The sequence below is a fragment of the Deinococcus cellulosilyticus NBRC 106333 = KACC 11606 genome (assembly GCF_007990775.1).
Taxonomy (GTDB): Bacteria; Deinococcota; Deinococci; order Deinococcales; family Deinococcaceae; genus Deinococcus_C; species Deinococcus_C cellulosilyticus.
Genome location: NZ_BJXB01000022.1, coordinates 1 through 55,321, shown reverse-complemented (window position 1 = coordinate 55,321; position 55,321 = coordinate 1). Strand labels below are relative to the sequence as shown.

Here is a 55,321-nt window from a genome sequence, read left to right as displayed (position 1 = left end):
CGCATGCACTTGCACAGGCAGCAAGGAATTTTGAGGGCCTGATCCATGTGCCTCCTGCCGGAACCTGGGGACACCACAAATCGGCCCTGCTCAGTCCAGGGGAAGTGTACCTGGGTGAAGCCGTTGCTTCCCGGCCTGATCTGGGGCAACTGATTCTGCGTTATCTGGGGGCGTTTGGACCTGCCACCCTCAAAGACATTTCGGTCTGGAGTGGCCTCACCAGCCTGAAACCTGCATTGCAGGAGCGGCAGGGTGTACTTCGCACTTTCAGAGACGAACTGGGAAGAGAACTTTTTGATCTGGCAGATGCTGCACTGCCAGATCCCGACCTGCCCATTTCACCCCGTTTTCTGCCAGAGTTTGACAACCTGTTGCTGTCCCACTTTGACCGCAGCCGTGTGATGGACGCTGCAGCAAAGGAAAAGGTCTTCACCCGCAACGGGATCATCCGCTCTGCGGTGCTGATCGATGGTTTTGTTCAAGGACTATGGAAGGTTGAAGAAGGTCAGAAAGGGAATGTGCTCAGGGTGCAGATGTTCCAGCCCTTTTCAAAGCAGGACAGAGACATGCTGGTGCAAGAAGGCCTGAAATTGCTGGATTTTGTGGCAGAGGAGGGCACTGAGAATCAGGTGCAGTTCTCTGGGTTTTGAAGTGGGATTCCTGAATCGCAGATCAGGGATGAAAGGTTTCGGGGTCTTGCGCTGAAAGCTGACTGCTGAGGGCTGACCGCTCTTTAAATCCTTTTCCAGAAACAACCCGGAACGTAGTAAACTGCTTGGGTGAACGTAAGGAACTTCAGCATCATCGCGCACGTCGACCACGGGAAAAGCACCCTGGCAGACCGCATCCTCGAAAAACTCGGGGCGATGGGAGAACGCGACAAACGCGACCAGACCCTGGACACCCTGGAACTGGAACGTGAACGTGGCATCACCATCAAGAGCACACCTGTGCGCCTGACCTACAATCGAGCCAGTGACGGGATCTCCTACACCTTCAACCTGATTGACACGCCCGGACACGTGGATTTCAATTACGAGGTCTCCCGCAGCCTCTCGGCCTGTGAAGGGGTTCTGCTGCTTGTGGACGCCTCGCAGGGGGTGGAGGCGCAGACCATCGTGAACGCCTACCTTGCCATCGACAACAACCTGGAAATCATTCCGGTGATCAACAAGATCGACCTGCCCGCCGCAGACCCGGAAGCTGCAGCCAGAGAGCTTGAAGAAGTCATCGGCATCTCTGCAGATGATGCCATCCTGGCTTCAGGCAAATCAGGGATTGGCATTGAGGACATCCTGGAAGCCATTGTGGAACGTATTCCCGAGCCTCCAGGAGACCCCGAAGCCCCTCTCAAGGCCCTGATCTTTGACAGCTTTTACGATGCCTACCAGGGCGTGATCAGCTTCATCCGGGTGCTCGAAGGGACCCTGAGGCCCAAGGACACCATCATGATGTGGTCCACCGGCAAGACCTTCGATGTGGACAAGGTGGGTTTTTTCTCTCCCGGTCTGGTGGTCGGAGATGAACTGAAAGCCGGAGCGGTGGGCTGGGTTGCGGCCAGCATCAAGGACATCCATGATGCTCTGGTCGGAGACACCATCACCCAGAAGGACCGTCCCACGGACACCCCCTTCCCCGGATTCAAAGCCGCTCAGCCTGTGGTGTTCTCAGGGCTTTACCCCACCAGCACGGAAGATTACCGCAAGTTGCGTGAAGCGCTGGAAAAACTGCAGCTGAACGACGCCGCTTTCAGCTTTGAACCTGAAACCTCCGAGGCTCTGGGCTTCGGGTTCCGTTGCGGCTTCCTGGGACTGCTGCACGCAGAAATTGTTCAGGAACGTCTGGAACGTGAATTCGATCTGGACCTGATCGCCACAGCCCCTGCCGTGGTGTACCGCCTGACCCTCTCGGACGGGACCGTGCTGGAAACCCAGAACCCTGCAGAATTCCCCACCCGTGACCGCATTGAACTGATCGAGGAGCCTTACATCAAGCTCTCGATCATGCTGCCAGAAGAGTACGTCGGGCCTGTGATGCAACTCCTGCAGGAACGCCGGGGTGTCCTGATCACCATGAACTACCCGGGCCGCCGGGTGGAACTGCTGTACGAGGTGCCCTTTGCAGAGATCCTCTACGATTTCCACGACCGCCTGAAATCCATCTCCCGCGGATACGCCAGCATGGACTACGAGCAGATCGGTTACCGTGAAGGCGACCTGGTGAAAGTGGACATCATGGTCAACAACGAGCTTGTGGATGCCCTCGCCGTGATCATCCACGAGGACAAGGCATACTCTCTGGGCCGCAAAATCGTCGACAAGATGGCTGAAGTGATCCCCAGACAGATGTGGGCCGTTCCCGTGCAGGCCACCATCGGGGGCAAGATCATCGCCCGCGCCACCGTGAAAGCCTACCGCAAAGACGTTCTTGCCAAGTGTTACGGTGGGGACATTTCGCGCAAGAAGAAACTGCTGGACAAGCAGAAGAAGGGCAAAGCCCGCATGAAGCAGATCGGTACCGTGGAGGTTCCCCAGGAAGCTTTCCTTGCCGTGCTGTCCAATGACGACGATTGAGTTTTCCCCGACTCTGGGTGCTTTCTTCTTCTGGGTGCACTGAGGGTCAGATCCCCCCTGTGCCGCGCTGCGCCCGGCACTGTCCCCCCTTGACGAAGGGGGGTTTCTGGTTGTTCTGGATGGAATCTCAGATGTCCACCGATCCCCCTTAATAAGGGGGACCGCCTTGAGCAACGCGAAAGGCAGGGGGATTTAAGCCTCAGTGCTCTCAAATCCCCACCCCATTGAACCTACTTCAGATGATTTTTCACAAATGCCTTCACAGCACCCCAGGTTTCTGTACCCCCGAAAACAGCCCCTTCAGGACGCAGAACACTTGCTCCGTGTTTGCCAAACTTTTGAGGGACGTAAAGGGTTTTCTCCGGGCTTTTCACGGCTTCAAAAATGCCCCTGGCAGCCTGCGCCTCGCTTTTGGCGCAGGTGATGAACACTGCGGTGTGCTGGACTTTTTTTGCTGCATCTTTGATGGCGGTGCTGCCTTCGCCGTACTCATCTGGAGAGAAACTGAGCAGGGCCTGGACCTCGGGGTGTTTTGCGGCCACCAGAAACACCAGTGCAGATGAGTAGCTGCTGCCCATGAGCCAGATGGGTTTTCCGGGATGGGCTTTTCTGGCCCAGGCAATGGCGGCATCAAAATCGGGCAGGGTCTCTGTGGAACTGTAGGTCCTGCTGGCCCCTTTTACCGTCTGGTTTTCAGCTCCAAACTGTGAGCCTCCCGAGCGTTGATCGAGCGCCAGTCCTGCAAAACCCAGCTTGACGAATTCAGGTGCGATGGGAGCGTATTCCGCTTTGTTGGAACCCGCCTGATGGAACATCAAAAGCACCGCTCTGGCCTGAGGGTTGGGGTACTGGGTGGCGTGCAGGATCAGGCCGTCGCTGGCTTTCAGGGTGAGGGCTGTCTGGGCCTGTGCCAGACTCCCCAGAAGCACTGCACTCAACAACACGCCATTCAGAAACAGTCGGTTTTTCATGTGGGTTCTCCTTCGATCACACACCAGATTTCAACGATGGGAGAGGCCCCATCCCCGAGTCCGGCATGGTAACTCTCGCACCATGGGCTTGTGCGGCGCAACTGGTGTTTTTCCACGTGGGCTGCGAGGGCCTGATAGGCGAGATGCAGGTGGGTGTGGTTGCCTGCGTGCAGGGTACTGACCACCGTTCCAGAGAACCCCGGATGGGTCTCCGGGCCTGGGGTGTGCACAGGCAGGCAGAGGACCGCCTGATAGTTCTGGGGGTCAAAGCCGCCCTGGGGTGGGTGATAGGTGTAGGGCGCCTGGGTGGGTTTCAGGTGGGCTTCTCTGGCCTGTTCCAGCAGCATCTGGTGCATCCGTTCACGGTCCTGTTCACAGGTGGTCAGGGTGGTGCCATGCGGACAGGAAAGCACAGCGTAAGGTTTTTTCTGCTGGACCTGCACCGGGTAATCCTGCATGTCCTGCTGGGCCAGATAAACCTTCTGCAAGAGCTCCTGTTTTTCGCGGATCTGCACTTCCAGCCTGGAGGCATGAATCTGCAGAGCCTGCTGAACGGTCATGTCGGCCTGCGTGACCTGCTGCACCTCATCCAGAGAGAGGTCCAGTTCACGCAGGCTGCGGATGCGTTCTGCCAGCCCTCTCTGGTAGAAACGGTAGTACCGGTATCCGGTTTCAGGATCGACCACTGCGGGCATCAGCAGCCCCAGCGACTCATAAAAACGCAGGGCTTTGACACTCAGTCCGGTCAACTGGGCGAAGCGGCCAATGGAAATCAGGTTTTTCATGCTCCTCCCTGAAAACAGGTTACAACCCGTCCCCTGCAGGAGGGTCAAGGGATCAGGGCAGGTGGGTTTTCACGAAATGGGTCACGGCGCTCCAGACCTCAGCTCCGCCGAGTTGTTTCATCTCGGGCCTCAGGATGTTGGCGGCGTGGGTTCCCAGCTTGTGCGGAATGAACATGGTTTTGTCCCTTGAAGGGAGCGCATCGTAGACTTGCTGACAGCCCAGAATTTCACTGGCGGTGTGCATCCCTGTCAGAAAGACAGAGGTTTGTTTGAGGGTTCTTGCCGCTTCGCGGACAGCCTGCCCATCTCTCAGGTATTCCGCAGGGGAAAAGGCCAGCACGGCCTTCACTTCAGGATGTTTCGCGGCCACCACAAACACCAGCGCAGCGGAATAACTGCTGCCCATGAGCCAGATGGGTTTTCCAGGATGGGCTTTCCTGCTCCACTGGACTGCACCTTCCAGATCCGGCAACACCTCCTCAAAGGTGTAAACCCCAGGATAGGCATCAAAAGTAAGGTTGCGTTCTCCGTACATGGACCCCCCGTACCGCTGGTCGGTGGCGAGAACAACAAACCCCAGCTTCACAAACCGGGGTGCAATTGGGGCGTATTCGGCGTGGTTGGACCAGGACTGGTGGAACAGCAACAGCACTGCTCTGGCCTCTGGATTGGCGTACAGTACACCATGAACCTGCTGTCCATCTGCGGCGGGGAAGGAGATGTTCTTCTGACCGTCAGCACTCCCCAGCAGCAGAACCAGCATGAACAGGGTGACTTTCATGGTGCCTCCAGCAAAAAGGGTTCAGTCTTCCAGCAGTTCCTCGAAACGCTCCTGGCGGGCCAGTTTTTCCATCACCAGGGCCTGCAGTTCCACGCTGGAAACGCCGTGGGTGGCAGCCAGCGAAAACACCACTTCCAGCAGGTCGGTGAGGTCTTCCAGGGATTCGTTTTGCAGGTAACGGTCCGTGAGGTCCTTCAGGGCGGTTTTCAGGGCTTCATCCATGTGTGGGCTCCTTGCGGACCAGAGCCAGACGCTCTCTGAAAGTGCCCTGTTCTCTGGCCTTGACTTCCCTGAGGGCTTCCAGGTTGTCTTTCTGGATGCCCTGCAGTTCTGCAAGAGCATAAACCACTTCTAGGATGTCTGCCAGTTCTTCTGCGCTGGACTGGGCAAGGTATTCCTGCACTTCTTCTTGCAGTTTCAGGCGCAGGTATCTGGGGAAGTCCTCTTCGGAGAGACGCTCAAAATGGGCCTCGCTGTGCTGCTCCCGGGCATGGTCACGAACCAGTTTCATTCTTCACGCCCTTTTTCGGTTGTTGTGCGGTAATGTCCGGAGGCATCCACCTCTATGGTCACCATGCCATTGAGGTCTGTGCGGTAAAGATGCTCACTGTATTTTTTGTACAGGTCGATGGCCTCTTCAGAGGGATGACCGTAGTTGTTCGGTCCCACCCCGATCACCACCACTTCTGGACTCACCACAGAGAGGAATTCTGCATTGTCATTGTGAGGGCTGCCGTGGTGGGCACTCTTGTAGACATTGACTTCCTTAAGGACCTTGCTGTACTGATTGAGCCAGCCTTCCATGGTGTCTTTTTCGCTGTCTCCGCCCAGAAAAGCCTTGAAGCTTCCCCTCTCAATCAGGATGCCCACACTGTTGGCATTCTGGTCATCTCCCAGTCCTTTTGGGATGTCGAAGACATGCAGTTTGACGCTGCCCAGCTCAATGTTGCGGTCCCGGGCCACCAGACCCTGGGTTTTCGCAGCCTTCACGGCCCGGATGAGCTTGCGGTACGTGGCGGTGTCGGCAGCAATGCCGTTGTTGATGAAGTAGGTGGGTTTCAGCTTCACAGCCTCGTTCAGGCCGTTGATGTGGTCAAAATCTCCATGGCTGGCGACCATGATGTCCAGCTTTGTGAGGCCCAGTTCTTCAATGTGTTCCTTCATGCGGGAGGTGCTGCGTCCTCCGTCATAAAGCATGGTTTTGCCCTCTGGACTGGTCACCAGGATGGCATCCCCCTGACCGACATCCAGAAACTGAATTTTCATGACCCCACCCGAGGCATCAAATTCACCTGAGGGTGCAGGTGAGGTGGTTTTTGTTTCCTGTGATCCGGGCTGCAGGAAGTAATAGCCCGCAAGCACAACGGCCAGGACCAGGACCACCACAGGCGGGAGGGCGTTCTTCTGATGGCTCATATTTTGATGTCTCCCTCGGGGGCGTGGGCATTGAGGTCAGCGAGGGCCTCCCGCGTCTCCTGCTTCAGAAGCTCTGTGGTTTCCCGGTCCACCACAAAGCGAAACCAGCTTCCCTGCTGTTTCAGCAGCAGCACATCGCCCACCTTGATGTCTGGAAGCAGGTGACGGGGAAAATCCAGCAACCGGTCTCCGAATTCCAGCCGCACGAGGTCGTTTTCGAAGCCTTCCACAATCCACTGTGCCATAGGGGTAGTGTACACCGCCTGCATGAAGGGGCTTCCTGAACTGCAAGAGAACCTTATATTGGGTTATGGACAGACTCACAGAACATTACCTGCAGACGACCCACAAGGTGTTCACCACGTACCGTGCACTGGCAGAAAAAGCCCTCGCCCAGGTCTCCGACGAAGAATTCTTTCAGACCATTGACAGCGAAAGCAACAGCCTGGCCCTGATTGTGAAGCACCTTGCTGGGAACATGCGCTCCAGATGGACCAACTACCTGACCGAAGATGGGGAGAAACCAGACCGCAACCGGGATGGCGAATTCATCATTGATGGTGACACCCGTGCGTCTCTGATGGCTGCATGGGAGCAGGGCTGGACACTTGCTTTTGAAGGACTGCAGCAGGTGCCGGACCTGCATTACACCATCAAGATTCGGGGTGAGGATCACACGGTTCTGGAAGCCATTGAACGTCAATTGGCCCATGCTGCCTATCACGTGGGGCAGATTGTGTTTCTGGCCAAGCACCTGAAAAGTGAACAGTGGAAAACCCTGAGCATTCCCAGAAACCGGAGCGAGCAGTTCAACCAGCAGATGGAAGAGAAGAAATAAGTTCAGACAAAGTAAAATCCCCCTGAGATCAGGGGGACAATTGTTGCAAGGTGTGTCTCAGCCTTCAACCGTTTCCAGAACGGTTTTAAACGCAGCCACTGCCTGATCGATCTGCTCGTAGGAGATGGTGAGGGGGGGCAGGAAGCGCACCACCAGAGGGGTGGCCTGCAGGGTCAGGACGTGGTGCTCGTGCTCCAGGGCAGTGATGTAAGGGGCACTTTTCTCTTTGAGTTCCACGCCGATCATCAGGCCCAGGCCGCGCACCTCGCGGATTTTGGGGCTGCCGATTTCACGCAGTTTCTGCATGAAGTAATTGCCCTTTTCCTCGGCCTGCTTCCAGAGCTGGTTCTTCTTCATGAAGCGGATGGCAGCGACACCTGCAGCCATGGCCAGAGGGTTTCCTCCAAAAGTGGTGCCGTGTCCGCCTTTGGGCATCCTGTCGGCCACTTCGGCATTCATGGCGAAGGCTCCGATGGGCACGCCCCCTGCCATGGCTTTGGCGAGGGTCATGCCGTCTGGCACCACACCTGAGTGCTCACAGGCAAACATTTTTCCGGTGCGGCAAAAGCCGGTCTGGATCTCGTCCAGAATGAGAAGGGCACCTTTCTCTTTTGTCAGTTGACGGGCAGCCTGGATGAACTCCACTGCACCAGGACGCACACCACCCTCACCCTGCACAGGCTCCATGATCACGGCAGCGGTGTTCTCGTCGATGGCGGCTTTCAGGGCCTCAATGTCACCGTAGGTGATGAATTCCACGTTCTGGTCCATCACGCCCTTGAAGGGCTCGCGGTACTTGGGTTCCCAGGTGAAGGCCAGTGCGCCCAGAGTACGACCGGAGAAACCCCGTTTCATGGCGATGAATTTGGTGCGGCCATTCGTTGCGGTGATGGCGAACTTCTTGGCAGCTTCCATGGCTTCGGTGCCGGTGGAGCACAGGAAGATGCGGTTCATGCCCTCGGGCAGCACGCTCACCAGTTCTTCCAGGAACTCGGCGCGCTTGTCGTTGGGGAGGGTCTGGGGCATCACCAGCAGGGTTTCTGCCTGCTGTTTGATGGCCTCCACCACGTCCTCATTGCAGTGGCCGATGTTGGCGACACCATAACCACCGACGCAGTCGATGTATTCGTTGCCTTCGCTGTCCCAGACGGTGGCGTTTTTGCCTTTGACCATCACGACCTGGTGCTTGTTGTACACGCCGCTGTCGTATTTCTGTTCCAGTTCCAGCCAGTTGGGGGTGGTTGCAGTCATGTGCTTCTCCTTCTTGCCTCTATTTTAAAGGGTGATGGTCGGGTTCAGGCTGAAACTTCTAGCGTTTCAGCTGTCAGGGTTTCAGCATAAATATGCGTTTGCTGTCTGGGTCTGTTCCTGATGTTCTTTGCATTGCTGCAAGGACGCTGTTCTCAGGGAACATGCTCCATTTTGCCGATCAGCAGCCCTTTTGAACAGTACCATTTTGCTTCAGTCCCTGGGACCACTTTCCAGCAGAGGCACCATTGCACGCATGCCACTGAGGTCCACCTCGTCGCGGGTGATCTCCATCCAGACCCTGTCAAAACGTTCATGGCCCAGCAGGGCGGCCCCCCTGCGGCGGCCCACCTCGCGGAAGCCTGCTTTCAGGTAAGCCTGAATGCCACGGGGGTTGAATGAATATACAGTCAGATCAATGTTGTAGAGGTTGAGGTGAAACATGCCGTACTCCACCATCAACCGGGTGGCCTCGGTGCCATAACCCTTGCTCCAGAAGTCAGGTTTCCAGATGCAGATGCCAAAGGTGGCGGTCCCCATGCGGTGGTTGATGTCAAACAGCGAACAGCTTCCCATCACGGTGCCTTCCAGCGTCAGGATGCCAAAGGTCACATTGTCTGGATTGCTGATGGTGCTGTCATACCACTGGTATTCCTCCTCCAGCGAGAAGGTTTTTCCGTAACCATACATGTACAGGGTCATGCCAGGATTCTGGAAGTGAGAGGCAATGTCAGGAATGTCTGTGCGTTCCAGAACCCCCAGCATGACTTTCTTTCCACGAAACAGCACAGGGTTCATGGCGTTACCCCAAAATAGCGCTCCCTGAGGTGCCCCAGGTCCACCTCGTCGCGGGTGATGTCCATCCAGGTGTCGTTGATGCGGCGGCCTCCCAGCACAGCACTGCCCCGACGCTCTCCCAGAATGCGGAAACCCACCTTCTGGTAGGCCCGGATGGCCCGCATGTTGTCTGAGAACACCAGCAGATCGATGTTGTAGAGGTTCAGATGGAACATGCCATACTCCACCATCAGGCGGGTGGCTTCTGTACCGTGGCCTTTTCCCAGCAGGTCTGTTCGGAAAATTCCTATTCCCAGGGTGGCCGTTTGGTGATGCAAGGAAATGTTGTGCAGGAAAACCCTTCCAATCAGGGTCTCGGACTCCTGCAAGAAAATACCGAAGTCCACCCGATGGGGATCTTTCAGGCGCTGGGCATGCCGTTGTTCCAGGGTTTCCAATGCAAAAGGCTGAGCATATCCATCTCCATAGGTGGCATACTCAGCCTGATTGATGTGCTGGTAAATGGTGTGCAGGTCTTCCGGTCGCAGCCTGCTCAGAAAGACATGTGTTCCTGGCATGATCTGTGGTCGTGTCATGTCTCAGGGTAAAACAGTTGGGTTGATGGTGTCAGTTGGCTGTGTGGCTTATTTCTTGCGGCCCACCAGGAAATACACGGTGTCTTTCTGGTAGACGGTGAACAGCAGCAGGGTTTTGCCTTCGTCGTTGCTGAACTCGCTGCGGGTGGTGGTGGCATTGCTGCTGCTTGAAGCTTTGAAATAACCTGCAGCTGCAAAGTTGGTTTCCAGCTGTTGTACAAAGCCCGGAGCCAGCTTTGCAATGATGCCCGTGGCCACGTACATTTCGTAATTCTGATACTTGCTGGCATCTGCACCCAGGTTCTGTGCAAATTTCTGGGCTGTCTGGGGGTTGGTGTATTTGTAGGTTCCTCTGGGCAGAGAAACACTGCTGTCCAGCGTGGAGGCGATGGCCGTCACCACCACGAGTTCAGCTGCCGTCTGGGCAAAGGCAACAGGGGCACACAGGAGCAGCAAGGTGATCAGGGCTTTTTTCATGTCTTTATGATACGGTCCTGTCCTGTTTTGCGCATGAAGCCAGGTGCAGCAAAAAGTGCAGTTCCTTTGGGAACTGCACCAGAGAGAGGTCAGGTTCAGTCTGCTGCGTTGGCCTTGTCTGCCACCACGGTGCCTTTGCCAGAAAGGGCTGCAGAGACAGGGTTCTCAATGCGGGCATCTCCGAAGATCACGCGGCCCACGCCTCCGGCCACAGCTTCTGCGGCACCGAGGACTTTCTTCTTCATGCGGTCCTGGGCAAAGCCCATGTAGGACTCCACATCGGTGGCAGGAATGAAGGGAATCAGGCTGTCTTCGTTGGGGTACTCGCGCAGCAGGCCAGGGACGTTGGAGAGCATCATCAGGGTGTGGGCTTTGAGGGCCGTGGCCAATGCTGCGGCAGCACGGTCTCCGTCCACGTTGATGGCCACCCCTTCATAGCTGCTGGCCGGAGGGGTCAGGACAGGCAAGTAACCGTTGTCCAGCAGGAGCTCGATCAGGTGGGTGTTGACCTTCTCGACGGTGCCGGTGTGGTCTCCGCGCAGGAGTTTGACCTTGCCGTTTTCCACGCTGCGCACGCTGTCTTTGTGCTTGCCTTCAAAGACCCGGCCATCCAGACCGCTGAGGCCCACAGCATTGACGCCCAGACGTTGCAGGCGCTCGACAATGCCCTTGTTCATCTTGCCGCAGTACACCATTTCGAAGATTTCGATGGTCTCACGGTCCGTGAAACGGCTGGTGTAGCCACTTGGAGACGTGATGAAACGGGGAGGATGCCCGAGGGCCTCGGCCACCCTGTTGGTTTCGGCGCTGCCGCCGTGCACCAGGATCAGTTTTTCCCCTGCTTTGTACAGCGCTGCAATGTCCCTGCACAGCGCGTCATAGTCGATGCCTAAAGAACCGCCAACCTTCACGATGATCATGCCCTGAGTATGGCATACATCTGTAAAGAATTTCAAGTCTAAACTTTTCAAATGTTAAATTTGATGTCTGTATTTCTACCGTTTAAAAGGTTACTCCCCGGGTAACGCCGGGGAGCACTTCAATGAATATTTCGGTTGAAGCCTCAGTGGCACAGCATCCAGTCGTAATCCTGATCTGCCACCACTGTGGCATCTGCATATTCAATGGTGTTTCTGGCATAAAGCATGTGTTCACCCGACATGATGGCGAACTGCCCTTCCTGCTCCACAGTCCCCACATAGGCTCCATCGATGAAAATGTCCATGCTGTTCTCACAGTGGTTCTTTACATTCAGGGTGAACAGCTCTGTCTCTGCAGCAGCCTGTCCGATCCCAAGCACCAGCAAAATCACACCCAAAAGGCATCCATGACGCATAAAATCCTCCTCTTCTTCAAATTAGAATCTGGGGGAAATCCAGAGCGTAAGACTTGCTCACATTTCCTTCACGCTTAAGAAAGCATGAATTTCTTGCAACAGTCAGGTCTGTGTCTGCTTCAAGAAGGGACTGTTAGAATCATCGTGTGCCACGCGACCTCCAGCTCTCTTTAGAGCGTCACCAGAAAATTCCGCTGGGTCAGCAGATCCGCGAACAGCTCCGCAACCAGATCCTGCAAGGCAAATTGCCTGCTGGAATGCGCCTCCCTTCCACCCGTGACCTCGCGCAGGTTTATGGAGTAACCCGCAACACTGTGATTGCTGCTTTCGAGGAACTGCTCGCTGAAGGCTTGCTGGTCTCCCGGCAGGGCTCAGGAACCTTTGTGAACCCAGAGGTGACCTCCCGCACTGCTGGAATGCCTGCCATGCAAAGGTCTCCCCGCTGGATGCAGAAACCTCCACTGGAGTTGCCTGTGACCCGGCCCATTGTGGAGGGCACCATTGAATTCCGCGCAGGGCTGCCCAGCCTGGAGGCACTCAGCAAAGACGACTGGAAAGTGCTGTGGCGGGCTGTGGGTCAGACGGCCTTTCCTGCCGATTATCAGGATGCCCAGGGAGAACTGGAATTGCGGGAACAGGTGGCCCTTTTTGTGCGCAGATCCAGAGGCATTGCCTGCACTGCTGCAGATGTGATGATCACCTCCGGCACCATCCATGCGCTCAACCTGATTGCGCAGGTGACCCTTGAGAGGGGAGACCAGGTGGCTTTCGAGGAACCCGGATTTCCACTGGCCCGCGAGGTTTTTCGGCACCATGAGGCCACTGTGGTTCCCACAGAGGTGGATGAAGATGGCCTGCGGGTACAGAGCCTCCCGGATGACCCTCCTCCGGTGCTGATCTACACCACGCCCAGCCACCAGTTTCCTCTGGGGTACCGCATGTCTTTGCCCCGCAGGGAGGCCCTGCTGCATTTTGCCGCACAGCACGACGCCCTGATCATTGAAGACGATTACGAGAGTGAGTTTCGTTTTGATGCTCCTCTGCCTGCACTGGCGTCCATGGACCACCATGGACTGGTGGCTTACATCGGGACCCTCTCCAAAGTCCTCACACCAGCCCTGAGGTTGGGCTATATCGTTGCTCCGCCTGCCCTGATTGATCGGGTGAAGGTGCTCAGGCAACTGACCGATTACCAGCACTCGCACGTGCTGCAGACCGCCATGCTGGAACTCCTGCGCCGTGGGATGCTGGACCGCCACATCCGCAGCATGCGTAAAGTCTATGCCCAGAAACGGCAGGCCCTGAAAGAAGCCCTCAAGGAAACTGCAGGGCTCTGTCGCCTGATTGGGATCGATGCAGGCTTGCATGGTTTCCTGCAGCTTCCAGACCACATCCCCTACCGCGAGGTTCAGCGGCAGTGTGCGGCCAGAAAAGTGCTGGTGGAGCCTCCAGACCGCTATTACGCCCAGAATGTGCCCCTCAATGGTCTGATGCTGGGCTATGGTGGACTCTCCCTGCCCCAGATTCAGCAGGGAGGCAAGGTGCTCAGCGAAGTGATCCTCCAGTGTGCCACAGAAAACAGCAGCTGATGGTCAGATCATCCGTCTGAGCCAGTGGGCACCCAGACCCATCAGGATCAGCAGCCACCAGGTCTTCAGCAGCATGTCCCAGCCCAGCACCCAGGCTGTGCTGAAGGTGTACGGTTCAGGTCCCCACCAGAAGAGCAGAGAAATCAGGCTGACCAGGGGCACACCGATCAGGGCGAGCAGGATGCCTTCGAGGAGACTGCTTTTGCGCACCCCTGATAAAGACCAGACGGCTCCAAGCACACCCAGCACACCAGCAGCACTCCAGACGACCATTTCACGTGCAGTGGGGGCAGCAATAAAGCCTGCCTGTGTGGGGAAAAATTTCAATCCCAGCCACGCAGAAAGTGCGCCAAGCAATGCACAGCACAGCCCAAATCTCAGGCTGCGCATGGTTCAGCGGGCCAGGCTTTCCAGAGCAATCAACTCTCTGGCGAGTTGCGGCAATCCCCGGCTGGCCACCGCCTGAATGAAAGACACGTTTGGAATTCTGGGCAACTCGGGTCTTCTGGGGTCAATGATGTACTTGGGGGTGTCTTCCGGGACATGGTGCAGCAGAGAGGACGCAGGATAAACCGCCAGCGAGGTTCCCACCACAATGAAGATGTCCGCCTGTCGCACCAGATGGGCAGCGTGTTTGAACTGCGAAACTTCCTCCCCGAACCAGACGATGTGCGGCCTCAGCTGTGAACCCTGTTCACAGGTGTCTCCCCAGTTGAGCTCTGTTCCCTGAAGCTGGTACACCAGTTCAGGGTCCAGGGTGGACCGGGCTTTAAACAGTTCTCCATGCAGGTGCACCACCGAACTGGACCCTGCCTGCTCATGCAGGTGGTCCACATTCTGGGTGATGATGGTGACCTGATAGTGCTGCTCCAGCATGGCCAGGGCCTGGTGCCCGGCGTTGGGTTTCGCTTCGATGGCCTGCCTTCGCCGCTCGTTGTAGAACTCCAGCACCAGCTTCGGGTGCTTCTTCCAGGCATCCAGCGAGGCGACTTCTTCCACCCGGTAATGGTGCCACAGCCCATTGAAATCGCGGAAGGTGGAGAGTCCACTTTCTGCAGAGATGCCAGCACCAGAGAGAACCACAAGATGTTTGAGGCGTCGTTCCATGAGGTCTCTTCAAGTCTACTGTTTTCTTACGGAAGTGTAACGGGGTGGGCATGCCGAGACGTTGTTTGCGTTTACAGCTTGATCTTTTCCGCGCACATTGCGCAAAATCAGCCCTTTCCGTAAATTTCCGTAAATTGTGCACAACTTGCGGAAAAGTTTTCCGAATAGGTGTTGTCACCGATGACAGGAGCGCCATCAGCCTGCAAAATAGGGCAGGGTGGAAAACCTGCCAACACTGCATGGAATTCCACAGACCCCCTATAATGGAAACAGCCAAAATCGGATGAAAAGTGCAGGCGGTTTCCAGCTGTAAGCGTAAACGCTGCCCTGCCATTCTCTGACAGCCACAGCCGCTGACCCAGAAAGGTGCGTCTTCATGAGCAAAATCACCATCAACGAAGTGGCCCGCATCGCTGGCGTGTCCATCGGAACCGTCTCCCGCGTGCTCAACAACCGGGCAGATGTCAATGAACAGACCCGCAAACAGGTGCTGGAAGTGGTTCGCCAGCTTGGATACGTTCCAGATGCCGGAGCCCGCAAACTCGCCAGAGGCACCCGTGGCCTTGTCGCGGTGGCCCCCTTTTCCAGCCACGCCTCCAACAGCCCTTATTACGCCATCATCATGGACGCCGTGCAGGAAGTCCTGATGCAACACGGCTACACGGCCCGTGTCCTTGAACCCTCCCAGGCCGACCCCAGCAAGGTGCAGGCCTTCATCTTCCCGGGCCTCAGGCTGCACGACACCCGCCTGGAACAGCTCAAAGAAAAAGGCATCCCCCATGTGGTGATTGGTCGCCTGATCGATCAGGACACCCCCTGGGTGGACGTGGACAACTTCAAAGGCATGCAGAGCTCGGTGCTGCACCTCGTCAAACTGGGGCACACCCGCATTGCCCACCTCACCGGAAGCCCCATCGGCCAGACCACTTTTGACAGGCTCGAAGCCTACCACCAGACCCTCGCCGACCACAACATCGAAGAAGATCCTGACCTGATTCTGGACGGTGGATTCAGCGAACTGGGCGGATACCGGGCTGTGCGTCAGGCCCTGGAAAAAGGCATCGAATTCACTGCGATTGCTTCGGCCAGCGATGAAATGGCTGTGGGTGCGATCTATGCTCTGGAAGACGCCGGGCTCCGTGTCCCCTACGACGTGAGCGTGACCGGATTCGACGACCTGGAAATTGCCCAGGTTTTCAGACCTGCCCTCACCACCGTCAAACAACCCATCCGCGACGTGGGTCACACTGCAGCCAGAATGCTTCTGGACCTGCTGGAAAACCGTCCTGCTGGACATGGTCTGCTCCCCACTGAACTGATCGTGCGGAGCTCATCGGGGCCTGTGAAACGGATGATTAAACGGTAATGATGGGCCTGCGGCCCGCCGAGGGCCGAGAGCCCAGAGCCGAGGGCTGAAAAGGGAACAGATCACAGCAGAATTTTTCCAGCCCCAGAGAAACAAAACCCATCAGCAGAAAAGTCCTTGTCGAAGGGGCAAGGACTTTTTATTCATTCTCCAGATCATTTTCCATTCGTGCATGGCTATAGGGCACCGACGAAGCTTCCAGTTCTCCCTGATCGTCCATGTGCTTCATGGCTGTCCAGATGGTCGCTTCGGAAAGCTCGGAGAACATCACCAGATGGGGAATGTTGAAATGCAGAAAGGTTTTGCCTCCAGGGGCAAACTTTGGAGCGCCAAGAAGCTGCAAAGCCACCCTGCGATTTTCTCCCTCTCCAACCTCTTTGGCCTGAATGCCATCCTCAATGTACCGCTGAAAATAAGAGGGTGTGGCACAGACGCACCAGCGCCGATTGCCATCTGAGAGTGTCAAAGTCACTTCGACATAATCACAGAAAGGATCATCGATGGGATCGTCCACTGTGATTTTTTTAAGGATGGGTACATCACCTCCGGAGAGGTCAAAATACCAGGTGGGGTACCAGCGATGCCGCTGGTTGTCGCCTCGGAGTCTGATTTCTCTCAGGTCCTCTTTCACTTTTAAAACCTGGTATTTTTTCCCCTTGGTCAAAGCAAAATCATAAATGCCAATCTGATGACAAGTTACCCATTTCCCTGCCAAATCTTCTCCTACAGCTTGATCCATGCCGCAAATGTACCAGAGAAAAAGCACCCCTGCATTTGCAAGGGTGCTTAACAGATGTGGCTGATTTTGTTTTTGCCCTCGGCTCTGGGCTCTCGGCCCTCGGCAATTTAAGGATGCAACCCCGCAAACTCCAGACCCAGCGTCTCCTCCCAGCCCTGGGCGATGTTCAGGGACTGGATGGCGTGACCTGCCGTGCCTTTCACGAGGTTGTCGATGGCGCTCATGACCACCACGCGACCAGAGTCCTGATCGATCTCGAAGCCGATGTCGCAGTAGTTGGTGCCAGAAACCAGTTTGGGATCGGGGTAGCGGTGGATGCCCTTGCGGACCTTCACGATGCGGATGAAAGGCTCGCTGCCGTACACTTCGCGGAAAGCGCCCCACACGTCACGCTCGCTGTAACCATCGGGAATCCACAACTGGGCAGTGGTCAGGATGCCACGCACATGAGGACCGGCAATGGCCGTCAGGTGAATGGGGAAGTTGCCGGGAAGCTCCTGATGCAGCTCGGCGTAGTGGCGGTGCCCGGTGGCGGAGTACACACGGTAGCTGTTGTCCCGCTCAGGGTGGTGACTGGCATCGGTGGCACTTGCACCTGCAGCACTGGAGCCCACCAGACCCGTCACGATGATGTCTTTGGGCTGGGGCACACCCAGTTTCAGCAGGGGGTAAAGGGCCAGAATGGCACTGGTGGCAAAGCAACCCGCGCAGGCAATGCGTTTTGCACCCTTCAGTTCTTCGCGGTGCAGCTCGGGGTTGCCGTAAACCCACTGGTCAATCAGGTCAGGGGCCGGGTGGTCCTCGTCATAGTACTTCTTGTAGAGGTCCAGGTCCTTGATGCGGAAGTCTGCAGACAGGTCGATGATGGTGTCTGCCAGACCTGCAAACTGGCTGAAACGCTTGGCTGCATTGCCGTGGGGCAGGGCCAGAACCAGCACATCCACAGGCTCCAGATCGGCCATGCGGCGGAATTTCAAATTTGTGCGCCCACGCAGGTTGGGATGCACGAAGGTGATGGGATCTCCAGCGTTGCGCTCACTGGTGACCTGGGTGACTTCCAGATTCGGGTGACCGAGGGCCAGACGCAGGAACTCGCCCCCTGCGTAACCGGACCCGCCAACAATTCCAACTTTGAGTTTGCTCATGTCACTTCTCCTTGAGTTTGTGCTGCTGTGGATTCTTGATTGCGAAGCGGCCCTCAGGCGCTTTTGTTGTCGTGGTTGTTTTGACTATTGCCCGGACCCCAGATCCTGCTTCTGTTGCAGTCGGATTCTGAGCTTTTGCCTCACCTGCTCCAGTGCCTCATCGGGATCAACGCCTGTTTCGGCACAGAGCACCAGTAAAGCAAAAAGGGTGTCACCCAATTCTTCCCTGAAGTTGTCCGTCACGGTAAACGGTCTGCTGCCGTACTGCGTGCTTTTCAGGACCGCTTTGGCAAGTTCTCCTGCCTCGCTGGTGATGTCCAGCACGCGGGTCGCAGGATCGGCGTGAAGCGCAAATTCCTGCTGGATGGCTTGAGCAAGGTCCTTCAGGGTCATGTCCACTCCATTCCAGAGAGGATGTCTTCCCTGAAATCTGGATCGGTCATCAGCAGATAAACGTCTGAACTGTGCACTTTTCGCATGGGGGTTGCTCTGGCCACCGCCAGTTCACGTTTCGCGATGGTGACCAGCTCCTCCACAATCTGCTCTTTGTGGTCCCTGAACAGAGGCATGGGGTAAAACATCATGCTGGGAGGGCAATCAGGCAGGTCATGGTTCCTCTGAGAGAAAGCCCACTTGCTGGGCCGGGCCAGAACCTCCCAGTCCTGAATAAAATCCAGTCCTGCATGGAGGGTCTGAACCCCATAAAGCCCAGACTTCTTGATCATCCTGCAGATGTAGCGGTTGTTGATGGTGAAAGGCAGAGCAAAAGAACTTCCCGACACTGGATTGACGTGAAACCTGGGGTCCCTGTTTTCAAGCTCCAGCCTGCTGAGCAGTTCCCCGACAAAATCCAGGTACAGCTCCAGATCCTCTCTGGAGGAAAACAGGCGCAGGTTTTTGATGAGTCTCGGGTCCAGCATGGGGGTCCTTTGGAGAGGGCGCAGTACGCGTCTTGTGCTATACGAGGGACCGCGTTTTGGTCCCTCAGCACGCTGCGCCCCTATACATTCTTACTTCGTGTACTGCAGCGTGTACTCAGCCATCAGTTTAGGGATGTTCACGCCAGTGGTGGACACGCTGTTCTTGAATTCCATGGTGTGGTTGATCTCGATGACCAGGAGGCCACGCTCGGGGTCTTCCACGAGGTCAATGGCCACGATTTCGCCCTCCACGGCTTTTGCAGCACGCACGGCCAGATCGTTCAGCTCGGGGGTGACTTCGCACTTGGAGGCCTTGCCACCACGGGCGGTGTTGGTGATCCAGTGTTCACTGGAGCGGTAGATGGCCCCGATGCACTGATCCCCAATCACGAAGGCGCGGATGTCACGCTCGGGCTTTTTCACCAGTTCCTGAATGTAGAAAATCTGGTGCTGGTAGCCGCCCAGCACTTCTTTGTGCTCGATGATGGCCTCTGCGGCATCACGGTCGTTGATCTTGGAGACCATGCGGCCCCAGCTTCCCACGGTGGGTTTCATGACCACGGGGTAACCGAATTCTTCGATCAGTTCCAGGGCGCTCTCTGCAGTGAAAGCCACTCCGGTTTTTGGGGTGGGAATGCCTGCAGCGGCCAGACGTGCGTTGGTGGCGAGTTTGTCCCCGCACATCTCGATCACATGACTGGGATTCACCACTTTCACCCCGAAGCCCTCCAGAGCGCGGGTGATGGCGTGGCCTCTGGACTGGCTCACACAGCGTTCGATGGCGGCTTTCCAGGGCACCTGACCCTCACCGAAAGTGAGTTTCAGCTGGGGTGCGTACACCTTGTCATATTCAATGCCAAGTTCATCCAGGGCATCAAAAAGCATTTTCTCGTCGGGGCGCACACGGTCGTAGATGATTGCGAAATCGGCCATTTTTTCCTCTCGAAAAGTCTGCTTCAGCAGTCAGAACAAAGCCCCGAAGCCTGCTCAGGCACCCGGGGCGAAAAGTTGAACAGCAAGTCTGGTCAACGGTGGGGATCAAGTGCGGTTCAGGACACTGGGATTTTGTGTATTTCGGACACCTGTCCGAGTGTTCTCATTGTGCCAGAAAGTGTTCTTCAAAAAAAGAACCATTTTTGAGCAGTCAACAGAACCAATCCCGGTGCGCTTCACTCGCCCCAGTCTTCGGCTTCCTGAGGAGCAAGGCTGAGAACCGGGGGCTCCAGGCTGGTGACTTCCAGTTCTGCGCCGCACTCGTCACAGATGACCAGTTCGCCAAGCTCAGGGTTGTTCAGTTCGATGGTTCCGCCGCATTCGGGGCATTCAAAGCTTACAGTTGCCATGTTTCTCTCCTTTGAACCTCACAGGTTCATGGTGGTTGTGAGGAAAACCTCACGGACTTTTACTCCTCCCACTCTAGAGCAAATTTGTATTTGCAGTGGGGACATTGGGCTAGGCTTTTCTGAAGCATCTCCTCGGTCAGTTCGAATTCCTCGCTGCACTTGGGGCAGGTGGTCATCCAGACGTGACGGTGCAACTCCAGGCCTTCATCGGTCTTCACGATTTCCAGATCGGTGTGACAGCAGTCGCAGGTGATGATGTCACCGTCCTGAAACTCTCTCAGGTCTTGTTCGGTGAACAGGAGTTCTTCGCCACAGGCTTCACAGAAAGCTTGATACATCCCGTTCATCTTAACCCTTATTCCTCGCCGGGGAACTTCTGGTACTTGCGGTAGTACTGCAGGATGCTGCCTTCTTTGAGGGCTTCGGTCAGGAAAGCGGGGGGTGGGGGAAGCTGGAACACCTCACCGTTGCGGGTCAGGACTCCGGTGGCAAGGTCCAGGGTCACCTCGTCCCCATCTTGCAGGGCATCGGCAATCTCAGGGGCCTCGAAAGCGGGAATGCCCAGGTTCAGCAGGTTGCGGTAGTGGATGCGGGCAAAGCTGTGGGCAATGATCCCACCGATTTGCAGTTTCTTGAGGGCCATCGGGGCATACTCACGGCTGGACCCAAGACCCCAGTTGCGCCCCCCCACCAGCAGGTCACCAGGCTTGACCTGTCCGGCAAACTCGGGACGGAAGTGCGAGAAGGCGTACTTGTGAAAGACATCCTCTCCAACCATGAAAGGGGCATACTTTCCGGGCAGGATGTCGTCGGTGTTGATGGAATCTCCAAATTTCCAGATTCTGGACATCATTTACTCCTCTTCTGTGAACCAGCCCATCAGGTCATCCAGGTTCCAGGTGACCCCACATCCAGGGCATTCGACGCGTTTCTTGGTGGGGTCAGGGACTTCGACCTCTTCACCGCAGGCAGGGCATTTGAAAGAAAAGGCCTCGTTCAGACTCTGGTTTTCAGACATGGCATCCTCCTGAAACATGGATGGGGTCCACAACACCTCCCCCATGTTGACCTGAAGGGCCACCGAAGGTGCCAATTCACTCACAATCTCTGAACAAACCAGCCATTCATTGAAACAATCCATCACCATTTCTTCTTCAATGGCAATTTCGACACGATGATTGCTGTGAAACACCAGGTCGTATTCAGTCTGGGTCAGCTTGTCTTTAAACCATTCTGCAATTTCTGGTGCTTCTTCAGAGACATACTTGTCAGTGGCATGATAGACCCCCAGAACAGTTGCAGGAAGTTGAACACGAATCTGTTGATCCTGCAATGTGATGGGACAGTTTTCGAAGAAAGCTGAGGCTTGCAAACGCTTCACAAGCTCCTGAAGATCAATCTCAGAATCTTTTTGAAAGAAGACAGTTGCAATGGTGGTCATGTTTTCCAGTCCTGTTTACGCTATCACCGGCAAGTCTTCAGGGAGTGAAATCACGCCCATCACTGCAGTGGCTGCAGCAACAGCAGGGGAGGCCAGATAAATCTTGGCGTCCTTGTCCCCCATGCGCCCGATGAAGTTGCGGTTTGAAGTGCTCACGCAGACTTCTCCGGGGGCCAGTACGCCCTGGTGACGGCCCATGCAGGGACCACAGCCCGGAGTGCTCAGGGTTGCGCCAGAACGGATCAGGGTCAACAGGGTTCCATCCGCAGTGGCTTGCTCCAGCACCTCACTGCTGGCAGGGATCACCAGAAGGCGAAGGCCAGGGGCCACCTTGCGACCCTTCAGGATGTCTGCTGCGGCGTGCAGGTCTTCCAGACGCCCGTTGGTGCAGGTCCCGATGAACACCTGATCCACCTTTGTGCCACGCAGGGTGGTCACTTCCTCCACGTTGTCCACGTAGCTCGGGACGCTCATGCGGGGGGTGAGGGTGCTCAGGTCGATGGTGATGTCCGTGACATAGCGTGCGCCTTCATCGGGGTAGACCCACTCAGGAACGGTGTAACCGTAATCCGTGAGGATTTCGCCGCCAGGAACAACCAGACCTGCTTTTGCTCCTGCTTCCACGCAGAGGTTCGCCAGGGTCATGCGTTCGCCTCTGGTGAAGCGGTCTCCAGCGTGGATTTCGATGCTCATGTAGGTGCCACCGTCTGCGGTCAGCACGCGGATCATTTCCAGAGCCACGTCTTTGGCCGTCACACCAGCATTGAGTTCTCCGGTCAGGGTGACTTTCACGGACTCGGGGACTTTCAGCCAGGTTTTGCCACTGGCCGCAGCCAGAGCAATGTCCGTCGCTCCCATTCCAGTCCCGAAAGCAGCCACTGCGCCATAAGTGGTGCTGTGGCTGTCGCTTCCGAGCACGATGGCTCCAGGGAAGGCCAGACCTTCTTCCATCAGCACCTGGTGGCAGATGCCGCGACCCACATCAAAGAGCTTGACCCCAGTGCGGGCAGCATATTCACGGGCCACCTGATGGCTCTTGGCCACATTCACACTGCTGGCCGGGGCCACGTGGTCGATCACGATGGACACCCGTTCCGGGAATTTGGGGGTGGTTTCGAGTTCCCGGTCCAGCACTTTGATCACCGATTCGGCAATGGAATCCACGATCATCACTTCATCCACCTCGACAACTGCGAGGTCTCCCGCATACACGGTCTTGCCGCTGCGCTGGGAGAGGATTTTTTCAGCCATGGTCTGGGGTTTCATGGTTCTCTTTCCTCACTCCTCTTCTTCGTCGGTGGTCAGGTCCAGCACTTCCTGCCGGGTGACCAGTCCGCCCACCCAGATGTCTCTTGCCTCGCCGTTCTCTACGGTGAAGCTTGCACTGAGTCTGGAGGGTTTTTTGATGGCGACGGCTTGCGTGACGCTCAGGCGCTGCGCTCCATCTTCCAGCATACCCACTTTTGATAAGTATCCGCAGAGTGTTGCATAAGTGTTGCTCGCGGCGTTGTCTTCCACAATGTTCTTGAGGGGGGCGGTGTACCTGAAGCTGATTTCTCCCTCCAGGCACACAAAAATCAACCCTCTGGTGCCAGTGGCATTGTTGAGGTCCGTGACCAGTTCCAGATTGGGTTTGGCACTTCTCAGACCCTCAGCGGTCAGGGGGACCACCAGATTGGGTCTGCTGGTGCTTGCGGCCATGATGGGGTACCGCTGGTCCAGATCGGAATGGTCGATTTGCAGGGCCTCGCACACGTGGTCGAGGTCCACGGGAACCTCCCAGGCTTTTGCATCTCCCTGCAGGATGTGGTACATGCCGTGTTGCAGTCGGGCCTGCATCACTTCTTGCATGTTCAACTGCACGGTTTTGTCGATTTCTCCACGTTCCTTCAGGTGGGCCAGGGCCACAATCGCACCCGAGTCAGAGTCGCCTTTTTCCTTCTGGGCATTGAAGAAGCGCAGGCTCACATGGTCCTGTGCGTATTCGGTGATGAATGCCGTGATGGGCGCACCATATTTGGCAGCATTCTGCTTTGCAATGGCCTGGAACTCCGCTTCCAGGGCCTCCTCGCACACGGCAATGACCTTCCCACCTGTGGCACTGGGGTAATCGTTGTAGACGGTATAGATGTAAGTCTGGGGCATTGGGTCCTCTGGGACGTGGATCATCTGTCCATGTCATCAAAAAGTTGACAGTTCACAGTGAACAGTTCACAGCGGGAGGCACTTGCGCAAGCCTGAGCCAATGCGAACTGTCAACTGTAAACTGTTGACTGTAAACTTACGCCAGCACCCAGCTTTTCAGGATGTCGGCAATGTGCTCGTCGTCGAGGTCGCCGTTGTCTGCGAGGGCCTTGATGTGGTCGGTGATGTCCCGGAGCTGGTGCTCCCCGAAGTGCAGGCCGAGTTCGCGGGCTTTGAAGGCAATGGCGTGCTTGCCAGTCAGTTTGCTGCCGGCCTGAATGCGGCGGCCCACCCCGAAGACTTCCGGGGGAATGGCCTCGTAAGCGCCGGGGTTGAGGTAGATGGCTTTCAGGTGCATCCCGGCCTTGTGGTTGTAGGCGAATTCTCCAGTCAGGTAGTTGTTCCAGGGAATGGGCAGGCCCACCATGCGAGCAATCATGTTGTCGAGCTCGGGGAGCATTTCCAGGTTGTACTTGTCGATCAGACCCTGGGGATCGAAGGTGAACATGCGGGCCAGGAATCCGCCCATGGGGGTGATGCCGTTGCGCTCCCCGATGCCCAGAATGGTGGTGTCAATGTGGGTGGCTCCGGCCTCGACAGCTTCATAGGCGTTGGAGACAGCGCATCCGGTGTCGTTGTGGCCGTGGAATTCAATGTCGCATTTCACGGCTTTACGCACCTCGCGCACCAGAGAGTACACTTGCCTGGGGGTGGCCACACCCACGGTGTCTGCCAGTCCAACCCGGTTGACACCAATTTCGTCCACAGCCTTGTACACCCTCAGGAGGTCTTCCTCTTCGCTTCTGAAGGTGTCCTCGGCGGAGAAACGCACCTGCACGCCCTGAGACTTGACGTACTGGATGACTTCTCTGGCCTGATCGATGATCTGGTCGATGCTCTTGCCGTGGGAGAATTCACGCAGGTAGCTGGAGGTTCCGAACAGGAGGTCCAGGCCGTGCACGCCAGTGTCAATGGCCCGTCTGGCGTCTTCCATGGCGCAGCGCACGTGGGTGATGATCTTGGCGTTCAGGCCCAGGTTCACCAGTCGGGTGGCGTCTTTTGCGGCCTGATCGTTGACCATGGGGGTGGTCACTTCGATGAATTCCACACCGAAGGTGTCCAGTGCTTTTGCGACCTCGACTTTGTCGTCGCTGGTGAAGCTGGCACGGGCAAATTGTTCACCTTCCCGCAGGGTGGAATCGATGATGAACCACCGGTTTGCGGGAATGTAGGCTTTGTACTCCTGGTTGGGGGACTCCTGACTCATAAGTGAAAAACAATGTACCCCAAAAATTATCAAATGTCAAATAAAATGTGAATAAAGTTTACAATTGTAAAGCTGACTCATTCAATGTAAACCCTGGCAAACTGATCCAGCACCTCTCCCTGAACCGCGCACTGGAGGTCAGGAGCCACATCCTGCTTTCCAGAACTGTACGTCATGTTGACCTGTCTCGATTCCCCTGAGTCAAGGGCAGCAAAGTAACGGTAAAAGGACGTTGTGACCACATTGCGGGCACAGGAGGCGTGAAGCATCAGGCTTTTCACCGGGGCCGCCAGATTGGTGACCTTCACCTGCAACACTGGAGGGTCTCCTGCAGCCAGAGCCAGTTGCTCCACCTTCAGTCGGTAGGGAGCAACCGCTGTCCACAGATCTGCTGACACCTCTTCCTTGAGGTTCTCTCCTGTGATGTCTCTGGCGGTGCGCTTCACTGCGATGGTGTAATGGGTCCCGTACTTCAAAGGGGCTTTGCTTCTTGCATTGAGAACCATTGGAATCAGGAGCGCATAAGGTCCTTCACCATCGATGCGGGCCGAGGTGAGCGTGAAATCAAAAGGCACCAGATGTCCTGCATCATCTGTGATGGAGACACTGCTGACCACAGAATTTTTGTCCATCTCCTCATTGAAGAGGACATTGAAATCAAGAATGGGATCTTCATCCAGATCCAGATGATCCACCCCGTTGAAGGCATGGAGGTTGTGAGGGTAGATCCACGCCTCTGGAGGTCCAGGCTCATTGATGGCCGGGGGAGGTGGCGTGGGTGAGCCCATCGAGCAGGCCGACAGAAGCCCCAGCAGTGCAGAAAGCATCAGAAAATGTTTCATGATTCACTCCAGCAACCAGACTTCACGGTCCTGGCTTTCTGCCAGAGCCTGGGTTTTGCAAACCACCTGTTTTGCTCCCCCGATGTTCTGTCCACCAAACACTTCCGCTGTGAGGACCATCGAAGCCTGTGAAGCAAGTTGAGGAAGATAGAACCTGAATTCCACCTGGGAGAAACTGTTCTCGCAACGGGTCCACAAATGGACCTTCTGGGCAGGATCAGCCGCAACATTCTTCAGGGTCAGGGTATAGGTGGGTTCACCAGCACCAAAGGCATAAACAGACTTTTCAATCCGCAATTGCACTGGCGCTTTTTCGGTGGTGAAATCCATCTGCTTTTCCTGAACGAGGGCCTGTCCGGTGATGTCCTCTGCTGTTTTCAGGACTTTCAGCTGATAAGTCTGGTTGTAAGCCAGAGGTTTCTGAGGTTTCACTTCCACGCTGGTGCTGGCCCGGTAATTGTACAGGTCACTCTTGTAGGTCAGTTTCAGAGGCACAACCTGATTCTGGCTGTCCAGCAGCAGGATGCTTTTTTCAACCGTGCCGATGTTCATGGTCTCGCTGAAACGCAACTGGGCGACAAAATCGATATCATGAAGGCTGGTGTGGGCCCCTGTCCCTGACACAGGGTTCAGAAAAAATTTCGAATCTGCAACCACATCCACCACTGGAGGTCCTGGATCAGGGTCTTTGGTGGGGTTCACGTAGGTCGTGCTGCAAGAGGAAAAGGTCAGAGCGAGAGACAGAATCATGAAAGGGTGAAGCTTTTTGTGGATCATGTGTACTCCTTGATCAAGAACAATGGACAGGAGCTGCTGAAAAAGGATCACTCAATGGCAATGGCCTGATCCAGGCGGGCACCCCAGATGTTGCAATCTGTAGCGGCACTGAGGGTTTTTTCTCCATTGCGGAATTTCAGGTTCACCTGAACAGATCCTCCTGCTGGGATTTCTGGAATGGCTTGATAGAAGGTGGCCATGTTCTCATCCTCATGGCAGCTTCCACGCACCACAAAAGCAGGGACCACAGCAGCAGAGGGGTTCTTGATGGTGGCAGAAAGCTCAGGGGTGTCCCCAGGAAAAAGCTTGAGGTTCTCTCCTTTCAACACCTCACTGGCCTTGACAAGCTCAAGACCATATTCCAGGGCAAGGGTTCGTTTCTTGCCGTCTGCTGCGGGAATGGGTTGCACATGGAAATCCGTGTCGTACTGTCCTTTTTCAAAGTTCAGTGGCTGGGTGGTTTTGACAGTGATGAGGGTATGAACCTGATTGTCCCTGACAGAAACGTATTCTTTGTGGGACACCTGCAGTGGAATCTGCAGGGTGTCGGCAAGGTACTTCAGGTTGAATTTGCTGGACAGGTTGCTGGCATCGATTCTGGATGGAATGTCCAGCTTCAGGGTGACGGTCTGACGGTCATTGACAATCACTTTCGTGGTGTACTCCATGTTCCAGGTGTCCTGCTGCGAAACAAAAATCACATGTGAAGGAAGGACCGCAGCATCATAAGGACGTTCTGTTCGATTGCAGGCCACCATCAGGAGGGGCAGCATCAACAACAGTTTTTTCATGGATTCACCAGAATTTCTCGTTCGGCAAAGAAATCGTAAGCTTTTAATGGTCGGCATTCTGTTGGAGCCGTGTTGTCCTGAATGGAACCTTCAATCAACTTCAGGATGACCGTTGCCGTTGCTCCAGCAGCCCATTCCTTCACATAAGCGTGGTACGCCCGACGGGCAGGTGCATCGCAGACTTTGTTGAAGATGAGTCCTGAACTGGAAAACGCACTGTTGTTTTTGAGGGTGATTTGATAGGTTTTGCTTTCAGGATCGAAACCCTCATTTAAAACAAGCAACTGCAGAGGTTCTTTTTCCGTCTGGAAATCATAGATCTCCTCGCTGGTCATGGCATTGCCCTTACGGGTCTTGATGCCTTTATGGGCGATCAGACGGTAAGCATGGTTGTACTTCAGCACCTGTGAAGCTTTCAACTTGATGTATTTTCCGCGAATGCCTCCCATTCCATCGGGATACTCATGCATGGAAAAGGTCATGGGGATGGCTTGCTGGGTGGCAAGATCCATCAACTGCAGGTTCTGGTTGTTGATGGTGGCCGGGTCGGTGTCCAGATGCACATCTGCGGTCTCAACAAAATCCACATCAAAGAAACGCTGGGCAGGAGTGCGGTCCTTATTGTAGGACAGGTCTTTGTAATCCTGGTTGAAAGCCAGCCAGGCATTTCTGTCCATCTCTGGCATCTGAAAACCACAGGACGCCAGTGCGGGCACCAGCAGCATATAGAAGAGTTTTTTCATATATAAACCTCGTGAGCATGATGTGATGGATTCTGGATGGACATCAAAAAACAAGGATCAGCTTGACCTCCAGATGCATATGGATTTGCACCCAGAATAATTGAAGTTGAGCTGAGCACTTGTGACGGATTTGTCACTTTTTCTGAGAGACTCTCATGCAAAACCACCTGCCAGCACTGGCAGGTGGTTGTTCAAACAAAGCAAAAGTTATTCGCCAAGCGTGAACTGGATGCTGCCAGAAATGCTGTTTCCGGGGAGCAAGCTCAGGAAACCGGTGTCTTTGACCCCCTCTTCATGCAGATTGAAGGCATTGGTGCAGTTGGTCACGGGTTCCAGGGCCATGGTTCCATCGGGGGCAGTGAAGAGAATCAGGTGCTGGAACACCGGGTCGGCCTGCAGGGTCAGGTTGTAAGGGGTGCCTGGATAGCTGACCTTGAGGTTTCCTGCAAACCCACCAAAAACGGTGTCAAATTTGCGGTCTCCCAGCGCTGCGCCACCACTGAAATCCAGATCTGCAGGCAGGGGCTGTTTGCCTTCTTTTGGGATGTTGGTGCTGTCGGTCCTGTAGACGCCATCCACTTCGAACTGCAGTACGGCATCTCCAGAGCCAGCAAAGGAACGCACGAAATAAGGGTGAATCCCAAAACCGATGGGCATTTCCTCATCTCCGACATTGGTGATCTCCAGGGTCTGGATCAGGGTGTTGCCCGTCAACTCAAAGGTGGTCTTCAGGGTGAGGGGGAAAGGATAGTTGAAGGCTTCCAGATCGGTGTGCTCCCGGGAGTCAAACCCGAACACCAGACGGGTGAGGGTGGCCTCCTGCAGGCGGTGAGGGCGGTTGCGCACGTCCCCGTGAATGGTGGTGTGCTCCTTGGTGTTGGTCATGAGCTGGTGCTGTTTCCCCTTGAAGGTGAATTTGCCTTCAGGGATACGGTTGGAGAAGGGCACCAGGGAGTAACTGCTGAGTGGGCTGGAGATGTTGCCTTTCAGGGCGTCGTCGGAAACTTCCCGCATGATGGGGTGCCAGGTGCCCCCGATGCGGTACTGAAGTGCTGCAATGCTGGCCCCGAGGCGTTCATGCACCTGCAGGCGCAACTGGCCGTTTTCGATGGTGTGTAAGTCCATGGTTCCCATTATGGCCCCGGATTCTGATGGCTGAGTGTCACCTCTACACTATCAATATTGAAATTGCAGACAGGGACAGAAAAACCACCAGGGTTGCTCTGGCGGTTTCTGACATCTGAAAGTTTTTTCAGCCCTGGATGGGCCAGAGGGTTTATTTCGCAGGTGTTTTTTCGAGGATTTCCAGCAGGATGTACTTTTTGCTGCTGGCATCTGCAGGGGGATTTTTCACATCCTCGATTTTTACCCGGATGCGGTAGTTGAACCCCTCCTCGTAATTGAAACCTTCAATGCCACTGTAGAAGAACTCCCAGTCTTTCTTGTCTGGTGTCTTCACCTGCAGGCATTTCATGGGTGCGGCTCCGGTGCAATCCACCCGCTTTGGACCCACCAGCAGCACCTGGGTGTCTGCACTCTGCACCTGGGCTTCAGGGGTCAGGGTTCTGGCCTCGATTTTGGTCTCGGGCTTGCCAGGGGCCAGCTTGGCTTCCACTTTGGGTGTCACATTGCGGGTGAACACCATCATGCCAGAGCCTTTGGTGTACAGGATCAGGGTGTTGTTGTTCACCTGATAACGGGTGGCCCCCTGCAGGGACTTGATGAAGGCCTGCTCGGTTTTCAGGGGACGGGGTTCACAGGCCATTTTGGTGCTGACCAGCGAAGCAATCTTGATCTGGTTGCTTTTCAGGCTGAGGCTCCCGGAGTAACGGTTGCACCCCGAGAAACCAGAAAGCTGCTTTCCCTGGATTTTCAGGGTGGGAGAGGGAATGAGTTCCTGAAATTTGCCAAAGTTGCCGGAAATCAGCAGGGTCCACTCACCGGTGGTGAGGTCCTGCGCAGAAGCCAGGGGGGCGATCAGCGCTGCACCCACCATCAACACAAGTCTCATGCGCCCATTCTGTCAGTTTGGTGCATGAGAATGCATCAGGAAACAAGCGGTCAGCCTTCAGCGGTCAGGCATCAGCAACAGAACATTTTGTTGGCGAGAGAGGGGCTGGCAGCTGGTCAAAAAAAACCCTCCAGGCAGGCTGGAAGGCATGGTTCAGAAGTTTGATGTCAGTCGATGTCGTACCCGAGGCCATCAAAGAGGCCCCTCAGGGGGAAGGTGGGAATGGGGGTGCGGGTCCCACCCAGAGCGAAATATTCTGTTTTCATGCTTTCCTGCATCTGCTCCAGGTACTCTTTGGGCATCTGGGCAAAGCGGGAATTGGCCCCCATCTGGCTGCGGTGGGCTTGCATGGATGCCTGTTTCTGGGCAATCACATGGCCGACATCCAGCTTCACGGCGATGGTCTGGTCATTCACTCCGTACACTTTCGGATCGAGGTTCTGATTGATGCCCGTCTGGGCCATGCGCTCTGAGAAAGCCACAGGCATCACGTTGTAAAACAGGCGTTTTGGGGTGCCAGAAGAATAAAACAGGGCCGTCACAGCCCGGTGAATCACCAGGTGGTCGATGTGCCCGTATCCGCCGTGAGGATCGAAGGTCAACAGGATGTCAGGGTTCAGGGACTCCACGTAGGGCTTCAGTCTGGCTTCCACATCAAAGATCTCCTGATGCATGAAAGCAGAAGTGTTGTTGGTCTGGGTGCGCTCGAAGCGTCCAGAATCGTGGTAACCCAGGAAAATGGGTTCATGGATGCCCAGGGCCTTGCAGGAGTCACGCAACTCCTGTTCCCTCTGGGCCCCCAGATCGGTGATGTGGGTCAGTTCAGGATCGGTGATCTTTCCCGACTCACCCCGGGTGGCGCAGATCAGGTGAACATCCACCCCGAGTTTGGCATAGTGGGCCAGAACCCCACCAGAGAAGGCTTCGTCGTCCGGGTGGGCATACAACGCAAGTAAGGTTGGCATGTTCATGAGCATAAAGGGTCTGTTTCTCAGGATGTGTGACACCGTGCAGAATCAGCCAGGGTGTCACATCATGAATTTTTGCAGCAGCCCATGCTGCTTTTTCAGGGGGCAACAGGTGGATGTGAGGCAGGCCCAGTGGTTGCAGGTTCCTCCACAGGTGGAACTGTGGCTGAATCATCAAAAACCATTTCACAGGTGTACTGCTCCTGCTGGCTTGCCAGGGTCAGGTTGCAGGTCTGTCCATCCTCTGTTTCCAGAACAGCAGATGCTGCTTCAGAGACAGCATTGAGCAACCCCCAGCCCTGATCGTCCAGAGGATAGGTGGAACCTCCCACCCTCAGGGTGCCATTGCGGACGGGCTGATCAAGAATGAGAAACTGCACCCAGGTGCTGACCTGAAAACGGGAAGTCCAGTCCAGCACCGCCATCCCCTGCTGGCCCAGGGTTACGGTTTCGGATTCCTGTTCGGTGGTGATGTTGAAAGGCAAGTCATTGAGGTTGACCCCCACGGTGATGGCCCGATTGGAGGGGAGGCCCAGGACCAACAGCTCACCTGCCGCGTTGGTTTTGCCTTCAAGCTGACCATTGACGTAAAGGGGAATGTCGGGGATGCCCACCTTGACGAGAATGGCAGATCCCTGCTGCTCCCGGGAGAGGTAGAACTGATCTCCCACCAGGGTGACGCTGCCCTGGATGCTGGCACTGGCATCCAGTCTGGTGCTCACCGACACATCGGTTTCCACCACACCATCGTAATGGTGCGAAAGGGTGGCCTGCTGAAGGTCTGCTGCCAGGGTGACGGTGTTCTGGGCATCGGGTTGATAAACCAGGGTGGCCTGGGCCTGGACCGGGCCAGAAGGTATGGCTTTGTTGACTTCTACGGCTCCTGTGATCTGGGGGTCCAACTTGAAACGTCCCCCAAGCCCCACCCGATAATTCTGTCTGTTGTCTGCTGAAACATAAGCGTAGACACTGCTGCCTTCCTGCAGGTTCCAGTTGCCTTGCAGCCGGCCAGACACCAGGTGTCTGGCCGAATCAAACTGTCCAGTCAGCTGAAGGCCAAAAGCATCCTGCTGCAATCCTGCAGTGGCCTGAACAAATGGGGTGAAAGGAGCAGAAAGAGGCATGTCCAACTGGGCGGTCAGGGTCCAGGGCTGCTGATTGAAGATGTATCTGCTTTTCAGGTGAGGGGAGAACCCTGCGTCTTTCTGGTGATTGAGACCCAACTGTACACCGAATTGGTGCACATCCTGTTTCCACAGGCCTGTGATGCTGGCCTCGGCGGTTTGCTGCCCTTCCCATACAGCTTCACCTTCCACCAGCCAGCCTGCACCAAGACCATAGGCTGCAGTTGCACCCACCTGGGGAGCGTTCTTGCTTTCATTCCATCCAGCAAACAAGAGTGCCTGGTAGGCACCTGGCCTGAGCAGGTCAGCAGGCGTTTCGTAAGGATAATCAAAACGCTCGGCCTTCACGGCATTCTGAACCACCACAGAAACAGTTCCCTTGCCGTTTGGGAGAAGCACATGCTCCACCTTGAGGGGGCCCGGGTCCACTTCTTTCACCATCAGGACCTGTCCATCGACCAGCACCACCACTGAGGAAGGATGCTGGATCAGCAAGGAGATGGGCTCCAGAAAATGAGAGGGTTTCTCGCCTCCCTGAACCTGCACGCCACTGAACAGGTTTCCAGAAGCACCAGACAGCAGACTCAGTCCTGACCTTGGCATGTTCCACAGTCCTGAAGCCATCCAATGGGGCGACAGGGGATAATGCACATGTCCCTGGCCCTGAACCGAAACCTGATTGTTCTGAAAGATCTCTTTGACTCCCAGACGGGCTTGCAACTGGTCCACAGCCACATTGACTCCTACGGTGGCCTGTTGTGAGAACAGGTTTTGCTGCTTGCGGGCAGAGACATTAAAATCGAGGTACCACACAGGAAGGGTGGTCAGGCTGCGAGAGGAGTTGATGCGGGCATCCTGGACGTCAAGAACCTGAGCAGGGTATTTTTCCACTGCAAATTTCAGAGAGAGGGCCTGCTCTTCTGGCGCATATTCCACCTGATCAAATGGGACGAGCAACAGGGCTTGCCCTTCACAGTCCACCCTGGTCAGGTTCAACTGTTCTGGACGGATCAGCAGGTCTCTGGGCACCAGTGCCCCTGGAGGCCCATAGCGCACCGCCACCGTGTCCCTTTTCAGACCATTGACCTTCACATCCAGCAGTTCTTCTGGAAGACCACAAAGCTCCTGGCCCTGTGCAACTCCAGAGGTTGCCAGAAATGCAGTCAACAACAGGAGGCCCAGAGCAGATTTATTGCTGCACGTCCAGTGTCTCACTGTGTTCCTTTCCCTGATTGTCCGTGTAGGTGAGGGTCACAGAACGGGTGTTGGCGGGCAGGTCTTTCAACACATAGGTGATGAAAGATTGTCCCAACACTGCCCTGGAGTCGAGCCTCAGCTCTTTGCCCGCTGCTTGCAGCAGGGGGTTGCGCATCACTTCACGGCGGCTGCCCTGGTTGGTCGCTTGCAGCACCACCACTCCATCCCTGAGCAGGGCAGAGGTTTTCAAGTCGGCTCTGGAACTGGCATCGGTGACATAAAAAGGCACCCCGATGTTCAGCACGGTGGTGATGCTGGCCGATGTTGCTGTGGCAGCACCCTGAGCAGCGGCGCTGGCTTTGGGAAGGGTGGCAGGCACCTCCTTGATGAAAATCCGGTAGGTCAGTTCCGGCTGATCTGGCTTCTTGCGCAACCCCACCCGGATCACCTGACTGCCCCTGGGAGCCAGGGTGAATTGCACAGGATTGACCAGCACATCCCTTGTGGGACTGTACACGTCCTGTCCATTCTGCTGGGTCCATTTGAACACCTCTACAGTGAAAGCCACTGGAACCCCTTCCAGATTCACCAGTTTCGTCTGGGTGTTCAGTTGTTTCTGTGGATTGATCTCCAGCACCACCGGATTGAGGCTGAAATTGATGGCCCAGGCACTGGACGGCCAGAACAGAATCATGCTGAGGGTCCCAAGCGAGAGAAGTCTTTTGCGGTTGATCATGGAGGCTCCTTGCAGAAGGCGGATTGAGCAAGACTGGACGGTCACTGAACCATCAGATTGAGGGTGAGGGTGGCCTGATAAACACCAGCAGTGGGCTGCCACTGGCCCGCTGGAATTTCAATGGTGTATGCAAAATGGCGTGAACTGTTGAAGACCGTGGGAGAGGGTGCCACGCCAGCCCCGAGGTCTGGCAGCACGTTGTAAATGCTGTAAAAAAGGGTCCTGCTGCCCGAAGACAGCAGACCCTGGTAATCCAGCCCCTGAAAAGCACCGTTGCTGGTCTGAAGCTGCATCTGGTAACTGATGGGGTCTCCAGAGCACAGCACATCGAAGCTCAGGCTGCCCACCGAAGCCTGGGTGGCCGAATAATCGGGCAGGACAGGGGTGTTGAGTTGGATGATGCAATCGGCCCTGGCCGTCACACAGAGCATCATCAGGCCAGCTGTCACAAAGGTCAGGAGGGATTTATTCATGGGATTCTCGGAGTGTGCAGGAGTGTGCGAAGCTGGAGAATGCAAAGGTGGGGCGTCAAAACGCCCCGGTGGAGATAGGATTTGTCTCTGGGTTCAGTTGTAGCTGACGGTATAGGTGATGGTGCCAGTGTAAGTGCCTTCGTTGACACTCCACTGACCTGCAGCAGCACTCACATCGACAGTCATGAGGTAGCTGTCACCGCCCCCTGTGCCACCACCGATGCTGGGGGTGAAGGTTTCGTCCACAGTGGCGCTCAGGGTTTCGAAACCATCAGACAAATTGATGGTCGCCCCTTCGTTGCTGTCGGTGTTGAAGGTTGCTCCGTTGGTGCACTGTACCGTGTAAGCAGTGTTTCCGTTGCTGCCACCACCGTTGACGGCATCGTACCCGAAGGACACCTGGGCAGCGGTGGAGTTGTTGGCATTGACTTCATCACCGTTGCCAAAAACGCAGATGTTGCTCACGGTGGCTTCAACAGGCACGTTGACTGAACTGGCGAAAGCAGAGCCAAGCAGGGAAAGGGCAGCAATAAGTACAAACTTCTTCATGGTTCCTCCTGGATTTCTCACTGGGCATTTCCCAGATGAGCTGGATAACGAGAGCTGAAGGTCCTGATTCTCACCGGGGAGCCCGGAACGAGACAAGCGAGGCTGATCATCAACTGAAAGTGATGGTCACGGTGTAGGTGCGGCTGTAATTGCCTGCCGGGGCCTGCCATTGATTGGCTGGGATGGTGACGTTGTAGGTCCGTTTGCCAATCAGGGCTCCATCAGGTGCAGCACTGAAAGTGGTGCTGTTGGTCATGGTCATGGTCAGTGTTCCTCCTGCAGCAGCAGGCACACGGTTCAGGACTTGCTGGGCAGTGGGAATGGCACTGAAACTGATGCTGGTTCCCTGGGTGCATTTCACCTGCACAAGACCCGAGCCGGTTGCAGCGCTGGAGGCAGAGTAACTGGGAATGTTGATCAGCACACTGGGGGTGAGCATGGTGCAGGTTTTGACCACTGTGGCCTGAATGGGAACTGTGCTGGATGAAGCCTGAGCATTGAGCAACACAGCCACCAGAAGCAAGGGGAAAACTTTGGTGCAGTGCAGCGAGGAAAGGTGCAGTATCATAAGTAACTCACCCCAAAAACAACGGTGCCGTTGTGGGTCCCAGCGTTGACATTCCACTGCCCAGCAGCTGCTGTGACGTTGAGGGTCAGGGTGTGTTGATCGGCACTGCCACTGGTGTGGTTGCTGGCTGTTGAGGTGTAGGAGCCAGAGGCGGATACCTGGAGTTCAGATCCAATCAAGACCAGTCCAGCAGGCGGTGTCAGGGTCAAAGCAGAGCCAGCCGTGCATTTGATGTAGACGGTGGCTGAACCGGAACTGGTGCTCGTGGCTTTGTAATTCAGATGGACAGTGCCGGTGGTCAACGTGGTGAATCCCAGGTTGCTGCTGAACACACTGTTGGTGAAGATGCATTCGTTCTGCACGGCAGTGCTCACAGTCAGATTGAATGATGTGGTTCCCGCCTGTGCGGTTCCCATCAAGACCATTGCAGTGAGGATGTGTTTGAGATGTTTCATGGGGCTCCTGAAACGCCTGATGCTCCAGAGAAGCTGGAGGCGAAAGTGCTGGGGCCTGAACATCATGCTCAGGCAGCATGAGTGACTGATGGCAATCAGCTTAAAACATGCTGTGTTCCATAAGTGTGAAATGTTCCAATTGTTATTTCATGTAAAGAAAACGGGGGCGTCAAGATATGACGCCCCCGTTTTCGCTAGAAAAACTTAAAATGTATTATTTGCGGCATTATTTTATCAATGTCAAGCGGATTTAATAAATCTTGACATTTTTTCATTTATATTCGATGATGTCCATAAGGAAAAACTCGTATGTGTTTCCTCTGGAAGTGGACAAGCAAAGTGTAGCCCACCTCTCGTTCCGAAAGTGTGAAATCCCAAATGACTGTTGTGCAGCTGCTTTTATGGGGGCCTCCCAAAATCATTTTTCAGGACCGTGAAGTTCTTTTCCCGACCCGGAAAACGCTGGCACTGCTGTGTTACGTGGTTTTGACTCAAAAACCTCACAGCCGGGACAGGCTGGCCAGCATGTTCTGGCCCAACAGCCAGGACGGTCGCACCTCATTGAGAAAAGCCCTGTCTTCCATTCACAAAGCCAATCTGGGCCTTGAGTTTTCCAGCCAGGGGGAATATGTGGAGTACCGGGCATCTGCACACTGCTTTGTGGACCTCCATCAATTGCAGATTCAGACAGCAAATCCATCCAGCACCTCACTTGATGATGTCCTGAGATTGCAGCGTGGTGAAATTCTGGAAGACCTGGTTCTGGACGACTGTCCTGATTTCGAAGAGTGGCTGATTCAATACCGTGAATCGGTGCATCAGGTGATCACTGGTCAGCTCCAGGAGAAAATCCAGCAACTGATGGCCCAGCAGTGGTGGCAACCTGCACTGAAATACGTGCAGCATTTGCTGCAGTTGAATCCTTACTCAGAAGAGGCACATCTGCAGAAAGTGCAGTTGCAGTGGCGTCTGGGAGACCCGCAGGGAGCCCGTGACAGCTGGGGAAGGCATCTGGAATTGCTGAGGGAGCTTGGGGTCAAACCTGATCAGGAATTTGAGCAACTGGTGGCGTCCTTGCAGAGGCAACGGGGCACCCCCATGGAGAGGGCCCTGCCCGAAGTTCGGGCAGAAATCCTGCAGACGCTGCTGTCCTGTTACCACCAGCAGCGGGTGGTGCTGCTGCAGGCCGAAGACCGCATGGGAAAAACCTGGGTGGTAGAACGTTTGCTCAGGGAAATCCAGGGGGCAGTGCTGGTGGCTGGCCAGCCAGGAGACGCCCTGGTGCCTTTTTCGACCCTGCGACGGATGCTGGCCCAGCTGGTGAATTCTTCCTGGGCACAGCATTCGCAGGCCAGCATTCTGGCAGAAGTCAGAAACCTGGACATCCTGCGGGGGGGGCCTTTCACGGAACGGGGTCAGGAAATGTACCGGCTGTACTTTTATGATGTGGTGTTGCGCCTGTTGCGCCACCTCCACCAGATGGGTCTGGCTGTATTGGTTCTGGATGATGTTCAGCACATGGACCTCGGATCGCTGGAAGTGCTGGTGTATCTGGTGTCGCAACGCATTCAGGACGCCAGGCAGTATCCATGGATGATGCTGTGTCACCGCATGCAGCACTGGCCCCCTTCCCTGCAGGGCATTGTCAGTGGCTGGTTGCAACACGATCAGGTTTCCCAGATCCATTTGCCTCCCCTCAGCCGCCATGACATCCAGTTGTTGTTTGAAAACCACAATCTTCACTTGCAGGACCATGAGTACCGCAGCATTCTCAGGTACACCCGGGGCAATCCAATGGTGGTTCTCGAACTCATTGGCGTATGGAAACAAAAGGAGCCCCAGGATGCTCCAGATCTCAAGAAGCTTCTGCAGCAGATTCCCCGCGTGCACACCCTGATTCAGGGCCGCATCCAGCAACTGGAGACCAACAGTCGCGCAGTGCTGCAGATCGCAGTGGTGGCAGGGCAGGATTTCTCACTTGATCTGGCCCAGACCCTGCTCTCCCTGACCCCTGCACAGTTGACCCGGGCGGTGCAGGATCTGGAGGATGCACAGCTGTTGCGTGACGGGGAGATCTCGTACAACATCTACATGGAAGCCGTTCTGGAAAGCATGTCAGCACAGACCCAGCGCTGGTGGCACACCCAGGTGGCGGAGGCATTGCAGCACAGGCCTGTGGTTGACCCCAGCCGCATTGCACACCACTGGCTGCAGGCAGCTGCACCTGACCGGGCCATTCCACACCTGTTGAAAGCTGCCGAGCAGGCCGAGCAGCATTATGCATTGCGTCATGCTGCCGATCTTTACGAGAAGGCCGCCCACATCCTCAAGCAGCAACATGATGATTCGGAAGCCTTTTCTGCTTTTGAGAAGGTCATTCGCATCAAGGGATTGCTGGAGGATTCCAATGGCATCTCGTCGATGGTGCAGCGCCTGCAGTCCTGGGCCAGCACCTCTCTGGAGCATGCCAGGGTGCGCAATGTGGAGGCAAGTTTCCATTACCGTCTGTTTCAATATCCTCTGGCCCTCAGCCGTGCCCGTCAAGCAGAAAACCTGTTGAACCACTTGCAGGACACTCCAGTAAGGCGGGAAAACCTGATCATCCAGTACCTGTGCCACTGGCGTCTGGAGCAGTACCCAGAGGCCCTGGAGGTGCTGGAGCGCCTCAAAAGCCTGGCCCGGCAGCAGGAGAGCCAGCACCGCTGGGAAGAAGTCCTGCTGGAACAGGTGGCCCTGCTCAGCCTGCTGTACCGCAATGTTGAAGCCCTTGCCCTGCTGGACCACTGGGAGGACGTGGTTAAGAACCAGTTGCATCGCTTTATGGCAGGATGTTTTGAGGTTTCTCTGCGCAAGCGCCTTCACCATGAGGCCCTCGCTGAACGCACCCGACAGATCCTGCAGCGGCTTTTTCAATCAGAGCGGTCCATTCCAGAAGAGTCCAGTCACCTGCTCAGTTCTGCGCTGCAGTTGCAACTGTCAGGCACCAATTTGCTCAACAAGGATGTCGGGGACATGATTGCTGAAATGATCAATGCTCTCAGCAACCTGGAAGGCATAGATCAATTTCAGGACCTTCCATATGGTCCACTGGACCGCCAGGTGCTGGATGTGTACCGTCCCCATGGAAAAAGCGAATCACCTGTCTTGCTGTTCATTCATGGTGGAAGCTGGAACACCGGGGACAAATCGCATTACCTGTCACTGGCAGAGAAGTTCTGTCAGCAAGGCCATGTGGTGGTGTGCATGAATTACCGGCTTTATCCCGAAGTTGTTTTTCCCGCTTTTGTGGAAGATGCTGCCCTGGCGGTCAACTGGGTGGTTCAGAACATCCACACCTATGGAGGCAAACCAGACCGTCTGGCGGTGATGGGGCACGGGGCAGGGGCAGACAGTGCCACCTTGCTGGCTTTTGACCCCCGCTACCTGCAGCAGCAGCACCTCACCCGACAGGTCATCCGGGCGCTGGTCTGCATTTCAGGCACCTACGACAGCCTCTACCAGAACATCAAACTGGTGGGTCACCCCCTGTTGCTTGGAAACCTACAGGATTCGCGTGATGTTTTTGCTGCAGAATTCGTACAGGACCAGAGCATGCCGGTGTTGTTGCTGCACGGCATGCTCTCCCCACACATCGACCATGGGACCGCCCACCGTTTCGCTGAACGCATCCGGGAACAGGGGGGAGAGGCGTGGGCCATCAGCTATCCCAACCAGGACCATTACGGTCCACTGTTCAGCATGAGTGCTCTGGGGCAACTGCTGGGCATCCAGCAGCCTTTTGAGGATGTGGTGAAGTTTCTCAAACAGGTGCTTCAGAAGCAGGAGCCTTCCCCCTCAAGCACCCCTGTTTACCGCAGACGCAAGAACGACCATTTCTGAACAGGGATGCTGGTTCCCATCCATCTGAACCTCTGGAATGACATGATGGGGCATCATGTCTGATGCTTTAAACACTGGATGTTTTCTGAAGCAATTGTGGAATGAACCTGTGCTGGGAGTGCGTCCTCTCCATCCGGGGTATGAAGACCACGCCAGTGAAGTCTGGCAAGTGACCACATCCTCAGGTGCATTTGTTCTGCGCCGGAGTCTTGTTGCAGGAATCCCAGAGGTTGACTTCTGGCAGGGTGCCCATCACCTCTGTGGGGTGGATGCCAGCACCCTGCAGGACCTCAGGCAGGTGCTGACCCTGCTGTCTGGAATTCAGGGGGTGCAGGTTCCCAGGGTGCGGGGTGAAGTGGAAGTGGAGGGGCAAGTTTATCTGGTGCTGGAAAAACTCGATGGCAACACCATCTGCTCCTTTGAGGACCAGCCAGAAACTGTGATGGAGCAACTCGGAGAGATGATGGCCCGGATTCACGCACAGACTTTTACATGGTGCGGCCATCCAACAGGGCGTGTTCAAAAGCCTCTGGAGGATTTTCATGCTGCTTTGCTGGACACCATGCAAATGCTGGTGGACCGGTTTTATCCTGCTGCGGAATTCAGGGCGGCCCTGGAGCATGCCAGAGCGCAACTTGAGGATGTTCCTGTGACAGAGGCCAGTCTGGTGATGCTGGATCAGGACCCGAGCCAGTACCTTCACCATGAAGGCGAGCTTTCAGGTCTGGTGGATGTGGAAGCTTACGTGATTGCCCCTGCTGCCCTGGACCTGATCGGTCTGGAATATGTGCTGGATCGAAAAGCCGCCCGTGCGGTGAAACAGGGATACTGCAGGATCAGGCCCTTTCCTGACCTGTCCCGGGTGCGGTCACCTTACCGCCTGTTTTGCAGGCTGCTCTCCATTCAGGGCAAAGTCCCTCTGGAAGACTGGATGAACCATCCTGCTTTTCTGGACGGCCTGGATTGACTTTGTCTCTGCTGTGGCCCTTGCAGAATGAACAAGCTTTCTGCCTTTTGCCTTCTGCTTTCTGCAGGCGAAGCCCATCCCTTCTGCTCAAATTTGGTATCGCTTCCAAATTTGCCTTATACTTGTGTCATGCGACAATTGAAAACCTGGCTTTTAAGCCTTGGACTGCTGTCCAGTTTTGCACTTGCCCAGACCCCTGACTTCAGCAACGACCGCATTTACTTTCTGCTCACCGACCGTTTTGCCAACGGAGACCCTTCCAATGATCTGGGAGCGAACCCCCAGCAACCCCTCAACTGGCACGGTGGTGACTTTAAGGGCATCATCCAGAAAATCAAAGAAGGCTACTTCCAGAAACTGGGTTTTTCTGCCCTCTGGATCACTCCGGTGTACCTGCAGACGCCCCCTGTTCCGGTTACTGGAGGTCCAAATGCGGGCAGTGAGTTCGCAGGGTACCACGGCTACTGGGCAGAGGATTACTTCAAAGTGGACCCCCATCTGGGCACCCTGGAAGACCTGAAGGAACTGGTCAAAGTGGCCCACGACAATGGCCTGAAGGTGGTGCAGGACATGGTGGTCAACCACATGGGTTACGGGGCCACCCTGGCAAAGACCAACCCCGGGTACTTCCACACCGATGCGGAGTGCAACAGCAGCACCAGCAAGGACCAGGATTGCCCTCTGGCAGGCCTCCCTGACCTCAAACAGGAGCTTCCAGAAGTTCAGATGCTGCTCAATGATGCGGTGTCCTACTGGGTGAAAGAAGTGGGCATCGACGGCATCCGCATGGACACCATGAAGCACTCCAGCGATGCCTACTGGCCCCAGTTCTTTGCTGCTGGAGGCCCGGCAGACCCTGAGAAAATCTGGACCGTTGGAGAGGTTTTTGATGGCAACCCTGTGTTCCTCAGCAAATTCCTGAATTTCGGTTCGCCTTCGGTGCTGGATTTTGGTCTGTACGGAGCCATCAAGGACAGCATCTCAGGAGGGGGAGACGCCACCCGCGTGGCAGAGGTGCTGGCCCAGGACAGTGTTTACCCGGATGCCCGCAGGCTCAGCACCTTCATCGACAACCACGATGTCAAACGCTTCATCTCTGAGGCCGCAGAGCGCGGGGTGACGGGGCAGGCTGCAGTGGAGCGTCTGGATCTGGCCCTCAGCCTGATTTACACCTTGCGTGGGACCCCTGTGGTCTATTACGGCACCGAACTGGCTGCTGCAGGAGAAGGAGACCCCTACAATTATCCTCTGGGCCGCAGCAACCGTGAGGACATGAAGTTTGAGGGTGCACTGGACACCCCCATCAGCAAACGCCTGATGACCCTCAATCAGCTTCGTGCGAGCACCCCTGCCCTGAGGAATGGCAGGTATGCAGAGGTGTGCAGGCCTTACGGAGACACCAGCATTTTTGCCTTCAAACGCTCACAGCTTGGTCAGCCTCCGCTGGTGGTGGTCATGAACAACGGGGACAGTCCCATTGATCTGGGTGCACTCCCCCTGGAGCTTTCCAAGACCTTTGCGGCCAGTGCTCCCCTCACGGAACTGACAGGCAAAAGCCTCTCTGTCAGCCTGAACGGGGATGGGAACCTGGTGGGATCACTTCCTGCCAGAACCCTCTACATTCTCACTGCAGAGCGAGGAGCAGGTGCCTACAGCAACCCCGAGAATCCCTGCATTGCCCTGGCAAAAGCAGGAGGGGCAAGCGCACTGGTCAAGATGAACTTCACCGTGGATGCCCGTTCCCAGGGCAACGGTCCCATCGAATTGCGCCGCTTTGACACAGGTTCCCAGGTGACCTACCCCATGCAGCAGGACCCTGAAAAGCCTGGATTCTGGAAAACCAGCATCAGCGTGCCCAAGAACACCCTGCTGAAGTTCAAGTATGGAAACCTGAACCCCAAAGCGCAAAATTCCGGTTACGAGGGCTATGGTGAGCCTGATCGCTCCGTGGTGGCAAAAGAAGAGAATGCGGACGTGCAGAGCGTCTACAATTTCATCGTGTCTCCCGTGCCCACGGTGGTGCTCACTGGCAAAGTGCTGAAGGACGGGCAGCCTGTTGCAAACGCCCTTGTTGCTCTCGAAGGGGAGAACACCCTCTTCCATGCCCTGACCCGTGAAGACGGAACGTATCATCTGCCTCTGCCCGCAGGCAAACAGAAGATCCGGGCCAGACACGCTGACTCTGGTGCCACCGACTTTATGGAAGTGGAAGGGGCACAACAGAATTTCGATTTCAACCTCAAATAGACCCTGGGCTTCACGAAGGGACATGTCTGTGCATGTCCCTTCTGTGCTTTAGAAACACGGTAAAATTGCAATCCAGATTACAGAGTGGGAGAATGATCTCATGGTGACTTCCAAACTGAATTACCCTCTCACTGCAACCTTTCGTATCGTGACCCTTTCGCCAGAGCTGCAGGTGAAAAATGCCTCAGGAGATCTGGTGTTGCAGATCAAGCAGAAACTGCTGACCCTGCGTGAAGACACCACGGCTTACGAGGATGTGAACAAGACGGTTCCGTTGTACCGCATGAAGGCAGACCGCATCAGTGGCTTCTGGGCCGTGCACAACTTCTGGCGCTCCAAAGGCGAGACCTACCTGGGAAGCATCCGTGCCAACGGCCTGAGGTCCATCTGGCGCATCAGCTACACTGTGACCGATCAAAACCAGAAGGAAATCTTCCGCATCCGTGAGGAAAACCCCTGGATCAAACTGCTCGACGGCCTGCTCTGCGAGATCGATGGGATCGGCTGGATTTTCGGAATGTTCATCAATCCTGTGTATCTGGTGGAAGACGTCTCTGGTCGTGTGCTTTTCCGCATCAAGAAAAAACGCTCCTTCTGGGAACGCTCCTTCACCATGGAGGCAGAACAGAAGGTCTCTGAAGAGCATCAGGAACTCGCGGTGCTGGCCCTGGCGCAGTCGGTGCTGCTGGAACGCGCGAGGGGCTGAGAATCCAGACTTCTGATGAGGCCGCCTGTCGGCCTTTTTTCAGTTAACGAGCGGTTAACGGGTCTGCTGCCAGACTGCCGATGAAAGGCAGGAAAAATCATGGCACAGAACAGACCGATTGTCACCGTAAGAGATGCACGCGCTTCCCTCTGGCAGTCTGCAGTGGCCCAGTACGTTCGGGGGCAGACCCAGCAGAATGCAGCATCAAACAGTGCAGAAAATGCAGCCCCCTCCACCAGCAGCCCTGTGTACAACCACCCGATGGTCCGTGCTGCCAGTGCCCATGTGATGGCCCAGACCACTGGACAGGCCCTGCCCAGAATCACCTACCAGGACGCCATGAACACCATCCAGCAGGAAGCTGGAAAGATTGACCCCACCGACATCCACCTCTCGGACATGGCGTTGCAACTGGCAGAGGCCATTCGCAATGGCAACGATGCGCAGGCCAAAACCCTGGACACCGAAATCCGCAAATACAGTACCAAGGATTACGCGGGCTGGCTGACCTGCGTCACCACCTACCTGAGCTACTACCAGGGTGGCACACTGAATCCCATGTACCGCTCCTGGCAGGTGGAGGGGCAAAACAACCTCAACTATGGGGTGATTGACTACCAGCTTCCCAACAATGCCAGAATTGCCCTGCTCGGAGACTGGGGCACGGGCATGGATGATGCCTACCATCTGCTTCTGACCCTGCTCCAGCAGCACAATCCAGATGTGATCATCCACCTCGGAGACATCTATTACTCTGGGACGCCTGAAGAGTGCACGGCCAACTTCGAGAACATCTTCAATCAGGCTTTTGCTGTCACAGGGAAGCGCCTCCCGGTGTTCACCATTCCCGGGAACCATGACTATTACGCCAGAGGTGAGGGCTTCTACCCGATGCTCGACAGCATCAACAACCCACAGAAGTATTCCGGTGCAGATGCAAGCTGGCAGCAGCAGGCCAGCTTCTTCTGCCTGAGAACCCAGGACGGCCTGTGGCAATTCCTCGGGATGGACACCGGATACCAGGACCACAACCCCATTGAGGAACTTCTGGTGGTCACCCCCAGCCTGCAACCCGATGAGATTGTCTGGCATCAGGACAAGCTGAAAAACTTCTCGGGCAAGACGGTGCTGCTCTCCCACCACCAACTGTACTCTTCCAATTCCACTGTGGCGCACGGGAACACGCCCTACCTGAACAACTACCTGCTCAGCATCTTCCAGCCTTATTTCGCCCAGAATGTGGCCGCATGGTTCTGGGGGCATGAGCACAACATGGTGCTCTACAAACCCGGTCTGTTTGGTCTGACCACCGGGCGTCTGGTGGGTGCAAGTGCCTACGAGGAAACGGTTGCCGAGGACCCCTACAAGGTCAACTACCCGAACATCCCCTACCTGGACCCCACCCAGTACCAGCTTGGATCTTCAAACGGCTACTTCAACCACAGCTACGCCATTTTTGACCTCACCCGCACCAATCCTGATGATCCCATTTCGGTGGCCTACTACCAGTACCCTTCCTGGGGTGGAACCATGACCAACCCTCCCACCACTGCAGATTTCATGTACCAGGAGAGCCTGCAGACCCAGAGCCTGCCTGTGGGCGATGTGGTGAACTTCAACGATCTGGTGGTCTTCCAGGGACAGGGGGGTGTTTCCATCACCGCTGCAGACGAAGAACAGCTGATTGTCACCAGCGAATACTACCCCCATGTGGACGACCAGAATCCTGCAATGCCCCTCAGGATCATTGGCAACCCTGGACAGCTCACCGATGGCAGCGTGGTGCAGATCCAGACGGGAGAAGCCCTCGTTGGACAGTACAACCTTCTTGGTGCATGGTCCACCCCCAGCCTGTATTACTACAAGGCGGGCTACCAGAACGAGAACTGGACCATCCACCTGCTCACAGGAAACGCTGGTGATCCCATCCACTACGGGCAGCAGGTGTACTTTGTGAACAGCCAGTACCAGGGTCAGCAACTGATGCGCTCCGGTCAGACCACTTACCTGACCACGGCAACCAGCGAATACGTCTGGACCCTCAGCCCGGCAAGTCCGGCCACCGGAAACCCCCTGACCTTTGGGGCACAGTTCAAACTCCGCACGGTGGATTCCATGTACATCAGCACCATGACCGAAGAGCACCTGGGTTTCACCTCCCAGTACTTCCCGCACATTGGATCGTCAGGAAGTGCCGTGAATCTGGTGTTCACCGGAGGAAGCGGACAGCTCACCTCCGGTCAAAGCGTGCAACTCCAGACCACCGAGTCTGCTGTGGGGTCATACAACCTGCTTGGGGCCTGGAGCACCCCCAGCCTTTACTATTACAAGTCTGGATATCCCAACCAGAACTGGACGGTGGTCAAACTCAAACGGGGCCCCAGCGACGATGACACCATCCGCTACGGAGACCAGATTGCCATTGTGAACCAGTCCTACGTGGGACAGGCCATTGTGCCTTCCCAGTCGGGCAGCACCTGGTACCTCACCACCATCTCCAGTCCGGGCTTCTACTGGATCATCGAAAATTGATCTTGTATACACCACCGGGCGGCTTGCGGGCCGCCTGTGTCTTTCTGGTCAGGGACTTGCAGGAGGGGAGAGGATACACTGGTCTTCATGACGGTTCTGCTGTTTCATGAAGATTCCTACCGCACCAGTTTCATTGCCACGGTGACGCACACCGAAGGAAACCGTGTGGCCCTCGACCAGACGGCTTTCTATGCCGAGGCGGGAGGGCAGAATGCCGACCAGGGCTTCTTTGTCTGGGAAGACCAGCGCCTCTCTGTGACAGACGTGCAGAAGAAAAACGGGCAGGTCTGGCACACCATTGAAGGGGATGTGATTCCCGAAGTGGGCAGCTACGTGCACGGAGAGGTGGACTGGAGCCTGCGTTACCAGCACATGCAGCGCCATTCTGGAGAGCACCTGCTTGCCCAGGCCTTTTTGCGGGTGAACCCAGAATTCCGGGTGCAGGCGGTCAGCATGCGCAGCAGTGAATGCACCCTGGACCTTTCTGGAAACCCCACCGAAGAAGATGCCCGGGCAGCAGAAGAAGTGGTGATGCGTTCCATCTACCGCAACCTGCCTTTTCACACCGTCTGGGTCACCGGAGCAGAATTGCAGCAATACCCCCTCAGGCGTCCGCCACAGGTGGAAGGCCGCATCCGTCTGGTCTGTGTGATGGACCGCATGGACCGCACCGGATACTGGGAGGTCAGTGCCTGTGGGGGGACCCACGTGAACCGCACCGGCGAAGTCGGGGCCGTGTTCATCACCAAACTGGAAAAGGTCGCTGGAGGCCTCACCCGTGTGTTTTTCATGACCGGACACGAGGCTTACAGGCAACTCACCCAGACCTACCGGGATGCCCGCACCCTGGCCACCTCTTTCTCCACAGGCATTGAGAAACTCACAGAACGGGTGGAGGCCCTCAGAACAGAGGCTCTGGACTCCAGACGCAAACTCGCAGAGGCCCATGAAGCCCTGTCCGTCAGCCTGCTTTCAGGGAAAACGGGTGTGCAGGTGGTGCCTCTGGCGGACAGTGACATGCTCAAACCCTTCAGCAAGGTGGCGGTGGCTCAGCCGGATCTGCTGTGCGTGGCGTATACGCCAGATGGCCGGGTGGTGGTCACGTCTAGCACAAAGGCTTCCGCTAAAGAGGTTCTGGCAGAAATACTGAAGAACGCCGGGGGGAAAGGCGGAGGCAAACCTGACCTTGCACAGGGAAGCGCCCCCTTTGAACCCCTAGAGCGAGCGATTCACCTCTGGCGTGAAGGAGCAACCACATGAAAGACTACTCCAGCAAAGCCGTGCACGTCGGCATCCCGAGAGGCCACGCCGAGCCTCTGGGCATCCCGATCTACCCTGCGGCCGCCTACCAGTTCGACGAACTGGACATTGCCGCAGACGAATTCCAGCAGAACTCCGGATACAGCTACATCCGAATGCAGAACATGACCAACAAGGCTTTAGAAGAGCGCCTGAGCAGCCTTGAAGGTGCAGATGCCACTGTGGTGATGGCCAGTGGTCAGGCCGCAACCATGGCCGCTTTCCTCTCCACCTGCAAAGCCGGAGACCACATTGTGGCTTCCAGCGCGGTTTTTGGAGGTACAGCAGGTCTCCTGAACAATGTGCTGCCCAACCTGGGCATCACCTCCACCATCGTGGACAACAACCCAGAAGCGGCCCGTGCCGCCATGCGTGAAAACACCCGCCTGCTGTGGGTGGAGACCGTCTCCAATCCCAACGGTGATGTTGCGGACCTGAAGGGCTGGGCAGACCTTGCCCATGAACATGGTGCCCTTTTCTGCGTGGACAACACCCTCGCTGGGGTGGGTTACCTGTGTCGCCCTTTCGAGCACGGTGCAGACATGATCATGCACAGCCTCACCAAATGGGCCGGAGGTCACGGCAGTGCCCTCGCAGGTTGCATCATGGTCAAACACGGCAGCAACATCGACAACATTCCCGTTCTGCAGGACCTCAAAGCCCAGTATGGGGATCAGGCCCTCTCCCGCAAGGTGCGTTCCATCGGGGTGCATCAACTGGGCATGACCCTCAGTCCTTTCAATGCCTTCATGATCGCGCAGGGTCTGGAAACCCTGGAACTGCGCATGCTCAAAGAGTGCGACAACGCCCTGCAGATCGCACGTTTCCTGAAAGATCACCCCCGCGTGAAGTCTGTAAATTACAGTGGTCTGGAAACCAGCCCTTTCCATGCGCTGGGCCAGAAATACCTGAAAAATGGCTTCGGGGCCGTCATGTCCTTCGAGGTGGAAGATCCCCAGCGTTTCTTTGCAAGCCTGAAGATGATTCGCATGGTTGCCAATCTTGGAGACACCCGCACCCTGTGCATCCACCCCTGGACCACCACCCACGGCAGACTCACCGAGGCCGGGAAACAGGCTGCAGGTGTGACCCCTTACCTGATCCGCATGACGGTGGGCGTGGAAAGCCTGCAAGACATCATTGCTGATCTTGAGGGTGCCCTGTAAATTACATCCCACCTTTTTGTTTTGTCAGGACAGGTCCATGGCCTGTCCTTCTCTTTGAACTTCTGATGACATGGGCAAGGGGTTTTTCTGTCAAAAAATCCAGAATTTTCCTCTCACACCTGACTTTTTCATGACAAATCAGTTGCACAACAGCTTTTCACCTAAAATGAAAACATGGATTTTGACAAGTACTGCATTGATCGTCCCAAACATGTTCGGCTCGCAGACTGGAAAACCGATGACAAAGGCAAACTGACCAAAGAAAAAGCCGAAGCCCTGATGGCGGAACTGCAGGGTAAACTGCTGGACCTGCAGGAACGGCTTTATGCCGAAAACCAGCGCAGTTTGCTGGTGATTTTGCAGGCCAGAGATGCAGGAGGCAAAGACGGCACCATCAAACATGTGATGAGTGGCCTCAACCCTCTGGGCGTCAGCGTGGTGCCCTTCAAGGTGCCCAATGAACTGGAAGCCGCCCACGACTTTTTGTGGCGTGTGCATGCAGTTGCTCCCCGCAAAGGGCAGGTCACCATCTTCAACCGCAGCCACTATGAAGACATCCTGGTGCCCACCGTGCACGGTCTGGCCGACAAAGAGGTCATTGACAAACGTTATCGGCATGTCAGGCACTTTGAGGAACTCCTCGCAGATTCAGGCACCCGCATCCTCAAGTTCTATCTGCACATCTCCAAAGAAGAACAGCGGCAACGCCTGCAGGAACGCCTTGATGATCCCGAGAAGCACTGGAAATTCAACCCCGGCGACCTGAAAGAGCGTGCGCTCTGGGACGAATACACCACTGTCTATGAGCGCATTCTCTCGGAGACCAGTTCCAGTTTCGCTCCCTGGTATGTGATTCCTGCAGACCGCAAGTGGTACCGCAATTACCTGATTGCCTCTGTGCTGGTGCAGACCCTGGAAAGCATGGACCTCAAGTACCCCAGAATTGCAGAGGGCATTGAGCACATCACCATCGAGTGAGTCACGGGCTTCAACCCTGAGCCAGATGAAAAAACCCTCAGGTAAGATTTCCCGCTGAAAAGGCTGCGCAGACTGCGCAGACTGATCTCATGAGACTGAGCGTACGAAAAACCATCGGCCTTTTTGCCCTGCTGGCAGTGGGTGTGTACCTCTTTGCTCCCAGGCGCATTGTCACCGTGCTGCCCACGCCCAGAATTCCGGGCATGGAAGAGGGCAAAAAAATCACCCTGAACGGTCAGGAGATTTATTACGAAGTGGGCGGTGCAGGTCCACCAGTGGTGTTCATTCACGGGATCGGTGGGGGCAATTCAGGTTACCAGTGGGTCAAGAACGTTCCTGAGTTCCTGAAGGACCATCGGGTGTTTGTGCTGGATCTGCCTGGATTTGGTCGCAGCACGCCCAGACCCCAGCATTACAGTGCAGGCCTGTACCTGGCCGCCATTGAATCCTTCCTGAAGGAAGTGGTCAATGAACCCTGCACGGTGGTGGCTTCCAGTCTGGCAGGGGCTTATGCCATCCGCATTGCCCATGACCATCCTGACCTGATCAGGAAACTGGCCCTGGTGTCCCCCACAGGCATTGATCAACTGGTGGAAGCTCCAAACATGGATTTTTACCACAAGCTGATCGGGACCCCCATCGGCAGTTTCTTCTCCAGACTGATCCGCAGTCGCATGAGCGTCAGCTACTTCCTGAACCAGCAGGTCTACCTGGACCGTGATTTGATCAATGAAGGGGTCAAGGACGTGTACCACATGCACCTGCAGACCCCTCATGCCCAGTATCCGATTTTTGCCTTCATCACCGGGCACCTGAACCTCAACATCCGCAAAGAGTGGCGAGAACTGACGCAGCCTACTGTGGTGATCTGGGGAGACCGGGACATCAACACTCCTGTGAAGGGTTTGCAAAACTTCCGGGACCTGAAACCTGACATGGAAGCCCAGGTGCTCAACGCCCGTGCCATTCCCAACGATGAAAAATCCGTAGAGTTCAATGGTTTGCTCAAACAGTTCCTGGGAGACCCCATGGGCGAGGATGTTCTTACGCCACATCACAATTGAAGTGTGTTCCAGAACGGACCTGTAATTCAGGCTTCTGAAGCTGATTTCTCCTTCACCGACAATGGCCCCATGAGACGAATGTTCATGGGGTTTCTGCTGCTCATTCCACTGGCTGTTTCTTCCTGTGCGCCCAGAGCCACAGGAATGCTTCCATCGCCACGCATTGCAGGACTGCAGGAAAGCCGCTCTGTGATCCTGAATGACCAGCCTGTGTATTACGAGGTGGGAGGCGAAGGACCTCCCCTGGTGTTCATTCACGGGATTGGAGGAGGAAATTCTGGGTACCAGTGGACCAGAAATGCTGCAGAATTTACGGGGAGCCATCGGGTATACGTGCTGGACCTGCCGGGATTTGGTCGCAGCACGCCCCGGCCACAGAATTACACTGCGGATCTTTATGTCAAAACCCTGACCGCTTTCCTGAAAGAAGTGGTCAGGGAAGAAGCGGATGTGGTGGCTTCCAGTCTGGGGGCAGCTTACAGCATCAAAATCGCCCACGATGATCCAGAACTGATCGATTCTCTGGTTCTGGTGTCGCCCACAGGCATCGAGAAACTGGTCAATCCACCAAACACAGCGTTCTACAATTCGCTGGTGGGTTCTCCTCTGGGAGATGTCCTTGCAGGATTTTTAAGGGGCCGCTTCAGTGTCAGCTTCTTCCTGAAACAGCAGGTCTATCTGGACCAGAATCTGGTGACCACCGAAATCAAGAAGATCTACCAGAACAACCTGAAAGACCCCAACGCTGCTTATCCGGTGTTCTCTTTCATCTCGGATTATTCCAGCCTGAACATCGAGAAAGAGTGGGCTTCCCTGAAGCAACCCGTCATGATCGTCTGGGGTTCAGATGATGTGAATACCCCTGTGTCTGGAGCGCAGAAATTCCTGAGCCTGAGGCCAGCAGTGAAATTGAATGTCCTGATGGCCCGGGCCATTCCCAATGATGAGCAGTCAGAAAAATTCAATGCTTTGCTTCAGGGGTTCCTTGGGCAGCCATGAAGCTGGTTTTTTGAGGCTTAGTGTTGCCCTCCTGAGGCGAAACTGTAGGTGGGTGAGGTGAAACCCCAGCGTTAGGGTCCATGTCTTGACTCAGTCTAATTATGTCTATGGCAAAATTAGGTATTTGTGTTATACTAATAACGGCGCACGGGAACACCCACGGCCCCGATGGTGGGCAGGGTTCAGAATGTTCTGCTCGTGTTCGCAACCCATCGACTCTGTGCCCCACCTTCGCAGTGGGTAGGGTGGTTTCCACCTCCGTTTTCTCCCCCAAAACAGAGCCATTTCAGAGAGAAGTCCCCGTGTGGGGGCTTCTCTCTTGTATTTTGGATACCCTCTCTTTCATGATGGGGCATGGGAAAACTCACTCTTGTTGTTGCACTTCTGCTCGGAACCGTGGCCCAGGCTGCAGGCGTCACCAACGCCAGCATCCTCAAAGAGCTTGAAAAGACCGGAAAATTCAAAGCCCAGAAGAACCCTTTCTGTCAGGCCCTGGCAAAAGAGAACTCTGAAAAAATCACCTCTTATGTTTCCAGTCTTGGCTCCAGAGACCTGCAGAAAGCCCTGATCAAATTCAGCATGGACCGCGCAGATGCCAGTGCTGGAGGCAAATCCAAAAAGAACCCCCTGCTCAAACGCCACAACGACTGGGTGGATGAGGGAGACGGTTCTTTCTCCCAGATGTTCTCTGCTTACGGAACCAAAACGTTTGATCCTTCCCTGGTGGTCTACATCAAGGCTGCAGGAAAGACCACACATGTCTGCACCCTGATTCGCTGACTTTGTCGCTCAGGAAAATCAAAAGGACTCCTCAGCGGGAGTCCTTTCTGGTTTCAGGTGGGTTTAAAGGGTCAAAGACTCACCGGGCTGCAGAGGCAGAATGCTCAGACCTTCTATATCACGGGTCAGGTCCATCAGGGCTTCTGGCGTTCCACTTAAAGAAGGCATGGTTCCATAGTGAAAAGGCACCACCTGTCTGGTCCCCAGCAGGCGAATGGCATGGGAAGCCTCCAGAGGACCCATGGTGTAGCGATCCCCGATGGGCAGAAGGGCCAGTGTGGGTTTGTAGATGTCACCGATCAGGCGCATGTCCCCAAAGATGCTGGTGTCTCCAGCAGCATAGATGCGGTTTTTGCCCAGATTCAGCACGTAACCCACACCTTCATGCAACCAGCCCACCCCATCTCTGGTGTTCACCTGCGCGTGATGAAACGCCTGCGTCATGGTGATCTCAATGTCCATCACACTGATCGTTCCACCTTTGTTCATGGTCTCAAAGAGTGAAGCTTCAATGCCCTGCTCCATCAGAAACCAGCGAATGGGATTCGGAGCAATCAGGCGGGTCCCGGTTCTGGCAGCCTCAAAGATCACCTCCAGATCCATGTGGTCCCCGTGTCCGTGGGTGATCAAAATCAGGTCTGCGCCAGAAAAGGATTTGTGCTCAGGAGGGCAGGCAGGATTGTCCCTCAACCAGGGATCAATCAGAATGGTGTCCCCGTGTTGCGTGACCACTTTGAAACTGGCATGTCCCAGAAAAGTCAATTCGGCAGGCATGCACTGTTATAACACTGTGCATGACCCTGTGGGGCGCACCTCAGTTCGAGTAATCTTTTCTCGCTTCCTCAAGGGCTTCCAGAATCATGTCCCTGGCCCCTTCTTCACCAAACAGGGGAACCACCAGGGCTTCCATGTCACTGACTTTCCCCAGGATGCGGTCATCGGCGTACTCTGTGGCCATCTGGGGGTGTTTGGCCTGATGGTTTTTGAATCTGAGGCGCACAATTTCGGTCAAAAGCTGGCAAATCACATCACGCATTTCTTTGCTTTGCATCTTTGTTCTCCTCTCAAAGGTGTTGTCTCAGGGTAGAGGAGGGAACTGAGAGCGAGCGGAAATCTGCATGAGGTTTTCATTTGTCAGGGTGACTTTTGTGCTGTACGCTTATTCAGATGCTGCTTCAGCTGATCCCAGCGAAGCAAGAGACAGGCAAACAGGTGCACAGAGCAGCTTTGACTGATCTATAGAGCAGGAGGAAAAAGAATGGGTCTAGGAATTGGAATTGTCGGGCTTCCCAACGTCGGAAAGTCCACGCTGTTTAATGCCATCACCAGAGCAGGCGCACTGGCCGCCAACTATCCTTTCGCCACCATCGACAAGAACGTCGGGATCGTGACTGTACCCGACCCTCGCCTCAAAGCCCTGTCTGACGTGTTCACCAAAGGGGACCGCGTTCCCCCGATCATTCCCACCGCTGTGGAATTCGTGGACATCGCAGGCCTGGTGAAGGGTGCCCACAAAGGGGAAGGTCTGGGCAACCAGTTCCTCGCCAACATCCGTGAAGTGGACGCCATCGCCCACGTGGTCCGCTGCTTTGAAGATCCCAACGTGGTGCACGTTGCCGGTCAGGTCAATCCCATCGATGACATTGAGACCATCAACACCGAACTGATCCTCGCCGACATGTACGGTCTGGAAAAGCGCATCGAGAACCTCAAGAAGAAGGCCAAGAGCAACGACCGCGACTCCGCAGAGTTGATGGCCCTGGCCCAGAGCATCCTCAAAGTGCTGGAAGAGGGCAAACCTGCCCGTGCTGGCGAATACGAGATGCCCGTGCCCAAAGATTTCGGCCTGATGACCATCAAGCCTGTGATCTATGTGGCCAATGTGTCCGAGGAATTCCTCACCGAAGACAACGACATGGTGAGGGCCGTGCGCGAGTACGCTGCCAAAGAAGGGGCAGAGGTCGTGAAGATCAGCGCCCAGATTGAAGCAGAGCTCAGCGAAATGAGCCCCGAAGAATCAAAAGAGTTCCTCGCTGACCTCGGTGTCGAGGAGTCCGGCCTGGACCAGCTGGTCAAAGTGGGCTACAAAACCCTGGGTCTGATCACCTTTATTACATCTGGTGAAAAAGAGGTGCGTGCCTGGACCATCCGCGAAGGCACCAAAGCCCCCGGAGCCGCAGGCCAGATCCACAGCGATCTGGAAAAAGGCTTCATCCGTTCAGAAGTCATCGAGTGGGACAAAATGGTGGAGGCCGGAAGCTGGGCCAATGCCAAGTCCAAGGGCTGGGTCCGCACGGAAGGCAAAGATTACGTGGTCAAAGACGGCGACGTGCTTTATATTCTGTCTGGCATCTGACCCCCTGTGCTCGATGCTCTTGCACTGTCCCCCTACAGAGGGGGACTTTTTTGTGCTGTGTGGTCTCCCTTTTGTTGCTTTTCTTTCTGTTCTTTTGTGCTGCTCCTCCCCAAAATTCGTATAGACAATTAGGATTCTGGCCGATGTTCTGAGTAAGTGTTTTTACTGTTCTGGACGTATTCAAGTAGGTCATTCAAAATATGCTGTTCTGGAGG

General features: G+C 55.6%; 59 protein-coding genes (1 of these 59 cut by a window edge). 17 read left to right on the top strand and 42 right to left on the bottom strand.

Annotation, left to right across the window (positions count from 1 at the left end):
* Positions 1-650: the 3' portion of a winged helix DNA-binding domain-containing protein gene (locus DC3_RS20710; protein ID WP_186816164.1), read on the top strand. It extends 460 nt beyond the left edge of the window; only the last 650 of its 1,110 coding nucleotides appear in the window; the start codon falls outside the window, past its left edge; the stop codon is at positions 648-650.
* A 129-nt stretch (positions 651-779) separates the two neighbouring features.
* Positions 780-2,573 (top strand): translation elongation factor 4, encoded by a 1,794-nt coding sequence (gene lepA, locus DC3_RS20705; protein ID WP_146887773.1) that lies wholly within the window; start codon positions 780-782, stop codon positions 2,571-2,573.
* A 230-nt stretch (positions 2,574-2,803) separates the two neighbouring features.
* Here lepA and DC3_RS20700 read toward each other — a convergent pair whose 3' ends face one another.
* The 7 genes from DC3_RS20700 to DC3_RS20670 are packed head-to-tail and all read right to left on the bottom strand — an operon-like array spanning position 2,804 to position 6,771.
* Positions 2,804-3,544: an alpha/beta hydrolase gene (locus tag DC3_RS20700; RefSeq protein WP_146887771.1), complete on the bottom strand. Its 741-nt coding sequence runs from the start codon at positions 3,542-3,544 to the stop codon at positions 2,804-2,806.
* Complete coding sequence (locus DC3_RS20695) at positions 3,541-4,329, bottom strand: MerR family transcriptional regulator (RefSeq protein ID WP_146887769.1); 789 nt, start codon at positions 4,327-4,329, stop codon at positions 3,541-3,543. The genes DC3_RS20700 and DC3_RS20695 overlap by 4 nt, the downstream gene beginning before the upstream one ends.
* A gap of 52 nt (positions 4,330-4,381) precedes the next feature.
* Complete coding sequence (locus DC3_RS20690; RefSeq protein WP_146887767.1) at positions 4,382-5,110, bottom strand: alpha/beta hydrolase; 729 nt, start codon at positions 5,108-5,110, stop codon at positions 4,382-4,384.
* 21 nt (positions 5,111-5,131) lie between these two features.
* Entirely contained in the window at positions 5,132-5,332 is a 201-nt protein-coding gene (locus DC3_RS20685; RefSeq protein ID WP_146887765.1) for a nucleoside triphosphate pyrophosphohydrolase family protein, read from the bottom strand.
* Complete coding sequence (locus tag DC3_RS20680; RefSeq protein ID WP_146887763.1) at positions 5,325-5,621, bottom strand: nucleoside triphosphate pyrophosphohydrolase; 297 nt, start codon at positions 5,619-5,621, stop codon at positions 5,325-5,327. Before DC3_RS20680 ends, DC3_RS20685 begins: the two co-directional genes overlap by 8 nt.
* The gene (locus DC3_RS20675) at positions 5,618-6,526 is read right to left on the bottom strand and encodes a ComEC/Rec2 family competence protein (RefSeq protein WP_246130758.1); all 909 of its coding nucleotides are present in this window, start codon (positions 6,524-6,526) and stop codon (positions 5,618-5,620) included. The genes DC3_RS20680 and DC3_RS20675 overlap by 4 nt, the downstream gene beginning before the upstream one ends.
* Positions 6,523-6,771 carry a DUF3006 family protein gene (locus DC3_RS20670; RefSeq protein WP_186816163.1) on the bottom strand — a complete coding sequence of 83 codons (249 nt, stop codon included), beginning with the start codon at positions 6,769-6,771 and terminating at the stop codon, positions 6,523-6,525. The genes DC3_RS20675 and DC3_RS20670 overlap by 4 nt, the downstream gene beginning before the upstream one ends.
* A 65-nt stretch (positions 6,772-6,836) precedes the next feature.
* Between DC3_RS20670 and DC3_RS20665 the strand changes: the two genes are divergently transcribed.
* A complete protein-coding gene (locus DC3_RS20665) occupies positions 6,837-7,364 on the top strand; it encodes a DUF1572 family protein (protein ID WP_146887759.1) in 528 nt (175 codons plus the stop codon).
* A 57-nt stretch (positions 7,365-7,421) separates the two neighbouring features.
* Here the strand turns inward: DC3_RS20665 and DC3_RS20660 are convergent, their stop codons facing one another.
* The 6 genes from DC3_RS20660 to DC3_RS20635 form a co-directional block, all read right to left on the bottom strand.
* Positions 7,422-8,615: an aspartate aminotransferase family protein gene (locus tag DC3_RS20660; protein WP_146887757.1), complete on the bottom strand. Its 1,194-nt coding sequence runs from the start codon at positions 8,613-8,615 to the stop codon at positions 7,422-7,424.
* Positions 8,616-8,825: 210 nt separating this feature from the next.
* Entirely contained in the window at positions 8,826-9,410 is a 585-nt protein-coding gene (locus DC3_RS20655) for a GNAT family N-acetyltransferase (RefSeq protein ID WP_146887755.1), read from the bottom strand.
* Complete coding sequence (locus tag DC3_RS20650) at positions 9,407-9,985, bottom strand: GNAT family N-acetyltransferase (RefSeq protein ID WP_146887753.1); 579 nt, start codon at positions 9,983-9,985, stop codon at positions 9,407-9,409. The genes DC3_RS20655 and DC3_RS20650 overlap by 4 nt, the downstream gene beginning before the upstream one ends.
* Before the next feature lie 48 nt (positions 9,986-10,033).
* The gene (locus DC3_RS20645) at positions 10,034-10,462 is read right to left on the bottom strand and encodes a hypothetical protein (RefSeq protein WP_146887751.1); all 429 of its coding nucleotides are present in this window, start codon (positions 10,460-10,462) and stop codon (positions 10,034-10,036) included.
* Between the two features lie 95 nt (positions 10,463-10,557).
* Complete coding sequence (locus DC3_RS20640) at positions 10,558-11,382, bottom strand: [LysW]-aminoadipate kinase (protein WP_146887749.1); 825 nt, start codon at positions 11,380-11,382, stop codon at positions 10,558-10,560.
* A gap of 143 nt (positions 11,383-11,525) precedes the next feature.
* Entirely contained in the window at positions 11,526-11,798 is a 273-nt protein-coding gene (locus tag DC3_RS20635) for a hypothetical protein (protein ID WP_146887747.1), read from the bottom strand.
* Positions 11,799-11,944: 146 nt separating this feature from the next.
* Here DC3_RS20635 and pdxR point away from each other — a divergent pair, with 146 nt between their 5' ends.
* Positions 11,945-13,387 (top strand): MocR-like pyridoxine biosynthesis transcription factor PdxR, encoded by a 1,443-nt coding sequence (gene pdxR / locus DC3_RS20630; RefSeq protein WP_146887745.1) that lies wholly within the window; start codon positions 11,945-11,947, stop codon positions 13,385-13,387.
* 3 nt (positions 13,388-13,390) lie between these two features.
* Here the strand turns inward: pdxR and DC3_RS20625 are convergent, their stop codons facing one another.
* Entirely contained in the window at positions 13,391-13,777 is a 387-nt protein-coding gene (locus DC3_RS20625) for a hypothetical protein (RefSeq protein WP_146887744.1), read from the bottom strand.
* A 3-nt stretch (positions 13,778-13,780) separates the two neighbouring features.
* Positions 13,781-14,494: an SIR2 family NAD-dependent protein deacylase gene (locus tag DC3_RS20620; RefSeq protein ID WP_146887742.1), complete on the bottom strand. Its 714-nt coding sequence runs from the start codon at positions 14,492-14,494 to the stop codon at positions 13,781-13,783.
* Between the two features lie 376 nt (positions 14,495-14,870).
* On the opposite strand from DC3_RS20620, the gene DC3_RS20615 reads away from it, so the two are divergent.
* On the top strand, positions 14,871-15,860 hold the full coding sequence (locus DC3_RS20615) for a LacI family DNA-binding transcriptional regulator (protein WP_146887740.1): 990 nt from the start codon (positions 14,871-14,873) through the stop codon (positions 15,858-15,860).
* Positions 15,861-15,999: 139 nt separating this feature from the next.
* Here DC3_RS20615 and DC3_RS20610 read toward each other — a convergent pair whose 3' ends face one another.
* From DC3_RS20610 to DC3_RS20490, 25 genes are all read right to left on the bottom strand, one after another.
* On the bottom strand, positions 16,000-16,626 hold the full coding sequence (locus tag DC3_RS20610; RefSeq protein ID WP_146887738.1) for a hypothetical protein: 627 nt from the start codon (positions 16,624-16,626) through the stop codon (positions 16,000-16,002).
* 80 nt (positions 16,627-16,706) lie between these two features.
* Positions 16,707-17,744 (bottom strand): N-acetyl-gamma-glutamyl-phosphate reductase, encoded by a 1,038-nt coding sequence (argC, locus tag DC3_RS20605; protein ID WP_146887736.1) that lies wholly within the window; start codon positions 17,742-17,744, stop codon positions 16,707-16,709.
* An 84-nt stretch (positions 17,745-17,828) separates the two neighbouring features.
* Positions 17,829-18,137 carry a MazG nucleotide pyrophosphohydrolase domain-containing protein gene (locus tag DC3_RS20600; RefSeq protein WP_146887734.1) on the bottom strand — a complete coding sequence of 103 codons (309 nt, stop codon included), beginning with the start codon at positions 18,135-18,137 and terminating at the stop codon, positions 17,829-17,831.
* Positions 18,134-18,664: a hypothetical protein gene (locus DC3_RS20595; RefSeq protein WP_146887733.1), complete on the bottom strand. Its 531-nt coding sequence runs from the start codon at positions 18,662-18,664 to the stop codon at positions 18,134-18,136. Before DC3_RS20595 ends, DC3_RS20600 begins: the two co-directional genes overlap by 4 nt.
* A gap of 90 nt (positions 18,665-18,754) precedes the next feature.
* Positions 18,755-19,597: a lysine biosynthesis protein LysX gene (gene lysX / locus DC3_RS20590; RefSeq protein WP_146887731.1), complete on the bottom strand. Its 843-nt coding sequence runs from the start codon at positions 19,595-19,597 to the stop codon at positions 18,755-18,757.
* Positions 19,598-19,833: 236 nt separating this feature from the next.
* Complete coding sequence (lysW, locus tag DC3_RS20585; protein WP_034341312.1) at positions 19,834-20,007, bottom strand: lysine biosynthesis protein LysW; 174 nt, start codon at positions 20,005-20,007, stop codon at positions 19,834-19,836.
* Positions 20,008-20,066: 59 nt separating this feature from the next.
* A complete protein-coding gene (locus DC3_RS20580; protein ID WP_146887729.1) occupies positions 20,067-20,345 on the bottom strand; it encodes a zinc ribbon domain-containing protein in 279 nt (92 codons plus the stop codon).
* 17 nt (positions 20,346-20,362) lie between these two features.
* Positions 20,363-20,857 (bottom strand): LeuD/DmdB family oxidoreductase small subunit, encoded by a 495-nt coding sequence (locus DC3_RS20575; protein WP_146887867.1) that lies wholly within the window; start codon positions 20,855-20,857, stop codon positions 20,363-20,365.
* Positions 20,858-20,860: 3 nt separating this feature from the next.
* A complete protein-coding gene (locus DC3_RS20570) occupies positions 20,861-21,388 on the bottom strand; it encodes a hypothetical protein (protein ID WP_146887727.1) in 528 nt (175 codons plus the stop codon).
* Positions 21,389-21,463: 75 nt separating this feature from the next.
* Positions 21,464-22,714 (bottom strand): 3-isopropylmalate dehydratase large subunit, encoded by a 1,251-nt coding sequence (locus DC3_RS20565; RefSeq protein WP_146887725.1) that lies wholly within the window; start codon positions 22,712-22,714, stop codon positions 21,464-21,466.
* Between the two features lie 12 nt (positions 22,715-22,726).
* Positions 22,727-23,593, bottom strand: coding sequence for a PhzF family phenazine biosynthesis protein (locus tag DC3_RS20560; protein ID WP_186816162.1), 867 nt, complete (start codon positions 23,591-23,593; stop codon positions 22,727-22,729).
* A 136-nt stretch (positions 23,594-23,729) separates the two neighbouring features.
* Positions 23,730-24,899 carry a homocitrate synthase gene (gene lysS / locus DC3_RS20555; protein ID WP_146887721.1) on the bottom strand — a complete coding sequence of 390 codons (1,170 nt, stop codon included), beginning with the start codon at positions 24,897-24,899 and terminating at the stop codon, positions 23,730-23,732.
* A 77-nt stretch (positions 24,900-24,976) separates the two neighbouring features.
* Positions 24,977-25,741 carry an Ig-like domain-containing domain gene (locus DC3_RS20550; RefSeq protein WP_146887719.1) on the bottom strand — a complete coding sequence of 255 codons (765 nt, stop codon included), beginning with the start codon at positions 25,739-25,741 and terminating at the stop codon, positions 24,977-24,979.
* A 3-nt stretch (positions 25,742-25,744) separates the two neighbouring features.
* Positions 25,745-26,518: an Ig-like domain-containing domain gene (locus DC3_RS20545; RefSeq protein ID WP_146887717.1), complete on the bottom strand. Its 774-nt coding sequence runs from the start codon at positions 26,516-26,518 to the stop codon at positions 25,745-25,747.
* A gap of 47 nt (positions 26,519-26,565) precedes the next feature.
* Positions 26,566-27,309 carry a hypothetical protein gene (locus DC3_RS20540; protein WP_146887715.1) on the bottom strand — a complete coding sequence of 248 codons (744 nt, stop codon included), beginning with the start codon at positions 27,307-27,309 and terminating at the stop codon, positions 26,566-26,568.
* The gene (locus DC3_RS20535) at positions 27,306-28,052 is read right to left on the bottom strand and encodes a hypothetical protein (RefSeq protein WP_146887713.1); all 747 of its coding nucleotides are present in this window, start codon (positions 28,050-28,052) and stop codon (positions 27,306-27,308) included. The genes DC3_RS20540 and DC3_RS20535 overlap by 4 nt, the downstream gene beginning before the upstream one ends.
* 207 nt (positions 28,053-28,259) lie before the next feature.
* Positions 28,260-29,177: an aldose epimerase family protein gene (locus tag DC3_RS20530; protein WP_186816161.1), complete on the bottom strand. Its 918-nt coding sequence runs from the start codon at positions 29,175-29,177 to the stop codon at positions 28,260-28,262.
* A 151-nt stretch (positions 29,178-29,328) separates the two neighbouring features.
* Positions 29,329-30,063 carry an META and DUF4377 domain-containing protein gene (locus tag DC3_RS20525; RefSeq protein ID WP_146887710.1) on the bottom strand — a complete coding sequence of 245 codons (735 nt, stop codon included), beginning with the start codon at positions 30,061-30,063 and terminating at the stop codon, positions 29,329-29,331.
* A 167-nt stretch (positions 30,064-30,230) separates the two neighbouring features.
* Positions 30,231-31,028: a PIG-L deacetylase family protein gene (locus tag DC3_RS20520; RefSeq protein WP_246130756.1), complete on the bottom strand. Its 798-nt coding sequence runs from the start codon at positions 31,026-31,028 to the stop codon at positions 30,231-30,233.
* 101 nt (positions 31,029-31,129) lie between these two features.
* Positions 31,130-33,370, bottom strand: coding sequence for a fimbria/pilus outer membrane usher protein (locus DC3_RS20515; RefSeq protein WP_146887706.1), 2,241 nt, complete (start codon positions 33,368-33,370; stop codon positions 31,130-31,132).
* On the bottom strand, positions 33,345-34,088 hold the full coding sequence (locus DC3_RS20510; RefSeq protein ID WP_146887704.1) for a fimbrial biogenesis chaperone: 744 nt from the start codon (positions 34,086-34,088) through the stop codon (positions 33,345-33,347). Before DC3_RS20510 ends, DC3_RS20515 begins: the two co-directional genes overlap by 26 nt.
* A 41-nt stretch (positions 34,089-34,129) precedes the next feature.
* Complete coding sequence (locus tag DC3_RS20505; RefSeq protein ID WP_146887702.1) at positions 34,130-34,561, bottom strand: fimbrial major subunit CsuA/B family protein; 432 nt, start codon at positions 34,559-34,561, stop codon at positions 34,130-34,132.
* Positions 34,562-34,654: 93 nt separating this feature from the next.
* Positions 34,655-35,110: a Csu type fimbrial protein gene (locus DC3_RS20500; protein WP_146887700.1), complete on the bottom strand. Its 456-nt coding sequence runs from the start codon at positions 35,108-35,110 to the stop codon at positions 34,655-34,657.
* 109 nt (positions 35,111-35,219) lie between these two features.
* Positions 35,220-35,678, bottom strand: a complete 459-nt coding sequence (locus DC3_RS20495) for a Csu type fimbrial protein (protein ID WP_146887698.1) — start codon at positions 35,676-35,678, stop codon at positions 35,220-35,222.
* Entirely contained in the window at positions 35,675-36,133 is a 459-nt protein-coding gene (locus tag DC3_RS20490) for a hypothetical protein (protein ID WP_146887696.1), read from the bottom strand. The genes DC3_RS20495 and DC3_RS20490 overlap by 4 nt, the downstream gene beginning before the upstream one ends.
* A gap of 525 nt (positions 36,134-36,658) precedes the next feature.
* Between DC3_RS20490 and DC3_RS20485 the strand changes: the two genes are divergently transcribed.
* The 11 genes from DC3_RS20485 (at position 36,659) to DC3_RS20435 (ending at position 52,750) form a co-directional block, all read left to right on the top strand.
* Positions 36,659-40,012 (top strand): carboxylesterase family protein, encoded by a 3,354-nt coding sequence (locus DC3_RS20485; RefSeq protein ID WP_186816160.1) that lies wholly within the window; start codon positions 36,659-36,661, stop codon positions 40,010-40,012.
* 55 nt (positions 40,013-40,067) lie between these two features.
* Positions 40,068-40,979 (top strand): phosphotransferase enzyme family protein, encoded by a 912-nt coding sequence (locus DC3_RS20480; RefSeq protein WP_146887692.1) that lies wholly within the window; start codon positions 40,068-40,070, stop codon positions 40,977-40,979.
* Positions 40,980-41,108: 129 nt separating this feature from the next.
* Positions 41,109-43,226: an alpha-amylase family glycosyl hydrolase gene (locus tag DC3_RS20475; protein WP_186816159.1), complete on the top strand. Its 2,118-nt coding sequence runs from the start codon at positions 41,109-41,111 to the stop codon at positions 43,224-43,226.
* Between the two features lie 100 nt (positions 43,227-43,326).
* On the top strand, positions 43,327-43,932 hold the full coding sequence (locus tag DC3_RS20470) for a hypothetical protein (protein WP_146887689.1): 606 nt from the start codon (positions 43,327-43,329) through the stop codon (positions 43,930-43,932).
* A gap of 99 nt (positions 43,933-44,031) precedes the next feature.
* Positions 44,032-46,464, top strand: a complete 2,433-nt coding sequence (locus tag DC3_RS20465; protein WP_146887687.1) for a metallophosphoesterase family protein — start codon at positions 44,032-44,034, stop codon at positions 46,462-46,464.
* Positions 46,465-46,551: 87 nt separating this feature from the next.
* Positions 46,552-47,724, top strand: a complete 1,173-nt coding sequence (locus tag DC3_RS20460; RefSeq protein ID WP_146887685.1) for an alanyl-tRNA editing protein — start codon at positions 46,552-46,554, stop codon at positions 47,722-47,724.
* Positions 47,721-48,929 (top strand): O-acetylhomoserine aminocarboxypropyltransferase/cysteine synthase family protein, encoded by a 1,209-nt coding sequence (locus DC3_RS20455; protein ID WP_146887683.1) that lies wholly within the window; start codon positions 47,721-47,723, stop codon positions 48,927-48,929. Before DC3_RS20460 ends, DC3_RS20455 begins: the two co-directional genes overlap by 4 nt.
* A 174-nt stretch (positions 48,930-49,103) precedes the next feature.
* Positions 49,104-49,907: a polyphosphate kinase 2 family protein gene (locus DC3_RS20450; protein ID WP_146887670.1), complete on the top strand. Its 804-nt coding sequence runs from the start codon at positions 49,104-49,106 to the stop codon at positions 49,905-49,907.
* Between the two features lie 89 nt (positions 49,908-49,996).
* Positions 49,997-50,971, top strand: coding sequence for an alpha/beta fold hydrolase (locus DC3_RS20445; protein ID WP_146887669.1), 975 nt, complete (start codon positions 49,997-49,999; stop codon positions 50,969-50,971).
* Between the two features lie 69 nt (positions 50,972-51,040).
* Positions 51,041-51,970 (top strand): alpha/beta fold hydrolase, encoded by a 930-nt coding sequence (locus DC3_RS20440; RefSeq protein ID WP_146887667.1) that lies wholly within the window; start codon positions 51,041-51,043, stop codon positions 51,968-51,970.
* Between the two features lie 354 nt (positions 51,971-52,324).
* Positions 52,325-52,750 (top strand): hypothetical protein, encoded by a 426-nt coding sequence (locus DC3_RS20435; RefSeq protein WP_146887665.1) that lies wholly within the window; start codon positions 52,325-52,327, stop codon positions 52,748-52,750.
* A 63-nt stretch (positions 52,751-52,813) separates the two neighbouring features.
* Here the strand turns inward: DC3_RS20435 and DC3_RS20430 are convergent, their stop codons facing one another.
* Both DC3_RS20430 and DC3_RS20425 read right to left on the bottom strand, forming a co-directional pair.
* Positions 52,814-53,524: a metal-dependent hydrolase gene (locus DC3_RS20430; protein ID WP_146887663.1), complete on the bottom strand. Its 711-nt coding sequence runs from the start codon at positions 53,522-53,524 to the stop codon at positions 52,814-52,816.
* Positions 53,525-53,564: 40 nt separating this feature from the next.
* Positions 53,565-53,801 carry a hypothetical protein gene (locus DC3_RS20425; RefSeq protein WP_146887661.1) on the bottom strand — a complete coding sequence of 79 codons (237 nt, stop codon included), beginning with the start codon at positions 53,799-53,801 and terminating at the stop codon, positions 53,565-53,567.
* 207 nt (positions 53,802-54,008) lie between these two features.
* Between DC3_RS20425 and ychF the strand changes: the two genes are divergently transcribed.
* The gene (gene ychF / locus DC3_RS20420) at positions 54,009-55,106 is read left to right on the top strand and encodes a redox-regulated ATPase YchF (protein ID WP_146887659.1); all 1,098 of its coding nucleotides are present in this window, start codon (positions 54,009-54,011) and stop codon (positions 55,104-55,106) included.
* Positions 55,107-55,321: the final 215 nt, after the last annotated feature.

What these genes read in the sequence shown, in the direction of transcription:
- DC3_RS20445 (WP_146887669.1), top strand. Translation starts at nt 49,997, where the DNA reads ATGAGACTGAGCGTACGAAAAACCATCGGCCTTTTTGCCCTGCTGGCA.
- DC3_RS20535 (WP_146887713.1), bottom strand. Translation starts at nt 28,052, where the DNA reads ATGAAAAAACTCTTCTATATGCTGCTGGTGCCCGCACTGGCGTCCTGT.
- DC3_RS20660 (WP_146887757.1), bottom strand. Translation starts at nt 8,615, where the DNA reads ATGACTGCAACCACCCCCAACTGGCTGGAACTGGAACAGAAATACGAC.
- DC3_RS20670 (WP_186816163.1), bottom strand. Translation starts at nt 6,771, where the DNA reads ATGGCACAGTGGATTGTGGAAGGCTTCGAAAACGACCTCGTGCGGCTG.
- DC3_RS20470 (WP_146887689.1), top strand. Translation starts at nt 43,327, where the DNA reads ATGGTGACTTCCAAACTGAATTACCCTCTCACTGCAACCTTTCGTATC.
- DC3_RS20465 (WP_146887687.1), top strand. Translation starts at nt 44,032, where the DNA reads ATGGCACAGAACAGACCGATTGTCACCGTAAGAGATGCACGCGCTTCC.
- DC3_RS20545 (WP_146887717.1), bottom strand. Translation starts at nt 26,518, where the DNA reads ATGATCCACAAAAAGCTTCACCCTTTCATGATTCTGTCTCTCGCTCTG.
- ychF (WP_146887659.1), top strand. Translation starts at nt 54,009, where the DNA reads ATGGGTCTAGGAATTGGAATTGTCGGGCTTCCCAACGTCGGAAAGTCC.
- DC3_RS20540 (WP_146887715.1), bottom strand. Translation starts at nt 27,309, where the DNA reads ATGAAAAAACTGTTGTTGATGCTGCCCCTCCTGATGGTGGCCTGCAAT.
- DC3_RS20700 (WP_146887771.1), bottom strand. Translation starts at nt 3,544, where the DNA reads ATGAAAAACCGACTGTTTCTGAATGGCGTGTTGTTGAGTGCAGTGCTT.
- DC3_RS20485 (WP_186816160.1), top strand. Translation starts at nt 36,659, where the DNA reads ATGTTCTGGCCCAACAGCCAGGACGGTCGCACCTCATTGAGAAAAGCC.
- DC3_RS20495 (WP_146887698.1), bottom strand. Translation starts at nt 35,678, where the DNA reads ATGATACTGCACCTTTCCTCGCTGCACTGCACCAAAGTTTTCCCCTTG.
- lysW (WP_034341312.1), bottom strand. Translation starts at nt 20,007, where the DNA reads ATGGCAACTGTAAGCTTTGAATGCCCCGAATGCGGCGGAACCATCGAA.
- lysX (WP_146887731.1), bottom strand. Translation starts at nt 19,597, where the DNA reads ATGGCCGATTTCGCAATCATCTACGACCGTGTGCGCCCCGACGAGAAA.
- DC3_RS20635 (WP_146887747.1), bottom strand. Translation starts at nt 11,798, where the DNA reads ATGCGTCATGGATGCCTTTTGGGTGTGATTTTGCTGGTGCTTGGGATC.
- DC3_RS20625 (WP_146887744.1), bottom strand. Translation starts at nt 13,777, where the DNA reads ATGCGCAGCCTGAGATTTGGGCTGTGCTGTGCATTGCTTGGCGCACTT.
- DC3_RS20500 (WP_146887700.1), bottom strand. Translation starts at nt 35,110, where the DNA reads ATGAAGAAGTTTGTACTTATTGCTGCCCTTTCCCTGCTTGGCTCTGCT.
- DC3_RS20695 (WP_146887769.1), bottom strand. Translation starts at nt 4,329, where the DNA reads ATGAAAAACCTGATTTCCATTGGCCGCTTCGCCCAGTTGACCGGACTG.
- lysS (WP_146887721.1), bottom strand. Translation starts at nt 24,899, where the DNA reads ATGAGTCAGGAGTCCCCCAACCAGGAGTACAAAGCCTACATTCCCGCA.
- DC3_RS20505 (WP_146887702.1), bottom strand. Translation starts at nt 34,561, where the DNA reads ATGAATAAATCCCTCCTGACCTTTGTGACAGCTGGCCTGATGATGCTC.
- DC3_RS20510 (WP_146887704.1), bottom strand. Translation starts at nt 34,088, where the DNA reads ATGATCAACCGCAAAAGACTTCTCTCGCTTGGGACCCTCAGCATGATT.
- DC3_RS20675 (WP_246130758.1), bottom strand. Translation starts at nt 6,526, where the DNA reads ATGAGCCATCAGAAGAACGCCCTCCCGCCTGTGGTGGTCCTGGTCCTG.
- DC3_RS20620 (WP_146887742.1), bottom strand. Translation starts at nt 14,494, where the DNA reads ATGGAACGACGCCTCAAACATCTTGTGGTTCTCTCTGGTGCTGGCATC.
- DC3_RS20575 (WP_146887867.1), bottom strand. Translation starts at nt 20,857, where the DNA reads ATGTCCAGAATCTGGAAATTTGGAGATTCCATCAACACCGACGACATC.
- DC3_RS20580 (WP_146887729.1), bottom strand. Translation starts at nt 20,345, where the DNA reads ATGTATCAAGCTTTCTGTGAAGCCTGTGGCGAAGAACTCCTGTTCACC.
- DC3_RS20680 (WP_146887763.1), bottom strand. Translation starts at nt 5,621, where the DNA reads ATGAAACTGGTTCGTGACCATGCCCGGGAGCAGCACAGCGAGGCCCAT.
- DC3_RS20430 (WP_146887663.1), bottom strand. Translation starts at nt 53,524, where the DNA reads ATGCCTGCCGAATTGACTTTTCTGGGACATGCCAGTTTCAAAGTGGTC.
- DC3_RS20525 (WP_146887710.1), bottom strand. Translation starts at nt 30,063, where the DNA reads ATGAGACTTGTGTTGATGGTGGGTGCAGCGCTGATCGCCCCCCTGGCT.
- DC3_RS20600 (WP_146887734.1), bottom strand. Translation starts at nt 18,137, where the DNA reads ATGACCCTGAAGGACCTTGCTCAAGCCATCCAGCAGGAATTTGCGCTT.
- DC3_RS20440 (WP_146887667.1), top strand. Translation starts at nt 51,041, where the DNA reads ATGAGACGAATGTTCATGGGGTTTCTGCTGCTCATTCCACTGGCTGTT.
- DC3_RS20520 (WP_246130756.1), bottom strand. Translation starts at nt 31,028, where the DNA reads ATGCCAACCTTACTTGCGTTGTATGCCCACCCGGACGACGAAGCCTTC.
- DC3_RS20595 (WP_146887733.1), bottom strand. Translation starts at nt 18,664, where the DNA reads ATGCTGGACCCGAGACTCATCAAAAACCTGCGCCTGTTTTCCTCCAGA.
- DC3_RS20650 (WP_146887753.1), bottom strand. Translation starts at nt 9,985, where the DNA reads ATGACACGACCACAGATCATGCCAGGAACACATGTCTTTCTGAGCAGG.
- DC3_RS20560 (WP_186816162.1), bottom strand. Translation starts at nt 23,593, where the DNA reads ATGCCCCAGACTTACATCTATACCGTCTACAACGATTACCCCAGTGCC.
- argC (WP_146887736.1), bottom strand. Translation starts at nt 17,744, where the DNA reads ATGAGCAAACTCAAAGTTGGAATTGTTGGCGGGTCCGGTTACGCAGGG.
- DC3_RS20460 (WP_146887685.1), top strand. Translation starts at nt 46,552, where the DNA reads ATGACGGTTCTGCTGTTTCATGAAGATTCCTACCGCACCAGTTTCATT.
- DC3_RS20665 (WP_146887759.1), top strand. Translation starts at nt 6,837, where the DNA reads ATGGACAGACTCACAGAACATTACCTGCAGACGACCCACAAGGTGTTC.
- DC3_RS20490 (WP_146887696.1), bottom strand. Translation starts at nt 36,133, where the DNA reads ATGAAACATCTCAAACACATCCTCACTGCAATGGTCTTGATGGGAACC.
- DC3_RS20645 (WP_146887751.1), bottom strand. Translation starts at nt 10,462, where the DNA reads ATGAAAAAAGCCCTGATCACCTTGCTGCTCCTGTGTGCCCCTGTTGCC.
- DC3_RS20615 (WP_146887740.1), top strand. Translation starts at nt 14,871, where the DNA reads ATGAGCAAAATCACCATCAACGAAGTGGCCCGCATCGCTGGCGTGTCC.
- DC3_RS20455 (WP_146887683.1), top strand. Translation starts at nt 47,721, where the DNA reads ATGAAAGACTACTCCAGCAAAGCCGTGCACGTCGGCATCCCGAGAGGC.
- DC3_RS20690 (WP_146887767.1), bottom strand. Translation starts at nt 5,110, where the DNA reads ATGAAAGTCACCCTGTTCATGCTGGTTCTGCTGCTGGGGAGTGCTGAC.
- DC3_RS20475 (WP_186816159.1), top strand. Translation starts at nt 41,109, where the DNA reads ATGCGACAATTGAAAACCTGGCTTTTAAGCCTTGGACTGCTGTCCAGT.
- DC3_RS20550 (WP_146887719.1), bottom strand. Translation starts at nt 25,741, where the DNA reads ATGAAACATTTTCTGATGCTTTCTGCACTGCTGGGGCTTCTGTCGGCC.
- DC3_RS20480 (WP_146887692.1), top strand. Translation starts at nt 40,068, where the DNA reads ATGTCTGATGCTTTAAACACTGGATGTTTTCTGAAGCAATTGTGGAAT.
- DC3_RS20435 (WP_146887665.1), top strand. Translation starts at nt 52,325, where the DNA reads ATGGGAAAACTCACTCTTGTTGTTGCACTTCTGCTCGGAACCGTGGCC.
- DC3_RS20565 (WP_146887725.1), bottom strand. Translation starts at nt 22,714, where the DNA reads ATGAAACCCCAGACCATGGCTGAAAAAATCCTCTCCCAGCGCAGCGGC.
- DC3_RS20640 (WP_146887749.1), bottom strand. Translation starts at nt 11,382, where the DNA reads ATGATCATCGTGAAGGTTGGCGGTTCTTTAGGCATCGACTATGACGCG.
- DC3_RS20655 (WP_146887755.1), bottom strand. Translation starts at nt 9,410, where the DNA reads ATGAACCCTGTGCTGTTTCGTGGAAAGAAAGTCATGCTGGGGGTTCTG.
- DC3_RS20530 (WP_186816161.1), bottom strand. Translation starts at nt 29,177, where the DNA reads ATGGACTTACACACCATCGAAAACGGCCAGTTGCGCCTGCAGGTGCAT.
- DC3_RS20450 (WP_146887670.1), top strand. Translation starts at nt 49,104, where the DNA reads ATGGATTTTGACAAGTACTGCATTGATCGTCCCAAACATGTTCGGCTC.
- DC3_RS20685 (WP_146887765.1), bottom strand. Translation starts at nt 5,332, where the DNA reads ATGGATGAAGCCCTGAAAACCGCCCTGAAGGACCTCACGGACCGTTAC.
- DC3_RS20425 (WP_146887661.1), bottom strand. Translation starts at nt 53,801, where the DNA reads ATGCAAAGCAAAGAAATGCGTGATGTGATTTGCCAGCTTTTGACCGAA.